This is a genomic window from Bacillus sp. K7 (genome assembly GCF_053903245.1).
In genome coordinates, this window is record NZ_CP096406.1 from 287844 (window position 1) to 345514 (window position 57671).

At 45.5% G+C, this 57671-nt stretch carries 54 protein-coding genes (2 of these 54 cut by a window edge); 43 read left to right on the plus strand and 11 right to left on the minus strand.

Translation table 11 applies throughout. The features are described 5' to 3' along the window. Positions 1-694: the 3' portion of a helix-turn-helix domain-containing protein gene (locus M1D98_RS01570; protein WP_456279929.1), read on the plus strand. The gene continues 383 nt to the left of window position 1, outside the view; only the last 694 of its 1077 coding nucleotides appear in the window; the start codon falls outside the window, past its left edge; the stop codon is at positions 692-694. Between the two features lie 38 nt (positions 695-732). On the opposite strand, the gene M1D98_RS01575 is transcribed toward M1D98_RS01570, so the two are convergent. Continuing rightward, complete coding sequence (locus M1D98_RS01575; RefSeq protein WP_456279930.1) at positions 733-1689, minus strand: sensor histidine kinase; 957 nt, start codon at positions 1687-1689, stop codon at positions 733-735. A 12-nt stretch (positions 1690-1701) separates the two neighbouring features. Beyond that, the gene (natR, locus tag M1D98_RS01580) at positions 1702-2403 is read right to left on the minus strand and encodes a two-component system response regulator NatR (RefSeq protein WP_121641798.1); all 702 of its coding nucleotides are present in this window, start codon (positions 2401-2403) and stop codon (positions 1702-1704) included. Between the two features lie 143 nt (positions 2404-2546). On the opposite strand from natR, the gene natA reads away from it, so the two are divergent. The 3 genes from natA (at position 2547) to M1D98_RS01595 (ending at position 5516) form a co-directional block, all read left to right on the plus strand. After that, positions 2547-3287, plus strand: coding sequence for a sodium ABC transporter ATP-binding protein NatA (gene natA / locus M1D98_RS01585; RefSeq protein ID WP_121641799.1), 741 nt, complete (start codon positions 2547-2549; stop codon positions 3285-3287). Beyond that, entirely contained in the window at positions 3288-4448 is a 1161-nt protein-coding gene (locus M1D98_RS01590; protein ID WP_121641800.1) for an ABC transporter permease, read from the plus strand. Positions 4449-4583: 135 nt separating this feature from the next. After that, complete coding sequence (locus M1D98_RS01595; protein ID WP_456279931.1) at positions 4584-5516, plus strand: aldo/keto reductase; 933 nt, start codon at positions 4584-4586, stop codon at positions 5514-5516. Positions 5517-5554: 38 nt separating this feature from the next. Here M1D98_RS01595 and M1D98_RS01600 read toward each other — a convergent pair whose 3' ends face one another. After that, positions 5555-6619, minus strand: coding sequence for a DUF4352 domain-containing protein (locus M1D98_RS01600; RefSeq protein ID WP_121641802.1), 1065 nt, complete (start codon positions 6617-6619; stop codon positions 5555-5557). A 21-nt stretch (positions 6620-6640) separates the two neighbouring features. After that, positions 6641-6772, minus strand: a complete 132-nt coding sequence (locus M1D98_RS01605) for a hypothetical protein (RefSeq protein ID WP_128568276.1) — start codon at positions 6770-6772, stop codon at positions 6641-6643. Positions 6773-6937: 165 nt separating this feature from the next. Between M1D98_RS01605 and M1D98_RS01610 the strand changes: the two genes are divergently transcribed. Continuing rightward, positions 6938-8359, plus strand: a complete 1422-nt coding sequence (locus M1D98_RS01610; protein ID WP_412096118.1) for a YcdB/YcdC domain-containing protein — start codon at positions 6938-6940, stop codon at positions 8357-8359. A gap of 186 nt (positions 8360-8545) precedes the next feature. Then, positions 8546-9901 carry a YcdB/YcdC domain-containing protein gene (locus M1D98_RS01615; RefSeq protein WP_435576934.1) on the plus strand — a complete coding sequence of 452 codons (1356 nt, stop codon included), beginning with the start codon at positions 8546-8548 and terminating at the stop codon, positions 9899-9901. 6 nt (positions 9902-9907) lie between these two features. Here the strand turns inward: M1D98_RS01615 and M1D98_RS01620 are convergent, their stop codons facing one another. Beyond that, a complete protein-coding gene (locus tag M1D98_RS01620) occupies positions 9908-10411 on the minus strand; it encodes a M15 family metallopeptidase (RefSeq protein ID WP_010331392.1) in 504 nt (167 codons plus the stop codon). 122 nt (positions 10412-10533) lie between these two features. Between M1D98_RS01620 and rapJ the strand changes: the two genes are divergently transcribed. The 6 genes from rapJ (at position 10534) to znuB (ending at position 16983) form a co-directional block, all read left to right on the plus strand. Next, positions 10534-11655 carry a response regulator aspartate phosphatase RapJ gene (gene rapJ / locus M1D98_RS01625; RefSeq protein ID WP_121641803.1) on the plus strand — a complete coding sequence of 374 codons (1122 nt, stop codon included), beginning with the start codon at positions 10534-10536 and terminating at the stop codon, positions 11653-11655. Positions 11656-11762: 107 nt separating this feature from the next. Beyond that, positions 11763-12539 carry an SDR family oxidoreductase gene (locus tag M1D98_RS01630; protein ID WP_121641804.1) on the plus strand — a complete coding sequence of 259 codons (777 nt, stop codon included), beginning with the start codon at positions 11763-11765 and terminating at the stop codon, positions 12537-12539. Between the two features lie 22 nt (positions 12540-12561). After that, positions 12562-14253 (plus strand): glycoside hydrolase family 13 protein, encoded by a 1692-nt coding sequence (locus tag M1D98_RS01635; protein WP_121641805.1) that lies wholly within the window; start codon positions 12562-12564, stop codon positions 14251-14253. A gap of 181 nt (positions 14254-14434) precedes the next feature. Next, a complete protein-coding gene (locus M1D98_RS01640) occupies positions 14435-15427 on the plus strand; it encodes a metal ABC transporter substrate-binding protein (RefSeq protein WP_268558654.1) in 993 nt (330 codons plus the stop codon). A gap of 60 nt (positions 15428-15487) precedes the next feature. Then, on the plus strand, positions 15488-16183 hold the full coding sequence (znuC, locus tag M1D98_RS01645) for a zinc ABC transporter ATP-binding protein ZnuC (RefSeq protein ID WP_010331386.1): 696 nt from the start codon (positions 15488-15490) through the stop codon (positions 16181-16183). Continuing rightward, entirely contained in the window at positions 16141-16983 is an 843-nt protein-coding gene (gene znuB / locus M1D98_RS01650; protein ID WP_010331385.1) for a zinc ABC transporter permease ZnuB, read from the plus strand. Before znuC ends, znuB begins: the two co-directional genes overlap by 43 nt. Before the next feature lie 38 nt (positions 16984-17021). On the opposite strand, the gene M1D98_RS01655 is transcribed toward znuB, so the two are convergent. Further along, entirely contained in the window at positions 17022-18017 is a 996-nt protein-coding gene (locus tag M1D98_RS01655; RefSeq protein WP_010331384.1) for an LLM class flavin-dependent oxidoreductase, read from the minus strand. A 287-nt stretch (positions 18018-18304) separates the two neighbouring features. On the opposite strand from M1D98_RS01655, the gene M1D98_RS01660 reads away from it, so the two are divergent. The 14 genes from M1D98_RS01660 to M1D98_RS01725 all read left to right on the plus strand — a co-directional run bounded on the left by M1D98_RS01660 (position 18305) and on the right by M1D98_RS01725 (position 33075). Continuing rightward, a complete protein-coding gene (locus M1D98_RS01660; protein ID WP_010331383.1) occupies positions 18305-18907 on the plus strand; it encodes a TerD family protein in 603 nt (200 codons plus the stop codon). A 23-nt stretch (positions 18908-18930) separates the two neighbouring features. Beyond that, a complete protein-coding gene (locus tag M1D98_RS01665) occupies positions 18931-19512 on the plus strand; it encodes a TerD family protein (RefSeq protein WP_039075932.1) in 582 nt (193 codons plus the stop codon). Positions 19513-19546: 34 nt separating this feature from the next. Continuing rightward, a complete protein-coding gene (locus M1D98_RS01670) occupies positions 19547-20125 on the plus strand; it encodes a TerD family protein (protein WP_010331381.1) in 579 nt (192 codons plus the stop codon). A gap of 51 nt (positions 20126-20176) precedes the next feature. Next, positions 20177-20950, plus strand: coding sequence for a TerC family protein (locus tag M1D98_RS01675; protein ID WP_010331380.1), 774 nt, complete (start codon positions 20177-20179; stop codon positions 20948-20950). Positions 20951-21011: 61 nt separating this feature from the next. After that, positions 21012-22172: an HpcH/HpaI aldolase/citrate lyase family protein gene (locus M1D98_RS01680; RefSeq protein WP_121643694.1), complete on the plus strand. Its 1161-nt coding sequence runs from the start codon at positions 21012-21014 to the stop codon at positions 22170-22172. Further along, positions 22162-23472: a phosphoribosyltransferase family protein gene (locus tag M1D98_RS01685; RefSeq protein ID WP_326139516.1), complete on the plus strand. Its 1311-nt coding sequence runs from the start codon at positions 22162-22164 to the stop codon at positions 23470-23472. Before M1D98_RS01680 ends, M1D98_RS01685 begins: the two co-directional genes overlap by 11 nt. A 6-nt stretch (positions 23473-23478) precedes the next feature. Beyond that, complete coding sequence (locus M1D98_RS01690) at positions 23479-24588, plus strand: cysteine protease StiP family protein (RefSeq protein WP_456279932.1); 1110 nt, start codon at positions 23479-23481, stop codon at positions 24586-24588. Continuing rightward, entirely contained in the window at positions 24585-25385 is an 801-nt protein-coding gene (locus tag M1D98_RS01695; protein WP_456279933.1) for an HAD family hydrolase, read from the plus strand. Before M1D98_RS01690 ends, M1D98_RS01695 begins: the two co-directional genes overlap by 4 nt. A 31-nt stretch (positions 25386-25416) precedes the next feature. After that, entirely contained in the window at positions 25417-27030 is a 1614-nt protein-coding gene (locus tag M1D98_RS01700; protein WP_456279934.1) for a YceG family protein, read from the plus strand. A gap of 15 nt (positions 27031-27045) precedes the next feature. Next, positions 27046-28137 (plus strand): toxic anion resistance protein, encoded by a 1092-nt coding sequence (locus tag M1D98_RS01705; protein ID WP_010331374.1) that lies wholly within the window; start codon positions 27046-27048, stop codon positions 28135-28137. A gap of 122 nt (positions 28138-28259) precedes the next feature. After that, positions 28260-29462: a niacin permease NiaP gene (gene niaP, locus M1D98_RS01710; RefSeq protein WP_010331373.1), complete on the plus strand. Its 1203-nt coding sequence runs from the start codon at positions 28260-28262 to the stop codon at positions 29460-29462. A 625-nt stretch (positions 29463-30087) separates the two neighbouring features. Continuing rightward, positions 30088-31344, plus strand: a complete 1257-nt coding sequence (gene opuAA / locus M1D98_RS01715; protein ID WP_010331372.1) for a glycine/proline betaine ABC transporter ATP-binding protein OpuAA — start codon at positions 30088-30090, stop codon at positions 31342-31344. 1 nt (position 31345) lies between these two features. Further along, positions 31346-32194, plus strand: coding sequence for a glycine/proline betaine ABC transporter permease subunit OpuAB (opuAB, locus tag M1D98_RS01720; protein ID WP_010331371.1), 849 nt, complete (start codon positions 31346-31348; stop codon positions 32192-32194). Next, a complete protein-coding gene (locus tag M1D98_RS01725; RefSeq protein WP_121641811.1) occupies positions 32194-33075 on the plus strand; it encodes a glycine betaine ABC transporter substrate-binding protein in 882 nt (293 codons plus the stop codon). Before opuAB ends, M1D98_RS01725 begins: the two co-directional genes overlap by 1 nt. A gap of 114 nt (positions 33076-33189) precedes the next feature. On the opposite strand, the gene M1D98_RS01730 is transcribed toward M1D98_RS01725, so the two are convergent. After that, positions 33190-33732, minus strand: a complete 543-nt coding sequence (locus M1D98_RS01730; protein WP_121641812.1) for a DUF421 domain-containing protein — start codon at positions 33730-33732, stop codon at positions 33190-33192. A gap of 190 nt (positions 33733-33922) precedes the next feature. Continuing rightward, entirely contained in the window at positions 33923-35230 is a 1308-nt protein-coding gene (locus M1D98_RS01735) for a voltage-gated chloride channel family protein (RefSeq protein WP_268526460.1), read from the minus strand. A 436-nt stretch (positions 35231-35666) separates the two neighbouring features. On the opposite strand from M1D98_RS01735, the gene M1D98_RS01740 reads away from it, so the two are divergent. The 4 genes from M1D98_RS01740 to M1D98_RS01755 all read left to right on the plus strand — a co-directional run bounded on the left by M1D98_RS01740 (position 35667) and on the right by M1D98_RS01755 (position 41345). Then, positions 35667-36158, plus strand: a complete 492-nt coding sequence (locus M1D98_RS01740) for a DUF6773 family protein (protein WP_121641814.1) — start codon at positions 35667-35669, stop codon at positions 36156-36158. Positions 36159-36402: 244 nt separating this feature from the next. Next, a complete protein-coding gene (gene amyE, locus M1D98_RS01745) occupies positions 36403-38382 on the plus strand; it encodes an alpha-amylase (RefSeq protein WP_456279935.1) in 1980 nt (659 codons plus the stop codon). A gap of 340 nt (positions 38383-38722) precedes the next feature. Further along, positions 38723-39688: an L-lactate dehydrogenase gene (locus M1D98_RS01750; RefSeq protein ID WP_456279936.1), complete on the plus strand. Its 966-nt coding sequence runs from the start codon at positions 38723-38725 to the stop codon at positions 39686-39688. Between the two features lie 31 nt (positions 39689-39719). After that, on the plus strand, positions 39720-41345 hold the full coding sequence (locus tag M1D98_RS01755) for an L-lactate permease (protein ID WP_456279937.1): 1626 nt from the start codon (positions 39720-39722) through the stop codon (positions 41343-41345). A gap of 42 nt (positions 41346-41387) precedes the next feature. On the opposite strand, the gene bmr3 is transcribed toward M1D98_RS01755, so the two are convergent. Beyond that, on the minus strand, positions 41388-42926 hold the full coding sequence (gene bmr3, locus M1D98_RS01760; RefSeq protein WP_456279938.1) for a multidrug efflux MFS transporter Bmr3: 1539 nt from the start codon (positions 42924-42926) through the stop codon (positions 41388-41390). 112 nt (positions 42927-43038) lie between these two features. Here bmr3 and M1D98_RS01765 point away from each other — a divergent pair, with 112 nt between their 5' ends. The 3 genes from M1D98_RS01765 to M1D98_RS01775 all read left to right on the plus strand — a co-directional run bounded on the left by M1D98_RS01765 (position 43039) and on the right by M1D98_RS01775 (position 45037). After that, positions 43039-43503 carry a MarR family transcriptional regulator gene (locus tag M1D98_RS01765; RefSeq protein ID WP_010331362.1) on the plus strand — a complete coding sequence of 155 codons (465 nt, stop codon included), beginning with the start codon at positions 43039-43041 and terminating at the stop codon, positions 43501-43503. A gap of 74 nt (positions 43504-43577) precedes the next feature. Continuing rightward, positions 43578-44207: a LysE family translocator gene (locus tag M1D98_RS01770; RefSeq protein ID WP_010331361.1), complete on the plus strand. Its 630-nt coding sequence runs from the start codon at positions 43578-43580 to the stop codon at positions 44205-44207. Positions 44208-44287: 80 nt separating this feature from the next. Further along, positions 44288-45037: a YqcI/YcgG family protein gene (locus tag M1D98_RS01775; RefSeq protein ID WP_041952628.1), complete on the plus strand. Its 750-nt coding sequence runs from the start codon at positions 44288-44290 to the stop codon at positions 45035-45037. 2 nt (positions 45038-45039) lie between these two features. On the opposite strand, the gene M1D98_RS01780 is transcribed toward M1D98_RS01775, so the two are convergent. Beyond that, a complete protein-coding gene (locus tag M1D98_RS01780; protein WP_010331359.1) occupies positions 45040-46380 on the minus strand; it encodes an amino acid permease in 1341 nt (446 codons plus the stop codon). A 127-nt stretch (positions 46381-46507) separates the two neighbouring features. On the opposite strand from M1D98_RS01780, the gene M1D98_RS01785 reads away from it, so the two are divergent. From M1D98_RS01785 to M1D98_RS01795, 3 genes are all read left to right on the plus strand, one after another. Beyond that, on the plus strand, positions 46508-47104 hold the full coding sequence (locus M1D98_RS01785; protein ID WP_121641840.1) for a DUF1989 domain-containing protein: 597 nt from the start codon (positions 46508-46510) through the stop codon (positions 47102-47104). A gap of 132 nt (positions 47105-47236) precedes the next feature. After that, positions 47237-48055 carry an ammonia-dependent NAD(+) synthetase gene (gene nadE, locus M1D98_RS01790; RefSeq protein ID WP_456279939.1) on the plus strand — a complete coding sequence of 273 codons (819 nt, stop codon included), beginning with the start codon at positions 47237-47239 and terminating at the stop codon, positions 48053-48055. Positions 48056-48314: 259 nt separating this feature from the next. Beyond that, positions 48315-48875 (plus strand): shikimate kinase, encoded by a 561-nt coding sequence (locus tag M1D98_RS01795; RefSeq protein WP_010331357.1) that lies wholly within the window; start codon positions 48315-48317, stop codon positions 48873-48875. 28 nt (positions 48876-48903) lie between these two features. On the opposite strand, the gene M1D98_RS01800 is transcribed toward M1D98_RS01795, so the two are convergent. Then, positions 48904-49662: a class I SAM-dependent methyltransferase gene (locus M1D98_RS01800; RefSeq protein ID WP_456279940.1), complete on the minus strand. Its 759-nt coding sequence runs from the start codon at positions 49660-49662 to the stop codon at positions 48904-48906. A 117-nt stretch (positions 49663-49779) separates the two neighbouring features. On the opposite strand from M1D98_RS01800, the gene M1D98_RS01805 reads away from it, so the two are divergent. The 7 genes from M1D98_RS01805 to putR form a co-directional block, all read left to right on the plus strand. Beyond that, a complete protein-coding gene (locus M1D98_RS01805) occupies positions 49780-50754 on the plus strand; it encodes a LysR family transcriptional regulator (RefSeq protein WP_268558649.1) in 975 nt (324 codons plus the stop codon). A gap of 60 nt (positions 50755-50814) precedes the next feature. Beyond that, positions 50815-51771 (plus strand): cephalosporin C deacetylase, encoded by a 957-nt coding sequence (cah, locus tag M1D98_RS01810; protein WP_435576939.1) that lies wholly within the window; start codon positions 50815-50817, stop codon positions 51769-51771. Positions 51772-51854: 83 nt separating this feature from the next. After that, the gene (locus M1D98_RS01815; RefSeq protein ID WP_100739678.1) at positions 51855-52637 is read left to right on the plus strand and encodes a nucleotidyltransferase domain-containing protein; all 783 of its coding nucleotides are present in this window, start codon (positions 51855-51857) and stop codon (positions 52635-52637) included. Positions 52638-52824: 187 nt separating this feature from the next. After that, positions 52825-53736 (plus strand): proline dehydrogenase PutB, encoded by a 912-nt coding sequence (gene putB, locus M1D98_RS01820; RefSeq protein ID WP_082246424.1) that lies wholly within the window; start codon positions 52825-52827, stop codon positions 53734-53736. Between the two features lie 17 nt (positions 53737-53753). Next, positions 53754-55301 carry an L-glutamate gamma-semialdehyde dehydrogenase gene (pruA, locus tag M1D98_RS01825; protein ID WP_010331351.1) on the plus strand — a complete coding sequence of 516 codons (1548 nt, stop codon included), beginning with the start codon at positions 53754-53756 and terminating at the stop codon, positions 55299-55301. Between the two features lie 124 nt (positions 55302-55425). Further along, positions 55426-56847, plus strand: a complete 1422-nt coding sequence (gene putP, locus M1D98_RS01830; protein WP_010331350.1) for a sodium/proline symporter PutP — start codon at positions 55426-55428, stop codon at positions 56845-56847. 152 nt (positions 56848-56999) lie between these two features. Further along, on the plus strand, positions 57000-57671 hold the 5' portion of the coding sequence (gene putR / locus M1D98_RS01835; RefSeq protein ID WP_268521978.1) for a proline utilization transcriptional regulator PutR. 564 nt of this gene lie beyond the right edge of the window; only the first 672 of its 1236 coding nucleotides appear in the window; it begins with the start codon at positions 57000-57002; its stop codon lies off the right edge, out of view.

A 57671-nucleotide genomic window follows, 5' to 3' on the forward strand; every position in this document is an offset into this window, starting at 1 on the left:
GTTATTGCTGCTGCAAGACTTGAAAGAAGGTGTCATTCACTTTGAGGATGTCATTACGACAAAACAATTCGAAGTAGAAATGGACGCCAACAATCAAGACTTACCGCCAGTGGGAAGCCTGATTCTCGGATACCCAATCCATGAGGCCGAAAAAGCGGAATTCTTCATGCAGTTCACGATCTTCCCGGTGAAGAGAACCGAAGCGCTGATCAGCAAGGTGAAGAAATATGCGGATGCCGCTGTGAAAAGTGGCAAAACGCCTGAGGACTTCATGAAGCAAGAATTCAACAGCGTTCTATTCGCGCTGTTAGCGGAGAAGGATGAAGAGCCGCAAGCAGAGGCAGCGGCAGAAAGCAATGTTGAGTGGGCAAACGACTTGGAGAAAGAAACAGCTGCGGCTATCGAAGAAGGCATGAGCGGAGATGAGTATCCGACTGAACTAATTCCGGCTGTTATTGACATTTGGAAAACATTCTGCGAGAAAAAATCACCGGTCATCAGAAAGCCGGAAGCTTTTGCAGCGGCAGTTGAATATTATGTGAATGCGATTTCTCTTAACGGCGTGTCCGTATCTCAAGCCAAATTGGCGAAAAAATACGGCGTCAGCGCATCAACGATTTCCAGCCGCTACAAAGAAATTGAAAGCACGTTGCAAGATGAAGCGGATCGTTTTGCGCAAGCATTATCATCTTAACGAAAAAACCTTGAAAAGCCGGGCTTTTCAAGGTTTTTTTATTTCTGGAACGGAATCTTGATCTCTAACCGGAAGACAGGGTGGCGGTAGGTAAAATCCAATTTGCCGGAAGCGCTTTTCACCAGTTTTTGAATGATATACGTGCCCATGCCTTTATGAGCGCCGCTTTTCGTTGAACGGCCAAATGATTGATACAGTGTGTCGAGCACTTTTTGGTCCATGCCGGGCGTGCTGTTTTCACAAATGAGCACATAAAGCCCGCTGCGCAGCGAGGTTTCCAGCTTAATCTCCGCTTTTTCTCGGGCCTCCGCCGCGCTGTCGAGCGCATTTTCCAATACGTTCCCGATCATGCTGACTTGATCAGCGGATGAAAATGGAAGTGAAGAAAGCGGTGTATGCATATGCAGCGAAACCTTCACGCCTGAAGCATGTGCGTTTTCAAGAAAATCATATAGCACCCCTGCAACATACGCATTCTCTCCTTTCAAAAAACGGTCATATTGACTGTACTGGTTCGACCAGATTTGGATATATGCTTGTGTATCTGCATGAGACTTCGCTGAACGGATCGCTGCTATATGCTTCATCGTGTCGTGATTCCGGCTTCTGACATCCATCAGCATTCGATTGGCGTGCTGTTCAGCTTGCGTCAGTTTATCAATTTGATCAGAAAGCCCAGCCAACGAGGCAGACTGTTCGATACGGACCGCCTCACACGCTGCAAATATCACAATCAAAAACAATATCGGCAGTATGGGAGCGCCGATCAGCACAGCTGCCGCTGACATCACCTGAATCACGGCAATCCACGAACAAAGCTGGAGAGAACAGCGATTCCACATCCGCTTCGTTTTCCAGAGGTACAAACCTGCCGCCGCCGCGCCTAAAGCAGCTGAGAGCAAAGAGACAGCCATACTGTTCGATAGAGCAGCAGCTCCCAGATAAAATATGAAACTAAATGAAAACAAGCAAAGACATTGAAAGAAGGTAATCACGTTCCGAACTCCTCAAAAATAGTAGTTTTGAAAATAATCAAGCTGCTGCTTGGTGATCATCGCTTTTTTAGGCGTTCCCTCAAAAGCAACCGTAAACGAATGCTTTGTATAAGCCGAAAAATGCTTTATGTAATGAATGTTGATAATAAAGGAACGGTGTGAACGGAGAAAATCTTTTTCAGGCAGGTCGCCTTTAATATCATTTAATGTTTGATATGTCTGCACCTCTTCGGCGGTTGTCACAATCGTCGTCGAGCGTCCTGTCCGTTCTGCGAAAATGATATCCTTCTTTTGCAGGACGTGCATCTCAGATTTTTGCTTGATCAAAATCCGCCCATTCAAGCTCGTTTCCGTTTTCTTTTTCGCATAACGGTCGAAAGAAGCCTTCAGCCTGTCGGCGTGGTACGGCTTCATAATATAATCATGGACGTTCAGGTCAAAGGCGTGGACTGCATAGCCGCCGTTTCCGGTCACGAAAATCACATCCACATCAAGCGAATGGGATCTGATCAAATCAGCAAGCTCGTAACCAGACATATGAGGCATCTCGATATCGGCAAGCAGCAGATCAATGTCTCCGTTCTTCACCCGCCTGTAGGCCTCCTCCGCTGAATCGGTCGAAAAGACCATTTCGACATCCTGTATTCTAGATACGATCGCTTCCAGTTTCTCTAAATCTACTCGATAATCATCGACAAGTCCGACTTTTACCATTATCATTCCCCTAGTTACATAGAATCATCTTTATTCTATCCCATTTCACGACATAAAAAGAACTCTTCGCGACAACTTTATCCAACAAATCCATCATTTCGTATATAGTCATTACTAGAAATAACGAAAAGGGAGATCATGACATGATTACACTGACCGATTGCAGCCGCAGGTTTCATGATAAGAAAAAAGTAGTCAAAGCGGTGCGAGATGTAAGCTTAACCATTCAAAAAGGAGAAGTCGTCGGGATTCTCGGGGAAAACGGTGCCGGCAAAACCACGATGCTGAGAATGATTGCTGCCTTGCTTGAACCATCACAGGGCGCTATCACTGTAGCCGGCTTTGACACGGTCAAGCAGCCGGCCGAGGTAAAAAAAAGAATCGGCGTCTTATTCGGAGGGGAAACCGGACTTTACGACCGGATGACCGCTAAAGAAAACTTGCAATATTTCGGCCGGCTGTACGGGTTAAACCGCCATGAAATCAAAGCAAGAATAGAAGATTTATCGAAACGGTTCGGCATGCGCGATTATATGAACAGGAGAGTGGGCGGTTTTTCGAAAGGCATGAGGCAGAAAGTTGCCATTGCCAGAGCACTGATTCACGATCCGGACATCATTTTATTTGATGAGCCGACAACAGGGCTTGATATTACATCAAGCAACATCTTCCGCGAATTCATCCAGCAGCTGAAAAGAGAACAAAAAACCATTCTGTTTTCAAGCCACATTATGGAGGAAGTGCAGGCGCTCTGTGACAGTGTCATCATGATTCACAGCGGAGAGGTAATTTACCGGGGAACGCTTGAATCTTTATACGAGAGCGAGCGGAGCAAGGATTTGAATTACATCTTTATGTCTAAGCTTGTCAGGGGGATTTCTTAAATGCTGAGCCATATTTATAAAAAAGAAATGATCGACGCTTTTCGCGACAGAAAAACGCTTTTACTCACAATCTTAGTGCCGATGATTACGATGCTTGGGCTTGTCTTCTTTTATGAAAGCATACTGTCCGACAAAGGAGAGGAGTACACGCTGGCTGTCGGCCATGCGCTGCCGCCAGCACTGGAAAGCAAGCTTAATGCAATTGACGAGATCAGCGTAAAAACGTTTCCAAAGGCTGAAGAGGCGGTTGATGACGGAAAAGCAGATGTGTACCTGAACGTCCCGAAAGAGTTCGACTCATATGTCAACAGCATGACACCTTTTAAGATCGATATTTACGGCAATTCAATCGATCAAGGCTCGTTAAGTGCCATGCAGCTTGTGCAGTCTGCTTTAGATCAGTACAAAAATGAAATTGTGCAGAAACGTTTAACAAATAAGCGCATTGATCAATCGGTGATTCAGCCATTTACGATTCAGCAAAAGGAAGCGGATGAGGAGAAAGGGGATTCCGCTATTATGATTTCTGCCATTCTGCCCATGCTGATCCTTACATCTATTGTTTCTGGCGCAATGCCGATTGCTCTTGATATCATGGCTGGGGAAAAGGATCGGAAATCGATTGAGGCGCTGCTGTTGACGCCAGTCAGCAGAAACAAAGTGCTGGTCGGCAAGTGGCTGGCGGTTTCCACTTTTGGAATTGCTTCAGGCGTATTATCTCTGGTGTTTTTGATTTTGTCCTCCGTGTTATTTACAGAAAATTTAAGAACCGCCTTCCAGTTGGGAGATCATATGTGGGTCGTGCTCGGCGCTTCTGCCATAATCATCGTGCTTTCTGCATTGCTGATCTCTGCGCTGGAGCTTTTTATCAGCATTGTTTCCAGCTCGGTAAAAGAAGCGCAAAGCTATATGTCTCTCGTCGTCTTTCTGCCTGTGTTCCCGATGTTCTTCATCTTCAGCAAGGCACCGAACCAATTTGATTTACCATACTTTGTCATCCCGTTTCTGAACCTGCACGCTTTATTCAAACAGCTTTTATTCGGGGTAATTGACCCAGCTGCCATTCTATACACGGCAGGAACCATCGCCGTGCTCATCGCCATATTCTTTTTACTGGCCAGAGCCTTCTTCTTGAAGGATAAATGGGTTCTGCCAAAATAAACTTGCAAAAGGAGAAATACACTTTCTCCTTTTTGTATATCCTGAAAAAAGAAGGAAAATAGAAAAAGGATATCTAATACAGAAAGTGACCCTGCCCTATTTTTCATCAAAATTGGTTTCAAAGGAGAAGGAACAATGGATCAAACACGTACACTTGGCAAGACGAAGCTGCAGGTGAAGCGGATCGGATTCGGCGCGAATGCGGTCGGCGGGCATAATCTATTTCCAAATCTGAATGATGAGACAGGGAAAGATTTGGTGCGCACAGCATTGGATGGCGGCGTCAACTTTATCGATACCGCCTTTATATACGGATTGGGGCGTTCTGAAGAATTAATCGGCGAAGTTGTGCAGTCACGCGGCGTGCGGAATGAGCTCATCATTGCCACTAAAGGGGCCCATAAAGAAGCGGGTGGCAGCATTGAATTAGACAACAGCCGTGAGTTTCTGCGCGGCGAAGTGGAAAAGAGCCTGAAGCGGCTGAAAACAGACTGCATTGATTTGTATTATGTTCATTTCCCTGATGGCAAAACCCCTCTCGCTGAGGTGGCAGGCACGCTGAAGGAGTTGAAGGATGAGGGCAAAATCAAAGCGATCGGCGCTTCGAACCTCGATGATCAGCAGCTGCAGGAATTTAATGCAGACGGCTATTTGGAGGTCTTCCAGGCAGAATACTCTCTCATTCAGCGTGATGCTGAGAAGGGGATTCTTCCATACTGTGAAAAACACGGCATTTCCTTTATTCCTTATTTTCCGCTCGCGTCCGGACTGCTGACAGGTAAATTCACGAAGGATACGGTCTTTCATGACTTCAGAAAGGATAAGCCGGAATTTCAGGGGGAAACGTTTATTCACAATCTTAGAAAAGTAGAAAAGCTGAAAGCGGTGGCGGAGGAAAAACAAGCGGAGACGGCACATGTCGCCTTGGCGTGGCTGTTAACGAGACCAGCGATAGACGCCATCATTCCAGGCGCTAAACATCCGGAGCAGTTGAAAGATAACTTGGAAACCTTGAACATTGAACTGACTGAAGATGAAGTGGAATTTATCAGCAGGATATTCACATAAAAAAGGAAATAGCCGCGATGGCTATTTCCTTTGGTGTTTTATTCTTTGATGAATGCTTCGACTAATTCCGCTGCTCTGTAGTCGTCCAAATCAAGCTGCCATTGGTCGATGTCATTTTTCTTCATTTTCACTTCAACCGTTTTTTCAGATGAAGCTGGCCCAAGCTTTTTGAATTCCTCGGGATATACTTGAAGCGCGTATTTCACAGCATCCTCATAGCTTGCGCCAGTATTTTTGCTGTAGTAGTCTTTCACTTTGTCTTCGATGCGGTCTGAAAGAGAAGATGCATCTACAGGTTTAACTGTGGCTTCAACAATCGCTTCGTCTTTTGAGATTGAAGTTGTTTTTGCCTGAATGGAAGAGTTTTTGCTTAATCCCGCTTTAATGCCGTTTACGATATTATCAAGCGCTTTGCTGTCCGCATATGTGCTGGAAAGGCCGGAAGCTGAGAGATACCCGTCTTTGGCTGATTCGTTGAAATCATTTACAATTTCATTTTTGTTGGCACCGGTGATTTTTTCGAAATCAGCGTTGTCTTTACCGAAAAGAAGGACATCAACATAAGCCGATAGTGCTTTGGCAGAGTCTTGGAGCTGGTCTGCTGTCGCAAGGATTTTTTTGTCTTTTCCATTAATTTTGAAAGTAATTGATTTTGGCTTTTTATCACCGTAAGATTCCGGCGTATAGTTAAGCTCGTATTTCTCGCCTTTATCTACCACAAAGAAAAGGCTTCCTTCAACTGATTTATCAGCGTTAATCGTGCTGCTGCGCAGCTTTTCGTTATAGTCTTCAGGGTCTGTGTCAGACATTTTGGTATCATCTTGGTACAAAGTGAAATCCATGCTGTCTACATTCAGCGGTTCTTTCCCTGTGTTTTTCACAGCGACATTGACCTTTAACACGAGCTGGCCATCCGAAGTGGACTTATCATACTTAGACGGCAGTGTATAAGAGACATCTTTGACTTTCACTTGAGCTATATCTGAGCTTTTTTCTGTTTCTGACTCTTTCTTTTCTGCGCTTGTTTTGCTTCCGGAACAAGCTGCTGTAAACAACATCAGCAGAAGAATTAAGAAAACAGCGTACGTTTTTTTCTGAAACATTCTTTTTCCTCCTTAAATCGTTTAGGGCGGGAGAGTCTTTTGTCTTTGAGAAATGGATCTTTTTGAATGGAATAGCATTTTATAACCAAAAAAATCAGTTCTTTTCTCACGGTTTTCACCGGATTTTTTGGAAACTCCGCCCTTCTTTGTTATAAATGGACCTATAAAAAGTTACAACGTGATTAATTTTAAGATTATTGGCTTTGATATTGAATAGGTTCATCAACCTATTTTTGGTGAAAAATGTTCTGGTAAAACTGGTAAACTCAGAAATTTGTGTATTTTAGACTATTACTTTCAGATCATTCAGAGAGTGATATTCGAACGAAGAAAGGGGTTGTCTTGGTGAGAAAAGAGCAATTAAAACAAAAAGCACTGGAAATAGGTCGTGTGCCGCAGCAGTATAAACTGGAAATTGAAGACTATGGAGATGAACAGAAAAGGGCGTATTTTTGCTGGATAGATCCGCAGGATGAAAACAAAGGGATCATCGTAGAGCTTGGACCCGACGGACAGCTGGAAGGACTTTCTCGAGATGTTGAGCTTGAAAGCGATGAGAAGCTGTCTGAAGACCAAATAGAAAATATCTTGATTCAGTTCGTGAACTTTCATTATGCGGAGGCTCCGAATGCTTTCGTCCGTCAAGAAAACGATGAGGCATATGATGATAAAGTAAGGTTTTCATATGTTCAAATGGAAGACGGGATGCCGCTTCCTATGAGCGGTTTTATGGCTGATGTCTCCTTATCAGGGGAGGTGGTGTACTTTCGGTATTACGGGAAAGCGGGGAACATAATGAAACCGGAACGGGTCGCAGATGAAAAAGAAGCACTGGCTTATTTCAAGAAAAGTGCAGATGTCACTCTCCTGTTTGAGGTTCTCCATCGCTCTGTCTACAAAAACGGAGACGATCAGCCGCATTTGGTGTATGAGCCTGAATGCAGAGCCATCACCGTACCCGCGGATTTGGTTCTAGAAGAACGGGCGATTGATGACGATGACAGGGAGCGTGAAAGTTTTCCCCTCCCTTTATTCGAAGGCATTTACGAAAAGGCTGATCTCGGCAGCATGATCGGCATCGAAAAAGAGTTTGTCAAAGAGCGGGAAGCCGATTTGGGAGACGGGAGAATCGGAACCGTTTGGCGGAATCCGGCTGATCCTGTATATGAGCCGGCGGATAAAAGCATGGACAGCTGGTTTCGAGGCCGGTTTCATCAAATGCTGAAAACCATCCATAACAAAGAGACCGGAAAACTCGAAGGTGTCATGTCGTTTATGGAGAGAAAAGGGCCGTTGACAGTACCTGAGGCAGAGTGCGAAAAAATCGCGATTCGCTTCCTATTTGCTTTATTTCCGAATGCCGATCAATATTTTAAGATCAGGTACGACGAACCGGATGAAGAGGAAAACGCAGTCGCTGGTTTTACATTTGATGCGCACTGTCATGGAGTGCCGCTCCGGTTTGGGCAGACCAGAATCTGCGTCAGCCGCCAGACAGGACACATTACCGCTTATATGGCGCCGGATATTGACCCGAAGGAGCTGGAACCCATTCAACTGGTTCCGGCCATTTCAGCAGAACAGGCGAAGGCAATCTTCTGGCAGCATTTTAAAGTTGAGCTTGGCTGGGAGAGGGAATACCGAGATGATGAAGAAAACAGCTACCGGCTCGTCTACAAGCCGATGTATCCGCGTTTTATCGAAGCCCATACAGGAGAGCCAGTGATGAGTTTATGGTAAAACAGTGAAAAGCCGCACAAATGCCGCATATATAGAAGATGAAGTGTGATGAAAGTAACAGAAAGAATCTTCGAGAATAAAGACAATAATAGAAAAGGACCTTTCTTCACTTTAAATGAAGAAGGGTCCTTTTATATAATAAACAGGATTCTCTTTGTCGTAGACTCTTTTGAAAGGATGACTTCATTGGTGAATAAACAGCTGAAAAAGAAGGCGCAAGAGATCGGGAATGTACCGCCGCATTATGATCTTGAGATAGAAGATTACGGCCAAAAGAAAAAGGGGCAGGCGTACTTCATCTGGAAGGACCCTGAAGATCCTGAAAAGCATATTACAATCGAACTTGGAAATGACGGCGCTTTGCTCACCTTTTCAACAACCGTTCGCTCCGAGGCGGACAAAAAGCTCCCGGATGCCGAGCTGAAGCTGATGGCTCTTCAATTTGCTGCTGCCAACCATCCCGGCACCTTTATGACATTTCATTTTCAGGGCAAGGAAGAACGGGGGCAGTACATCCGTTTTATATATGCCAAAATGGAAATGGGGCTACCGCTTCCCAATTCAGGCTTTTTGATTGATATGACACGAAGCGGACAGATTGTCCATTTTTTATATTATGGAGAAGAGCATAAAGCCAAAGTCCCTAAGGAATTTGTAGCAAAAGAGAAGGTTGTGTCGCATTACGTAAATACAATGTCCCTGCAGCTGATGTACGATGTCATAGACGGCGAACAGGCACCAAGGTTATTGTATGAACCGATTCTGCCAGGGTACAGCTATCCCGCCGATGTTGACGAAATCGTTCCCGACCAGCATATCGCTGATGAGAGAATAGAAAACGGGGCGCCCCTGCCGCCGCTTCAGAACACGGGCGAAATCGATATATACACCATGCTCGGCTTCACCTCTGATATGCAGAAAGTCAGTGAAAAGGACTTTGGGGAAGAAATGGGAAGCACATGGCGCAAAGGAGACGCGCCGGAGCGGAAGGATTTAAGCATAGGGAGTTATTTTGAGACGAGAAATAAAAACACAATCAAAATAAAAACGGATAAAAGAACAGGAAAATTAAAAGCAGCGATCTCTTTTATGGAACAGCGGACCACACGCCAATGCTCAATAGAAGAATGCCAAAGGACAGCGCTTCAATTTTTGTATGCGCTCTATCCTAGAGCGGCTGAGTTTTTCAAAGCGAATCCCGTCCTCATTGATGAAAGAGGGAGAGTCCGAAACCATTTCTCTGTCTGGTATAAAGGAGTGCCGCTGAGGTTCGGCGCTGCCCGGATCATTGTCAATCCGGAAACTGGAATGATAGATGCTTTTATGGCGCCGGATATTGATCCTGAACAATTACAAACAATCAATCACAGGCCGGATGTGTCAGCCCAAGAAGCGAGAGAAACATTTTTAGCCGCTTTTGATGTGAAGCTGGTATGGCAGCCTGATTTTACAGCAGGCAGTGTGCAGCATTACAAGCTTGTATATCAACCGGTTTATCCTTCCTATATTGATGCGAACATAAGGAAAAAGAAAAGGCTGTGAGGGTGTCTAGTCAGGAATCATCTGCAAGTGGGGATAGTCTTTGAATCGTTTCCAGTCCCCGCCCCACTCAAAACCGAGCTTTTTGGCAATCTCGACAACCTCCAGCCAATCTGATTGACCGTTTTGATTGCCGTCATATTCTATATCCCAAATGATGCTGCCATCCTTTTTTCGCAGGGCGAAATCGATGGCTAAACCATAGTTATGATACGATTCCCCTCCTCTTGCATAGGTGACAATATTCCCTTTTTTTGTGCGTCCCTGTTTATATAATTCGTCTTGTTCCTCAAAGGACCTAAATCCTTCTGTAATGACAATGTGAATGCCTTTATTCGCTGCTGCGGCCTTGAGGGCCTCGGCATTTTGTTTCACAATCGGATGAAGATCCGAAGGGACAGGCATATCCTGGAGAGCGTTTTGAGAATGCCATTCGTTTCGTATATAGCTAAAACACAGATCAAGAAGAAACAGAATACATAAGATAACAGAAATTTTTGCGGATAATTTCATATCGGTCTCACTTTCTCATGATGTGCTGAATGTTTTCGCTTTTAAGCGATTGACTCTCTCTAAAAGAGAACAGCTATGATAAAATATAACATAAATAGTATCTGGAGGAAGGAGGCAGACCGATGAGAGCAAAAATTCCATCTGAGGAAGTAGCAGTAAAGCTAAACGAATGGTACAAGCTCATTCGCGCATTTGAAGCAGATCAAGCAGAAGTGTTAAAGCAGGAGATCGAATACGATTTAGAAGACATGGAAGAAAATCAGGACTTGCTATTATATTTTTCTTTGATGGAATTCCGGCATCGAATCATGCTGGATAAGCTGATGCCGGTGAAAGACAGCGACACCAAGCCTCCGTTCTCTGATATGCTGAACGAAATTGAAAGCAATCAGCAAAAACTCACAGGCTTATTGGAATACTACTTTTATTATTTCAGAGGGATGTACGAATTTAAGCAGAAAAATTTTATCATAGCCATTGACCATTACAAACATGCCGAGGAAAAGCTCGAGTATGTCGAGGATGAAATCGAAAAAGCCGAGTTTCTTTTTAAGGTTGCAGAAGTGTATTATCACATCAAACAAACGTATTTTTCCATGAATTATGCAAGCCAGGCGCTTGATATCTATACGAAATATGAGCTGTACGGCCGCCGCCGCGTACAGTGTGAGTTCATTATCGCCGGAAATCTGACAGACGTCTATCATTATGAAAAGGCGCTCACACACTTGTGCAGTGCCTTAGATCATGCAAGGCAGCTTGAAGAAGCGTATATGATCGCTGCAGCCCATTATAATGTCGGAAACTGTAAGTACAGTCTAGGAGATTTTAATGAAGCGGAGGGCTATATCAAAACAGCCGCCGCCATTTTTGAGGAGCACAGCTTTCAGCAGGCCGTTCAATCCGTTTTTTCACTAACCCATATCTACTGTAAACAGGGGAAATACGGAAAAGCGACAGAGGCGTATGACCGCGGGATCAAGAGCGCTGCTGAATGGGAAGATGACATGTACTTGACGAAATTCCGCCTTATTCATGAGCTCTATCTTGGCAGCGGCGACCGGAACGTGCTTGAAGAATGCTTTGACCTGCTGGAATCCCGCCAGCTTCTTGCAGATGCAGAAGAACTGCTGCATGATACAGCGGAACATTTCAATCAGCAAGAACGTTATGAGTCTGCCGCTTTCTTTTACCGCAGATTGATGGATATTAAAAAGAAGCTTGCTGAGCAGCGTTTTCAATAGAAAAGGCAGAGAACATTTCTGTTCTCTGCTTTTTTTATGCTGTTTTCAACCCGGAAAAATAGGGTATTTTCCACTGCATAATAGAAAATCAGGGGAGGATATCGTTTATGTTTAAAGATTTAACCGGAAAAACAGCGATTGTGACAGGTTCTTCAAAAGGCATCGGAAAAGCCATTGCGGAACGGTTTGGACTGGAGAAAATGAATGTTGTTGTGAACTACCACAGTGACCCTTCTGGTGCCGATGAAACGGTGGACATCATTAAGGATAACGGAGGGAAAGCTGTCGCAGTTGAGGCGGATGTGTCAAAAGAAGAAGGGATTCAGGCGCTCATGGACACCGCTTTAGAACATTTCGGCACGCTCGATGTCATGGTGAACAACTCGGGTTTTAACGGCACGGAGGCTATGCCGCATGAGATGAGTCTTGAAGATTGGCAAAGAGTCATTGATGTCAACGTTACAGGAACCTTTCTGGGAGCCAAAGCAGCGCTTAGCCACATGATGAAAAACAACATCAAAGGCAATGTACTGAATATCTCGAGCGTTCACCAGCAGATCCCGCGCCCCGTAAACGTTCAGTATTCCACATCCAAAGGCGGCATCAAGATGATGACAGAAACGCTGGCACTCAATTATGCGGATAAAGGAATCCGCGTCAACGCGATAGCGCCCGGCACTATAGCGACAGAATCAAATATTGATACAAAAGAAGAGGAAAACAGGCAAAAACAGCTGAAAAAAATTCCGATGAACACTTTCGGAAAGCCGGAAGAAGTGGCGGCAGCAGCGGCTTGGCTCGTATCTGAGGAAGCGAGTTATGTAACGGGCACCACACTCTTCGTCGACGGCGGGATGACACTCTATCCGTCTCAGTTTGAATAGAACAAAACAGGGGGATTGCGGGATGAAAACAGACTGGTGGAAGGATGCGGTGGTCTATCAAATTTATCCGAGAAGCTTTCAAGACAGCAATGGAGATGGAATTGGGGACTTGCGGGGATTGATTTCCCGCCTTGATTACATAAAGGAACTCGGAGCAGACGTGATTTGGATTTGCCCGATTTATCCTTCTCCTAATGTTGATTTCGGCTATGATGTGACGGACCATAGGACGATTATGGATTCATACGGAACGATGGACGATTTTCACGAGCTGCTTGATCAGGTGCACCAGCGCGGATTAAAGCTGGTGATGGATTTTGTGTTAAATCATACTTCGGTGGAGCATCCTTGGTTTAAAGAAGCTGAGCTGGACAAAAACAGCAAATACCGCAGCTATTACTATTGGCGCCCCGGCATAAAGAACGGCCCGCCGACGGACTGGGTGTCTGACTACGGATGCCCGGTCTGGCAATACGAGGAGCATACGGGAGAATATTATCTCCACATGAATGCCGTCAAACAAGCTGATTTAAATTGGGAACATCCCGAGGTGCGCCAAGCGGTGTTTGACATGATGAGATTTTGGCTCGATAAAGGGGTCGACGGGTTGCGCATTGATCAGCTCCATCTCATTTCGAAGAAAGAATATCTTCCTTCGTATGAGGACTATCTCAAACAGCAGGCAGAGCCGAAGCCTTTCCAGCCAAATGGCGAACGAATTCATGACTATTTAAAAGAAATGACAGATGAAGTATTTTCCCGGTACGATGTGATGTCTGTCGGGGAGGTTGGCAGTGTCACACCGGAGGAAGGACTGAAATATACGGGGACTGATGAGCATGAGCTGAATATGATTTTTCACTTTCAGCATATGGAGCTTGACCAGCAGCCCGGAAAAGAACATTGGGATCTGAAGCCCCTTGAGCTTTCTGATTTAAAGTCGGTTTTGACCACATGGCAAAAGAAGCTTGAACATGAAGGCTGGAATACTTTGTATTGGTGCAACCATGACCAGCCCCGGATTGTGTCCAGATTCGGAGACGATGGGGAATACCGTAAAGCATCTGCGAAAATGCTCGCCACCGTTCTTTATCTCATGAAGGGAACGCCGTATATTTATCAGGGAGAAGAAATCGGGATGACAAACGCGCCGTTTACCCGGATTGAGGATTACAAAGATATCCAAACGATCAATATGTATCATAAACGGGTGTTTGAACAAGGCAATGATCAAGAAGAAGTGATGAGGTCAATTTTAGCCAAAAGCCGGGATCACGCCCGGACGCCAATGCAGTGGAGCAGCGGCAAAAATGCCGGATTTACTGACGGCACGCCTTGGCTGAAGGTCAACCCGAACTTTGCGTCCATCAATGTGGAGGAAGCCCAGGCAGACCCTGATTCCATCTTAACCTATTATAAAAGGCTGATCAGCCTGAGAAAGCAGTACGCCGATCTCATCAAAGGAAGCTATGAACTTTTGCTTCCGGATGATCCGCAGCTGTTTGTGTACATGAGAGAAAATGGCAAACAACAGCTCTTGTCGGTGAATAACTTTTCAAAAGAGCAAGCTGTTTTCAGGTGGCCTAAGAGCTGCGGCAAGTTTCAGGCCTCCCTGCTTCTCAGCAACTATAAAAACAACGGTGACCTTGCTGATGAAATGGTGTTTCAGCCTTATGAAAGCAGGGTGTATCTTCTGGACAATTCAATCAAATGACTCAGCCCGGCATTTTCAGCCGGGTTTTTTACGTACATATAGTAGCGCTATAGACGGAAAGAATAACATCAAAATGAAATTTACGCTTGCAAAACGGAATGACTTCGGTTTATTATGATAGAGGATTACAAAATCGTTATCATTTTGATTTAAAGTTACTGAAAAAGAGGGGATATAAGATATGTTTAAAAAATGGAGCGGCTTGTTTGTGATGGCAGCATGCTTTTTATTGGTAGCAGCATGCGGCAATACCTCGTCATCAAAAGGGGCGGAGGATTCAAAGAGTGATAAACTGCACATTGCCACAACCTTCTACCCGATGTATGATTTTACAAAACAAATCGTAAAAGACAAAGCTGAGGTTGACTTGCTCATTCCATCATCCATTGAACCGCATGATTGGGAACCGACACCGAAAGACATTGCCAACATTCAGGATGCTGATTTGTTCGTTTATAATAGTGAATACATGGAAACTTGGGTTCCGTCCGCTGAAAAAAGCATGGGCCAAGACCATGCCGTTTTCGTTAATGCGAGCAAAGGCATTGATTTAATGGAAGGCTCTGAAGAAGAACACGAAGAGCATGAAGAGCATGGTGAGCACGAAGAGCACGGAGACCACGAGGAGCATGAGCACAGCCACAGCCATGAAATGGACCCTCACGTATGGCTCAGCCCTGTTCTTGCGCAGCAAGAAGTAAAAAATATTACGGCGCAAATTGTCAAGCAGGACCCGGATAACAAAGAATACTATGAGAAAAATAGTAAAGAATATATTGCAAAACTGCAGGATCTTGATAAACTATATCGTACAACCGTAAAAAAAGCGGCGAAGAAAGAATTCATCACACAGCATACAGCTTTTAGCTATTTGGCAAAAGAATACGGTTTGAAGCAGGTTCCGATTGCAGGCCTTTCGCCTAACCAAGAACCGAGCGCAGCCGACTTAGCGAAATTAAAAACGTATGCCAAAGAACATGACATCAATGTCATTTACTTTGAAGAGGCTGCATCCTCCAAAGTAGCAGATACGCTGGCCAATGAACTTGGCGCGAAGACTGAAGTGTTGAATACACTGGAAGGCTTAAGCAAGGAAGAACAAGATAAAGGGTTAGGGTATATCGACATTATGAAACAAAACCTCGATGCCCTGAAAGATTCACTATTAGATTAATCATAAGATAGTGTGCGCCGGAGGGTGCACACTATTTCTTTGTGAGAAAGGAAGATTGACATGAATCTCGTCTCATTGAAAGATATCGTTTTCGGCTATTCCCATACGCCTGTTTTGGATAAAGTATCACTTGATATAGAAAGCGGTGAGTTTGTCGGCATAACGGGCCCAAACGGCGCCGCTAAATCGACGCTTATGAAAGTAATGCTCGGCATGCTGAAACCGTGGGAAGGCACAGTGACGATCAGCAAAAAGAATGCAGAAGGAAAACGCCTAACCATCGGGTATGTGCCGCAGCAAATTTCCTCATTTAATGCCGGCTTTCCGAGCACGGTGCTGGAGCTTGTGCAGTCAGGCCGCTATACAAAAGGGAAATGGTTCAAACGTTTAAATGAAGAAGATCATATCGAAGTGGAAAAAGCATTGAAAATGGTGGAAATGTGGGAGCTGCGCTATCGGAAAATCGGCGACCTATCAGGCGGACAGAAGCAGAAAATCTGTATTGCGAGAATGCTTGCCAGCAATCCGGATCTCTTAATGCTGGACGAACCGACAACAGCCGTTGACTACGACAGCAGAAAAGGATTTTACGAATTTATGCACCATCTCGTGAAAAATCACAATCGCACAGTGGTAATGGTTACTCACGAACAAAATGAAGTACAGCAATTTTTAGATAAAGTGATTCGATTAGAGAGAGGAGAAAAAGGCGGATGGAAATGTTTGACTTGGAATTCATGCGACGAGCTTTTCTAGCAGGCGGCATGATCGCCATCATGGCTCCGATACTAGGAGTGTATCTCGTTCTCAGAAGACAGGCCTTAATGGCTGACACACTTTCACATATTTCATTGTCGGGTGTGGCCATCGGCTTTTTCCTTAGCACCAATATTACCGCGGCGAGCATCGTCGTCGTAACCATCGGCGCAATCGGAATCGAATACATGCGGCGGGCGTACCGGACATATTCAGAAGTGTCCATTGCCATCTTAATGGCGGCTGGTTTGTCCTTCGCAATGTTTTTAATCAGCCTTTCAAAAGGCGCCGCCACTATGAGCATCGATCAATACCTATTTGGATCGCTCGTGACAGTCAACCAGCAGCAGGTCTATATTATCGGCATCATTACACTGCTGATCCTGCTTTATTTTATCGTACTCAAAAGGCCGCTCTACCTGCTGACGTTTGATGAAGCAACAGCAAAAACATCAGGAATCAATACAAACGTTCTGTCGATGTCATTCAGTATCGTGACAGGGCTTGCGATTTCGGTCATTATTCCGATCATTGGGGTCCTTCTTGTATCAGCCCTGCTCGTATTGCCGGCAGCATTCGCTATCAGAATTGCAAAAGGCTTCAAGTGGGTATTTATTACGGCGGTGCTCATTTCGTTATTCAGCGTATTTATGGGACTGACATCATCTTATCAGCTCGGAACGCCGCCAGGGCCGTCTATTACCCTGCTTTTGATCGTTCTGCTTTTGATTGGATTTGTGGTTCAGGGCGTTTGGATGTTTATGAAAAAAGAAACCCTGCGCAAAAAAAGCCGCGGGTAACGCAAAAAGCAGTTTTTCCATCGGGAAAACTGCTTTTTTTAGAGAAACAGCCCGGCAAGCCGCTCATATGATTCCTTTTTTGCCTCGAAATCAAACACATTGCACAGAACCATGATTTCATTTGTTTCATAGCGGTCTGTAAGCTCTAAAAGCTGCTGTTTGACAGTGTTTGGGGAACCGATCACCATTCGCTTTCTGTTTTCTTCTATGAGCTTTTTATCGGACTCTGTGTAGGAATGCGTTTTTGCTTCCTCGATGCTCGGCACGCGGCTGTCCAAGCCTTTTCCGACGCGAAGTAGCCATAAATCCTGGCTTAACGCCAGCTCTTCTGCCTCTTCATCTGTTTTTGCGCAAATGACAAAAATCGTAAACAGTGCGGCCGGAGACGAGAAGTGAGCTGACGGCCGAAAGCTTTCCCGATAGATGTGAAACGCATTTTCTCCTCGCTCGGGATTAATGAAATGCCCAAATACATATCCAATCCCCTGATGCGCCGCGCGCCTTGCGCTGTTTTCTCCGAGACCGAGCACCCATAGCTCCGGTGCGGTGTCAACAAGGGGCGCTGCTTTGATTCCGGCATACGGATGCCCGCCAGGAAGCGAATCTGTGAGAAAATAAGAGACATCCTGCAGCTGTCTGTTGAAATCGGTTAAGCTTTTTTTCACCCCGTCCGTTAGCGCAAGACGGGTTTTTGTCGTGCCTCCGGGAGAACGCCCGACACCGAGGTCAATCCGGTTTGGATACAGTGCTTCAAGCTGGCGAAAGGTTTCGGCCACCTTAAACGGGCTGTACTGGGGCAGCAGCACGCCGCCTGATCCGACACGAATCGTGTTTGTCTGTGCCGCGATGCGGGCGATCATGATTTCAGGCGCTGTGCTTGCCAGTCCTTTCGTGCTGTGATGTTCGGCAAACCAATAACGCTTATATCCCCACTGTTCGCTTAATCCGGCCAGCTCAACCGAATGCTGAAGAGTTGTCACAGGGCTTTCTCCTTTAGAAACAGGTGCCTGGTCAAGTATGCTGAAATGAATCAAAAGGCCGCTTCCTTTCTGTCTGTTTTTTAGAATGTGACACAAGAATAGGCAAAATGACTCGCTCACGTCAAATGGTTTGTTTTAGAATCACAATTCATATGATTTGCAAAAAACACATCAAATATGGAAGTTTTTTTCGAGGATTTTCGTCAATTATTCTTAACTTTTATGAAACTTTGCTATAATAACAAACGTATCTATTAATAATTTACGGCATACTCATCTTCCCTTTGTACGTAAAAATAAATGTGACTATATTCACATCTTGATGATTAGGAGTGAATCGTGTGGCGATTTCTTTAGAAAAAGGTCAGCGTATTGATTTAACAAAAGGAAAAGCGGGCTTATCAAAATTGATGGTCGGTCTCGGCTGGGACCCGGTTTCATCCGGCGGAGGCGGTTTTTTCGGAAAGCTGCTCGGCGGGGGCGGACCCAATATCGACTGTGACGCTTCAGTATTGATGCTGGAAAACGGCAAATTCACCGATAAGAAAAATATCATCTATTTCGGCAACCTGAAAAGCCGCTGCGGCGGTGTCAAACACACAGGCGATAACCTGACAGGCGACGGTGCGGGTGATGACGAACAAATTATGATAGATTTGGGGAAAGTGCCTGCAAATATCGACAGGCTTGTATTTGTCGTTAATATTTACGATTGTGTCAGAAGAAAACAAGATTTCGGCATGATTCAAAATGCGTTTATCCGTGTGGTCAATCAATCTAAAAATGAAGAAATGCTCAAATACAATTTAAAAGACAACTATGCCGGCAGAACAAGCCTGATTACGGCTGAAATCTACCGCCAGGACGGCGAGTGGAAATTCGCGGCGATCGGTGAAGGCACAAACGATACGAGATTAGAAGATATTATCAGCCGATACGTATAAAAGAAAAAAGGAGTGGATGAAACATGGCAATTTCATTGGCAAAAGGACAAAAAGTAGATTTAACAAAAACAAATCCGGGACTTTCAAAGGTCGTTGTCGGTTTAGGCTGGGATACGAATAAGTATGACGGCGGACATGACTTCGACCTTGACTCTAGTGTGTTTCTGTTAGACGCTGCGGGCAAATGCGCGTCTCCAAATGATTTTATTTTCTACAACCAGCTTGAAGGCGGCAATGGTTCAGTCGTCCATTCAGGCGATAACCTGACAGGTGCTGGAGAAGGCGACGACGAGAATGTCAAAGTGAATCTCGGCGCTGTGCCCGCTAATATTGAAAAAATCTCATTTGTGATCACCATTCACGAAGCGGAAGCGCGCAGCCAAAACTTTGGACAAGTATCAAACGCGTTCGTTCGCATCGTAAATGAAGAAACAAATGAAGAGCTCATCCGTTACGACCTTGCGGAAGATTTCTCTATTGAAACAGCAATCATTGCAGGGGAGCTTTACAGACATAACGGCGAGTGGAAATTTTCGGCGATCGGCTCAGGCTACCAAGGCGGCCTTGCCCGCATCGCAACAGACTACGGTTTGCAAATCGGTTAAGACAAATACGAAGAGCAGAAAGGAGAGAGGCAGTATGGCCATTCAATTATCAAAAGGACAGCGCATTGACTTAACGAAAACAAATCCGGGACTCGCAAAAGCGGTGATCGGCTTAGGCTGGGACACAAACAAGTACTCCGGCGGACACGATTTTGACCTGGATGCTTCAGCTTTTTTAGTTGATGCGCATGACAACTGCGTGAATGATCTCGATTTCGTCTTCTATAATAACCTTGAGCATCCGAGCGGCGGTGTCATCCATACGGGTGACAACCGCACGGGTGAGGGTGACGGAGATGATGAGCAGATTATCGTTGATTTTTCAAAAATCCCTGCTCACATTGAGAAAATCGGGATCACAGTGACCATCCACGACGCCGAAGCACGCAGCCAAAACTTTGGACAAGTTTCCAATGCATTTGTGCGCATTGTGGACGAGGAGACGCAGAATGAACTTCTTCGCTTCGATTTGGGAGAGGATTTTTCTATTGAAACAGCTGTTGTCGTTTGTGAGCTTTACAGACACGGCGGCGAGTGGAAATTCAATGCGATCGGCAGCGGTTTTTCCGGCGGGCTGGCTGCGTTGTGCCGGAATTACGGTTTGCAAGTGTAAGCGAGTGACAAATAGAGACGTCACCGTTTTCAATTAATAGGAGGAAAAAACTTGGACTTTTTACATCATATCATGTCTACGTATGCTTCATTTTTCGATTGGAAAATGTGGGGGGAAGTGCTGTCAGATCCTGTTTCCTGGGGTCTGATCGGTTCCCTTGTTGTTTTGGAAGGCCTCTTGTCGGCCGATAATGCGCTTGTTCTTGCGGTGATGGTCAAGCACCTGCCGGAAAAACAGCGAAAAAAAGCGTTAACGTATGGTTTATTTGGAGCTTATATATTCAGGTTTATTTTTATCGGGCTCGGTATGCTCCTCATTAAGTTTTGGTGGATCAAGGTGCTCGGCGCGCTTTATCTCGCTTGGCTCGTCATTAAGCATTTCTGGATCGGTGAAAAAGAAGATGAAACGGACGGCATGAAGAAAAATTCTTGGATGGTCCGCACGTTCGGTATCTTCTGGGCGACTGTTATTTCAGTTGAATTGATGGATCTTGCCTTCTCTGTGGACAGCATCCTGGCCGCGTTTGCGGTTTCAGAAAAAGTATGGGTGCTTTTGGTTGGCGGTATGCTTGGTATTTTAATGATGCGTACAGTGGCAAAAGTCTTCCTTGTACTGATTGATAAAATTCCTGAGCTGGAAAATACAGCATTCGTATTAATCGGTATTATCGCGCTGAAAATGGCGGGGAGTGCCTTCCATTATGAAATGCCGCACTCTGTATTCTTCATTATCATTATCGCTGCTTTTGCCATTACATTCATCATTCACTATATCAACAAACAAAAGCAAGTGCGCGAACAAACAGCCGCGTCAAAAGAAGAATAAAACAAAACAAGGAGGGAGGTTGATGTCCTTCCTTTTTTGTTACAGAAAAGAGGTGACGTGTGTGCGGTATTTTCACTATTTATCAACACATCAAGAAGAAAATGTATTTTATCAAGCGCCGAAACAGGTCACGAAAGAGTCGCCTAAGAAGCTACTTGAGCACGCACTGGGGGCCGTATTATATATGCCGGCAACCCGCCCGGACATAGCGGCGGTGATAACAAAGCGCAAATATGAGGATATATCATCTATTGTTTTCTGTCTGGAGGATGCGATTGGAGATCATGAGGTCAAGCGGGCTGAACATAATGTGAGCCATCAATTAAGGTTGATCGAGCAGGCGATCCAGCACCGCACGATAAAGGCGGACCATCTCCCGTTTATGTTTGTGCGCGTACGGTCTCCGAAACAGATGGTGCAATTAGCCGATACCCTAAGGCCTGCACTCCATTTGTTAACCGGATTTGTGTTCCCAAAATTCTCAGCAAAAAACGCCAGTGACTATGTTGAAGCACTTGAAGACATATCGAGTCGCATGACGGTGCCGCTTTACGGCATGCCGATATTGGAAACACCCGATTTGTTAATGAAAGAGACTAGAGCTGCTGCTTTGTCTGAACTGAGTATGGTTTTGCATCAGCATCAGGATTTGATCTTAAATGTGCGGATCGGTGCGACTGATTTATGCGGATTATACGGCATCAGAAGAAAGCCGAAGCAAACGATTTATGATATCCGCATGATTGCGGACTTTATGTCAGATATCATCAATTACTTCGGCCGGGAGTTCGTCATTTCTGGCCCTGTATGGGAGTATTTTCAGGCACCGCAAAAGCCGCATCTGCTTTCGGCACACCAGCCAGTTGAGCTGAATGATTATATAAAAGGTTTGGTGAAAGAGACCGAACTTGACATCGCCAACGGCATCCACGGAAAAACGGTCATCCATCCGACCCATCTCAAAATTGTGAACAGCCTGTATGTCGTAACAAAGGAAGACTATCTCGATGCGTCAAGCATTATTCATCACGGAAACGGTTCAATCGGCGTGATGAAAAGCCATTTTTCTAACAAAATGAATGAAATCAAGCCTCATATGAAATGGGCTGAAAAAATCTTATTAAAATCAGAAATTTATGGGGTGTATCATGAAAACCGATCTTTCACCGATTTGCTCAATGAACAGCAAAACCCTTCAAATATTGGACAATATGGCGGTTGATCTGTCGGTCACAGACAACCCGCTTTTCATACCTGAACAAGCATTATTTGAGATGGCCGCCAGAGTGAATAAAAAAAGGGGCTTTTTATTTGTCAGCAAAGTGCTGGGCAAACATATTCCGGTTCACCCGCTGAAGCCGCTTTTAGCGTCCGGGCTGCTTGCTTTGGAGTACGCCGAACGGAAAACCGGACAGGAGATAAAGGAAAAAAACGAGATTTTGAACGGATTTCTTTCAGAAGAGGAAAGCAAGCTTCAAGCTGCTTATCAAACGCTGCAAAAGCACCGTGTTACATTGAACGAAGCACCGCTTGTTATCGGGTTTGCGGAAACGGCGACGGCGCTTGGACACGCGGTTTATGATTGCATTGAACATGCGTCATTTGTCCATACGACCCGTGAACAGATTCGAAACACAGAGCCTTCGATCACATTTGTGGAAGAGCATTCCCATGCCACTGATCAGCTGTGTTACGCAGAGCCTGATATGATAAACAACAGCTGTCCGATTCTTCTTGTAGATGATGAAATCACGACAGGAAAAACCGCATTACATATGATTCGGGATATCCAATCCAAATTTCCGCGCAAAGAATACGCTGTCCTGTCTTTATTGGACTGGAGGACGGAGGAGCATAAGAAGGCATATGCAGAGGCTGAACGAGAATTAGGCGTCACGATTTCAACCGTTGCTTTATTATCAGGGCGGATTTCCTTTAAGGGTGTGCCATTGTCCGAGTCCTCCTACAACTACAGCCCGAAGCTGCAAGGAACTGCGATAAACAGAACGAACATTGATCTATCGGGTTTCTTCACATCCGTTCCTTATCAGCCGGAACTATCCGCAAACACTCATTCTTACGTGAAAGAAACAGGGCGATTCGGTGTAAAACCGTCTGAGCGAAAGGCTGTTCACGAAGCCTGCCGACAAGCAGCGCTTTACATGGAACAATATCGGAAGGGCAAAAGAACGCTCGTGCTTGGAACGGGAGAGCTGATGTATCTGCCAATGAAAATCGCCTCAACACTTGGCGGTTCGGTTTCCTATCACTCTACCACGCGCAGCCCGATTCACCCGGTTGCGAAACAAGGCTATGCCGTGCAAAACGGTTATTCATTTATGAATCCGGAAGATGAAGAGGTCCGCCATTTTGTCTATAACCTTCCTGCCGGAGCGTATGACGAAGTCTTTTTCTGTCTGGAGAAGGACGTTTCGGATGAGGCGTTACAGCCGATTTTTGATATGTTTAAAGAAAAAGAAGTGCCTCATATCCACATTGTCACTTTCTCAGGAAAGGCGTGATCTGATTTGAAAGATGTTATTGAACGTATTGGGAGCTATCCGGAAGAAGATGTGACCTTTCTATTAAAAGACTTGTCCGCTGTATCCATCGAAAAAAGCACGGAAGAACGGGAGAAGTCAATTCAAAGCGGCATCCATTATTCAGAAATGCTGCCAATCGAATACAAGCCGACAGATGAATATATGAAACTGTTTTATGCCTCGCTGGAAGACAGCAAACAGAAGGTCGCATTAGCAGCGGGAGTCGTTGCGGAGCAGATTTATAAAAAAAGCGGGAAAGATGCGGTTTTGTGCAGTTTGGCTAGAGCAGGCACGCCGATTGGTGTTTTGATCAAACGTTATATCAAGATGAAGTACCATGTCTCGCTGCCGCATTACAGCATCTCTATCATTCGGGACAGGGGAATTGATGAAAATGCGTTGCATTATCTATTGAAGCATCATCCGGAGGGCAAGATTGCGTTTATCGACGGATGGACAGGCAAAGGCGCCATCACGAAAGAACTGATTCGTTCTGTAGAACGGTTTAATCAACGCTTCGGAGAAAGGCTGTCCTCTGAAATTGCGGTGCTCGCCGATCCGGGGCATTGCGCGGACATCTATGGAACGAAGGAAGACTTTCTGATTCCGAGCGCTTGCTTGAATTCTACTGTATCAGGACTTGTCAGCCGCACAGTTCTAAATGACACGTGGATCGGGCCGTCTGACTTTCACGGGGCGAAATATTACAAAGAGCTCAGCGAAGAGGATGTCACGAATATCTACATTGAAACAATAGCGGAGCAATTTCCGTCTATTTATAACGAAGCGGAACGTTTGGTGCTTAGGTTGCAAAACGATCGTGTGAAACCAGATTGGAGCGGTCTAGCTTCCATTGAGACCATCCAAAAGCAATTCGGCATCAGCAACACAAACCTGATTAAGCCGGGTGTTGGGGAAACGACTCGCGTGCTTTTGCGAAGGGTGCCTTGGAAAATACTCATTCAGCCGGGTTCTGAGGAAGCATTGCGGCATATTTTATTGCTTGCGAAGGATCGAGGCGTGCCTGTGGAAGAATACAAGGGTATGTCCTATCGCTGCTGCGGGCTGATTCGGCCGGCGGAGAAAAGTTTATGAACGCATTCGCCAGTGATTTAGACAGAACATTAATATACTCAAGGCGCATGATCGGCATTCCAGATAAGGAAGCGGGAGTTGAGCTGATCGAAACATTGAACGGCCGTGACCTCTCTTACATCTCGGGAGTGACAAAAGAACATTTAAGGCAAATTCAAAAGGATCACTATTTTATTCCTGTCACCACACGCACAAATGAGCAGTACAAGAGAATTGTTTGTTTTCAGCAGGACATTGTGCCCGAATATGCTGTAACTACGAATGGCGGCTGTATTTTAAAGGATGGCCAGCCTCTGAAAGAGTGGGACGAGTTCATAAAAGAGCAGCTCGCATCGTGTCTGCCGATTGAGGCTATGTTGAGAGAAATCGCAAGTCTGTCTGTAGCGCAAGCGGTTGAAAGAACCCGAACGGCACATCATTATTTTGTTTATCTTATCTTGAACGAAGCGAAAATAGCCCGAATCGATCCCGCCGCTGTGAAGGAGTGGGGGGCTGAAAGAGGCTGGCAAGTATCCCTGCAGGGGCGAAAGCTGTACTTTATTCCGAAGCCGCTTAATAAATGGAAGGCGGTCGAATATCTGAAATCGAAGCTTTCAATTGATGAAATCTATACAGCGGGAGATTCGCTGCTGGATCTTGAACTGATTCAGGAAGCTGATTTCGGCATCGCACCCGCTCATGGGGAGGTGCTGTGCCACTGTCCGGAATTACGCAAAACGGAAGCAAGCGGCATGATGGCAGGTGAAGAAATCACAGCAGCTGTTTTATCCCGAATCACCCGAATAAAACAAGTATAGTGCATACAAACAAACCAGAAAGGAGGATATGATGAGACAAGAAGAACTCACCATTCATAAAGCGTTTCCAGATGATAGGGATTGGAAAAGCGTGCTGTTTCAGCCATTGCCGGAGCGTGAGCACTTTAAAACAGGCCAAGGCCTTTCGTTTTCCCGCCTTGCCGGGCAAATACTGGGCACTCCAATTGATGAGACGGACTACTATAACGAGTTGTATGAACTGTCCGTAAACAATCGCATTGCCATTCTGAGTGAAACGCTTGATAAAACAATCGCGCCGGAAACGTTTCAGGCGCTTCAGCATATTCATTCTATCAACCAGAAAGAAAAAGGACTGTCGGTCAGCCGCTTTGTAGCCTTTTTGGACGGGGAGCAGCTGATTGCGAAGCATTCGAATCCGCTCATGCACCGCCATTTGAGAAAAGCATTGATGACGCTTTTACATATCTTTGCAGACAATCATGAGCAGGGGCTGAATCATCCTGATTTTCGCAGAGTGCTGCTTGATGTCTCGAAGTTTTCGTTGAATCACCTGAATCCTTGGCTGGAAAAAACCGATATAGAACGGGAGATGCCAAAAGTTGTTTGGTACGGAGACGCAACGAAGAGCCAGCTCTATTTTTTATATTATCTGATGTTAGTCGGCTGCGATGTCCTATTGTTCCATCCGGCGGGAACCGATCAGCTGGCGCTTGTCGATCCGAAGCAGGAGCTTAGCTTTACGGAAAAACTCCCAGATGTTTCGGAGCTTCAGCCGTTTCCGAAAGAAAAACCAGACCGGAAATCAACAGTAGCCTACCGCTCAACAAAGGAATTTGAACATGTGCTGAATCACGAGGAATCCATGTTGTACAAGCCGTGGCAGTTCAGGGATCACACACCGATGTCTGTTACGCTGAAAACGACCTATGATGAATTGTTTTTAATCGCGAAAGAGCGCGCCTTTATTCGGCCAAATTTCAAAGCCGATAAACATTCCATCGAGATTCCAAATGTATTCGCCAAAATCATGGGCGTGTCGAAAGACAATAAAGAATATTGGAACAGGCTTCATACATTAGCCGATTATCAGGAAACAGAAATGATCAGAAGCTTTCCGTTTACAGAAGACATCAAATCGAACTATCAATTTCATTACAGCCACGCCCTTGACCATGAAGGGAACATTGATCCGGACAAGCTGATGGCAAGCAATGTGTGGCAGTACAAGCAGCTTCCGGCGGGCGTTCAGGCCGCCATTGCCAAAACGATTTCGAGAATGTGCAGGCACCCGCGGCTTAAGGCTATGCATCAAGAACAAGTCAAGGATGTTCAAATTTACTTGTTTAAACAAACAACAAACTTGCCTGCCAAGCTGCTGAAATTGATTCAAACGTTCGACTATGCGCAAACCGTTCCGAAACTTGTTGTATATCATACGGAAATGAGCGGCGGGCTCACGCGTTCAGATGCCGCGGCCCTGCTGTTTCTGAATGAAATCGGAATCGATATCATCATGTATAATCCTCCCGGCCACCAAGACATTGAGCATTTTATTGAAGAGGATCAGTATGATATCCACTGGCTGGATGACATGGTGTTTCAGCAGGAGTATAAGGAGCCTTCCCTAGTCAAAAGGCTGTTCAGAACGATTACCCAAAAGTAAGGAGAGAAGAAAAGCATGACAACAGATAACCATAACCCGCTTGTTCTCGATAAAAACGAAGAAATTTCCCAGCAAAAAGCTGACGATATCCGTCTCCAGCTCCGCCAGGAACCAGAGGTGAGGCGGCTAGTCCAACAAATTGACGTGAAAAATCAAATGGAGCTGCTTGAGTATGGAAAGGAGCCGGCCGTTGAAATTTCCAAGTTCTCCGACCGCATCTTAGGGATGATGAAAACAACAAGCGTGACAGACTCAGGCACGATGCTGACCCAGCTTGGAAAAATCATGGACCGTTTTGACAAAAACGATTTTGACGAGCCAAAGGGACTAATGGCTAAAATTTTCAAACGCGGCGGCAGCATGATTGAGAAAATCTTTAAAAAGTACCAGACGCTCGGCGGAGAAATTGAAAAAATCAACGTTGAGATTTCTAAATATAAAGATGAGATGACTAAAACAAACTATACGCTTGATGAAATGTATGAAAACAATATTAATTACTATATGGAGCTTGAAAAGTACGTTGTTGCCGGACAAATGAAGCTGGAAGAAATGCAGTCCATTCTCCCTTCATATGAAGAAAAAGCGGCCAGCGGAAATCAGCTTGCGCAGATGCAGCTTGATACGCTCCGCAACGGCATTCAGGCGCTTGAAGAGCGGGTATACGACCTTGATATGGCGCGAATGGTGGCGCTTCAAACTGCGCCGCAAATCCGTCTTCTTCAGCGCGGTAATGCGAAGCTGATCGGAAAAATCAACTCCGCTTTCATCATCACCATTCCGATTTTCAAAAATGGCATTATTCAGGCTGTCACCGTGAAACGCCAAAAACTTGTGGCTGACTCCATGAGCGAGCTTGACCGCCGGACAAACGAGATGCTGAAACGAAATGCGGAAAACATTTCGAGCCAGAGTGTTGAAATAGCCAGAATGGCCGGCAGACCAAGCATTGATATTGAAACGATCGAATCGTCTTGGAATACGATCGTCAGCGGCATGCAGGAAACAAAACAAATCGAAGAAGAAAACAAACGCCTCCGCGAAGATGGTGCAAGACGAATTGCCGAGCTTCAGCATAATATTAAAAAAGCAGCATTGCAGCAATAAAAAGCCCCCCGCTTGTGAAATATAAGCGGGGATTTTTCTTTTACATCAATTAAATAATGACAATGTGTAAAGACAGGTGTAAACTTAAACGGTAATGATTTTGCATATCAGAGGTGTTGGCAATGGGAAAACAACAGCCTATATCCCAGCGAAAACTGCTGGGCGTCGCCGGTTTGGGGTGGCTGTTTGATGCAATGGATGTCGGAATATTATCGTTTATTATCGCTGCGCTTCACGTGGAGTGGAATTTGTCGCCCGAAGAAATGAAATGGATCGGAAGCGTCAATTCCATCGGCATGGCTGCGGGTGCGTTTTTATTTGGGCTGCTGGCTGATCGAATTGGCCGAAAAAAAGTGTTTATCATTACCCTTTTGTGCTTTTCCATCGGAAGCGGCATTTCAGCTTTTGTGACAAGCTTATCGGCATTTCTCATTCTGCGTTTTGTTATTGGAATGGGGCTTGGCGGCGAACTGCCAGTCGCTTCAACACTTGTGTCCGAAGCGGTTGCGCCTGAAAAGCGGGGCAGAGTGATTGTGCTTCTGGAAAGCTTTTGGGCAGTAGGGTGGCTCGTAGCAGCACTCATTTCTTACTTTGTGATCCCGAGCTTCGGCTGGCAGGCCGCCCTGCTGTTGACGTCACTGACGGCTTTTTACGCTCTGTACCTGCGGACGAGTCTGCCTGATTCGCCAAAATATGAGTCGCTTTCAGCCAAAAAGACATCGGTATGGGAGAATGTAAAAAGCGTTTGGGCAAAACGGTATATACGGTCGACCGTGATGCTGTCGATCGTTTGGTTTTGCGTGGTGTTTTCTTATTACGGCATGTTCCTATGGCTGCCGAGTGTCATGCTGCTCAAAGGTTTCAGCATGATTGAAAGCTTTGAATATGTCCTTCTGATGACGCTGGCTCAGCTTCCAGGCTATTTTTCTGCCGCGTGGCTGATTGAAAAAGCGGGACGGAAGTGGATACTGGTCTTTTACCTGATTGGAACAGCAGGAAGCGCCTATTTCTTTGGCACGGCGGATTCCTTAGGCCTTCTGCTTGCAGCCGGAATGCTGTTATCGTTTTTCAATCTTGGTGCGTGGGGCGTCCTGTATGCCTATACCCCAGAGCAATACCCGACAGCGATTCGCGCCACAGGTTCAGGAACGACAGCGGCATTTGGAAGAATCGGGGGCATCCTCGGGCCGCTGCTCGTTGGAACGCTCGCAGCCCGCCATATTTCCTTTTCGGTCATCTTTACAATCTTTTGCATTGCAATCTTACTCGCGGTTGCTTGTATTTTGATTATGGGAAAAGAAACGAAACAAACTGAGCTTGAATAGGAAAAGCACCTCGCGACTGAGGTGCTTTTTTACATTTCCGTCCGGGCTGCGGAGGGGCGTTTAACCTCTTTCCTGTTGTCTGGCAGCTAGAAAAAATGCTGTATGTTTTGATTGATGGTTCCTAGCCGCATTGCCACAATGAAACACATATGCGTTGAGAAATCCTATTTCGCCTACCAATTTTTCCGAGGTCCGTTCACTCCGCCTCACATGGGGATGATGCTGTGTTTTTAACAATACTGCATGCATACGTCAGCGAGTTCTTTTCCGTTGCAATCAAGCGTACGAATAATAACATGTCTCGATTCATCAGACAGCATTTTACTGTTTCTCGTCTTGAAACTGCAAACCAATCAACTTATTTTTCCAATCAGAGTGTCATAAGTCATGAAATAAAAAACAAAATAAATTTACTGAAAGCGCTTAATAGTAGAAAAAGCCTGAATTTTATCTGCAATAGGCACTAATTAACAAGGATTAAAGAGTATTTAGGAGTATTCATAAGGTCAAAGAGCTATAATAAAGAATATAAAGAAATGATACAGAATAAAAGAGTATATGCTGTTTGTATGAAATGTTACATAAATGTTACGGTTATAAAGATTGCTTAATATGGAGGGAAAATATGAGTGTAGATGAGAAACCAATTAAGATAAAAGTTGAGAAAGTATCTAAAATTTTTGGGAAACAAACAAAGAAAGCAGCTCAAATGCTTGCCAACGGAAAGACAAAAAAAGAGATCCTGAAAGCGACTGGATCAACCGTTGGGGTAAATCAGGCAGATTTTGATGTGTATGATGGTGAGATATTTGTCATCATGGGTCTATCAGGGAGCGGTAAATCAACATTAGTGCGGCTGCTAAACCGTTTGATTGAACCGACTGCCGGAAACATTTACATTGATGGTGACATGATAACAAATATGTCTAAAGAACAGCTCCGGGAAGTCCGACGGAAAAAAATCAGCATGGTCTTCCAAAAGTTCGCTCTATTCCCGCACAGAACGATACTTGAAAACACGGAATACGGGCTGGAGCTTCAAGGTATAGACAAACAAGAGCGTCAGCAAAAAGCGCTTGAGTCCCTTAAGCTTGTCGGGCTTGAAGGATTTGAACAGCAATATCCTGACCAGCTTTCCGGCGGAATGCAGCAGCGTGTCGGCCTTGCCCGCGCGTTGACGAATGATCCGGACATCCTTCTGATGGACGAAGCGTTTAGTGCGCTTGATCCTTTGATTCGTAAAGATATGCAGGATGAGCTCCTTGATCTTCACGATAATGTCGGAAAAACGATTATCTTTATTACGCACGACTTGGACGAAGCGTTGCGGATCGGCGACAGAATTGTTCTCATGAAGGATGGTAACATTGTTCAAATCGGGACGCCTGAAGAAATCCTGATGAATCCATCTAACGAATATGTTGAGAAATTCGTCGAGGATGTTGATTTATCTAAAGTCCTCACAGCAGGCCACATTATGAAACGTGCTGAAACGGTGCGGATTGATAAAGGGCCTCGCGTAGCTTTGACACTGATGAAAAATCTCGGCATCTCCTCGATTTACGCAGTGGATAAACAAAAGAAATTGTTAGGTGTTATCTATGCGTCTGATGCGAAAAAAGCGGCTGAGTCTGATTTGTCACTTCAAGATATCTTGAATACAGAATTTACGACTGTGCCAGAAGATACGTATCTGACAGAGATTTTCGATGTGGTTTCTGACGCAAATATTCCAATTGCGGTAACAGATGAGAAGCAAAGAATGAAAGGGATTGTCGTAAAAGGCGCACTGATTGGCGCACTTGCTGGCAATAACGAGTATATCAATGCTGAAGGCACTGACGAACAAACACAAGATCCTTCTGTACAGGAGGTGAAGTAAGATGGATAGACTGCCTAGAATACCTTTAGCAGATATCATTGACCGTTTTGTTGACTGGATTACGATGACGTTTGGCGGATTCTTCGACGGCATCTCAAACGGACTTGCCGCTTTTGTAAATGGAATTGTCAGCGGACTTGGATTTATCCCATCTATTTTGTTAACGATTATTTTCGCCGCACTTGCGTGGTGGATCAGCACAAGGGGAATTGCGTTATTTACCTTAATTGGTTTCCTCTTGATTGATTATTTAGGATATTGGGACCCAATGCTTCAAACATTGGCGCTTGTTCTGACATCGGTCATTATTTCGATTGTGGTCGGGGTTCCGATCGGAGTTTGGGCGTCCCAGAAAGAAACGGTTCGCCGTATTGTAACACCTATTCTTGATTTAATGCAGACAATGCCTGCTTTCGTATATCTATTGCCGGCGATTTTCTTCTTCAACATCGGTGTTGTGCCGGGTGTTGTTGCATCTGTTATCTTCGCGATGCCGCCGACAATCCGCATGACTGTTCTCGGTATCAAGCAAGTGCCGGCAGACTTGATTGAAGCAACTGAGGCGTTCGGTTCTACGACAGCTCAGCGTTTGTTTAAAGTTCAGCTTCCGCTAGCGACAAAAACCATTCTGGCCGGGATCAACCAAAGCATCATGCTTGCGTTATCAATGGTTGTTATCGCCGCAATGGTCGGTGCACCGGGACTTGGTTCTGAAGTGTACAGTGCCGTTACACAGCTGAAAACCGGGGTCGGCGTAGAGGCCGGTATCGCCATCGTGATTGTTGCCATTACGCTGGACCGCATTACTCAAAATATTAAAGTGAAGAAGAAAAGCAGGGGGAATGCCTGATGTTTAAAAAAATCATCGGTATCGGCGTTTCCGCCATGCTGGCGCTCTCACTTGCGGCTTGCGGTTCAGAAAGTGATGAAAATGCAACCGCGGCTCAACAGGTGAATAAGACCGTCATCGGGATTGATCCCGGTTCAGGGATTATGGCCCTGACCGACAACGCGATGAAGGATTATGACCTGAACGACTGGACATTGATTACGGCGTCAAGCGCCGCGATGACCGCGACACTCAAAAAGTCATACGACCGTAAGAAACCGATTATCATTACAGGATGGACACCGCACTGGATGTTCTCCAGATATAAGCTGAAATATCTCGATGATCCGAAACAATCTTATGGCAGCGCAGAGGAAATCCATACGATCACACGCAAAGGCTTCAGTAAGGAACAGCCGAATGCGGCTAAGCTTCTGAGCCAGTTTCACTGGACGCAAGACGACATGGGTGAAGTCATGATCAAGGTGGAAGAAGGCGAGAAACCTGCCAAAGCCGCTGCTGAGTATGTGAAGAACCACAAAGATCAAATTGCGGAGTGGACAAAAGGCGTTCAAAAGGTGAAGGGAGACAAAATCAACCTTGCCTATGTGGCGTGGGACAGTGAGATTGCAAGTACAAACGTGGTTGGCAAAGTCTTTGAAGACTTGGGCTATGACGTAACGTATACTCAGGTAGAGGCTGGCCCGATGTGGACCGCGATTGCGACGGGAAGCGCGGATGCATCCCTTTCCGCATGGCTGCCGAATACCCATAAAGCATACGCTGCCAAGTATAAGGGCAAATATGACGATATTGGCACCAGTATGACTGGCGTGAAGATGGGCCTTGTAGTGCCTCAATATATGAAAAACGTTAACTCAATTGAAGATTTGAAGAAGTAAAGACAATGAAGGCTGCCGAGTAAATCTCGACAGCCTTCCATTTTTTCCTTCAGAAAAAAGAGAGAAGTGAGAATGTAAAAAGGCTATGATGACATAGTCACTTATCACTTTTTCCTAATCCAAATGGTCATTCGGTTTTTCTTTATGCTTTCTATCTTTCACTTCCGTAAATATATTATTTGCAGATGTTGCGGATTCGTTGGAGGGTTTAGAATGGTGCGATTCAATCAGCGATTTTAGCATTTGAATATCTTCTTTCGTGGCGTACTGTTTTTCAGATTTTAACATATAACCTAACTGGCCGTTGGATTCAATTGTAGCCCATTGTAAATCAGCGAAGTGCTGAATATTTTGTTGTCTCAGTCTTACTTCAAGCATATCAACCGTTAATCGCAGCTTTTTTAAATTCCTTTCATTCACTTTTCCGTTTTCGACTACGATCAATGATTTTCCATAAATAAACGTCTCAAGGGCATCTGATTTCATAACGATAGATTCAATAAAAAGAAGCGTGAGCACCATTAAAAACGTAATCAGCATGGTAATCCAAATGTTCCTGTTGCCAACAGGTTGAATAATTAATGATCCAACAGCGATCATCATGACAGTCTGAGCTACCGTAAGCTGAGAAACGGATTTTCTCCCAGCTAACCGCAAAATAATAACTCCTCCTGCCACAACCACTATAGATTTCCATATGAAATTTAAATCCAAAAAACATCCCCTCTTTTCAACCAATCAATATCTTCCTGCGCTGTTTTTATTGTGGGTTATATTTTTTATTCTATTCTTCATCGTCTCAAGCGGAATCCACATGCAGCAAGCTGCTTTATTTCTGCCAGTCTGTCTAAGACTTCTTTTTCTTTTCAACATTCTTAATGGTTTCTCCGTGAGGAATATGATATAACCTGCTCTTAGGCTCGTATATTTTTTGTGAAGGCCATAGTCCATGGTGTCCTGAACATATATAACTCACGATACAAGCAACAAAAAAGTATTCCAGCCCCTTTCCGTGAAACATCTCCATTGCCAATAGGAAGGCTGCTAAAGGGGTATTGGCACCTCCGCAAAAAACAGCGATTAATCCCAATGCAGCGAGAAATGACATAGGTAAATCCATGAATGTGTGTATGGTGTTTCCTAATGTTGCCCCCATGAAAAATAAAGGTATGGCTTCTCCGCCAACAAAGCCGGTTCCAAGCGTAACCGCTGTAAAAACCAGTTTGGCGAGGAAGGCAAAAGGAGGCACTTCTTCTTTAAAGGATTGTTGCAGCATGTCTAATCCGCGGCCATTATAATCTTGAGAACCTGCTATTAGCGTTAAGGCCACAATGATGATTCCGCCAACAAAGGCTCTCTTCATATGGTTTTTATTGAAGAGCTTCTCAGAAAATGTTTGTATACCGTGTCTCATTTGGCAGTATAAAACACTTAATAAACTGAAGATAACAGCTGCGAGAATCACTTTAATAAACGTCATAACAGATAGCTGCGGCACACTTTGTATCATAAATTCTTCGTGTTTATGCCCCCAGGCTGCTGTAGTCATAAAGTGACCGGCAAAGCTGGCCGCCAGGCAAGGAACAAGCGCTTCGAATTTGAGCTTTCCTAATGCAGCCATTTCCATTCCGAAAACAGTACCTGTTATGGGAGCTCCAAAGGCGGCGCCAAATCCGGCGCTTATGCCGCTCATGATGAACATTTTACTGTCGAATATGTTTAAACGAAAAAACTTGTGTACTGCTGCGGCGATGCTTCCTCCCATTTGGACAGCCGCCCCTTCTCTTCCTGTAGACCCGCCAAAAAAGACTGTTATGAAGGTTCCCAAATAGACGATAGGTCCCATTCTCCGCGGGACCACTTTCTTGCCATGAACCCCGTCTATCACTAGATTGTTCAATTCAGCAGTGTCATGTAATGTGTGATTCAGCCATACCTTTCCATAGTTCATATAGATGTATCCTAAGATCACTCCCCCTAAAGGGAGAAGGAAAATAAGCCAATCCCTTTTTTCCCGCACTTCTCCTAGATAATCGTTTGTCTCTAAAAGGAAAGTTGTTGTCGAGCCCACAATGATGCCAATAAGGCTTCCGAACATGATCCATCGAACAAGAGTGGAAAAAAAGTTTTTATACTTTAGTATGATTTCAGTCATCCATTACCCTCTTTTCACAGTTCTAGCTGTATAACTTATGTCTATTTTGATGCGCTTACCTTTGCGATTGTTGGTTACATGTTTGATTTGTCAGCATGTAAAAAAGTGGCTGTTTGAACCTATTGTTGCCCATTGGCCATAAATTGATGAGCGAAATGTTAACGCAAAAAAGGATGCTTCTAAATGACCCAGCTCTTACAAAGGGTGGGAATGGTGAAGCATCCGGCTGAAGGCCGCAGCCAATGATGCTGTGCGTGCGGCAAGCGGGGTTTCGTATGGGAAGCGGCTTCAGTATACTGCCGCTCACCCTGATTCGGCTTGCCTTGACTAGGGGACTGGCTCGTGCGGCGGGCTTTTGATTTATTCATTGCAGAAGCACAGGCTGTTATTGTAAGATGTAAGCCAAAGCCATTCGTAAAAGTGCGGGAGGAAGGTCATGAATAATCTGCGTAATAGACTTTCAGGCGTGAATGGGAAAAATAAGAGAGTAAAAGAAAAAGAACAAAAAATCTGGTCGGAGATTGGGATGATTGCGGGGTCGTTTGCGCTCCTTGATGTGATCATCCGCGGCATTATGTTTCAATTTCCGTTTAAGGAATGGGCTGCAAGTCTTGTGTTTTTGTTCCTCATCATCTTATATTACTGCATCAAGGCAGGAGCGTCGGGAATGCTCATGCCGAGAATAGACACCGAAGAAGAACTGCAAAAACGGGTGAAGCAGCAGCGTATAGATTCAATTGCGGTTGCCTTTGCGGTAGTGGTGCTTATGATGTACGACAGGGGGATTCCCCATACATTCTTCGCTTGGCTGAAAATGATCCTTCTTTTTATCGTTTGCGGCGGTGTACTGTTTCTTCTTCGGTATCTCATTGTGAAGTGGTCATACAGAAGAGCGGTAAAAGAAGAGATAGAGAAGAAATCATCTTAGGTAGATGGTTTCTTTTTTTGTTTGAACACGGCGTTCCGTCCCAGGTTTTCTAGCTGGATAGGCACATTGATTTGAATTCGCGCTACTGCGTTGTTTTGATAGAGTGATTGTGATAATTTTAAATGTAAGCGTTAACAAAATTATCCAGTCTTCACATTAGTTTGAAAGGAGGAAGCGGAAGATTTGTAAGAGGGGTTTTTGACTCCGCCGTAAGTTTATAAAAACCATATAAGGAGTGTCATGAATGTTTGAAAAACGATTCAAAACCTCTTTTCTGCCGTTATTCGCTGGATTTTTGCTGCTGTTTCAGTTGGTTCTGGCAGGACCGGCGGCTGCAAATGCTGTAACAGCGACCAAATCGAATGAGCTTACAGCACCATCGGTCAAGGACGGAACCATACTTCATGCCTGGAATTGGTCGTTCAATACGTTAAAACACAATATGAAGGATATTCATGAAGCAGGATATACAGCCATCCAGACGTCTCCGATCAACCAAGTGAAGGAAGGGAACCAAGGAAACAAAAGCATGTCGAATTGGTATTGGCTGTATCAGCCGACATCGTACCAAATCGGCAACCGTTATTTAGGTACTGAACAAGAATTTAAAGAAATGTGCGCAGCGGCTGAAGAATACGGCGTAAAGGTCATTGTTGACGCGGTCATCAACCATACCACCAGCGATTATGCCGCAATTTCCAACGAGATAAAGAGTATTCCGAATTGGACACATGGAAATACACAAATTAAAAACTGGTCCGATCGATGGGATGTTACGCAGAATTCATTGCTCGGGCTGTATGATTGGAATACACAGAATACACAAGTGCAGTCCTATCTGAAACGTTTCTTAGAAAGAGCATTGAATGACGGTGCAGACGGCTTTCGTTTTGATGCCGCCAAACATATAGAGCTTCCGGATGACGGGAGTTACGGCAGTCAATTTTGGCCGAATCTCACAAATACATCTGCCGAGTTCCAATACGGAGAAATCCTGCAAGATAGTGCCTCCAGAGATGCTGCATATGCGAATTATATGAATGTGACAGCATCGAACTATGGACATTCCATAAGGTCTGCTTTAAGAAACCGTAATCTGAGCGAGTCGAATATCTCCCATTATGCATCTGATGTGTCTGCGGACAAGTTAGTTACATGGGTGGAATCGCATGATACGTATGCCAATGATGAGGAAGAGTCCACATGGATGAGCGATGACGATATTCGGTTAGGCTGGGCGGTGATTGCTTCCCGCTCAGGCAGTACGCCTCTCTTCTTTTCCAGGCCTGAGGGCGGCGGGAATGGCGTAAGATTCCCGGGGAAAAGCCAAATAGGCGATCGCGGGAGTGCTTTGTTTGAAGACCAGGCTATCGTTGCGGTCAATACTTTTCACAATGTAATGGCTGGACAGCCTGAGGAACTTTCGAATCCGAATGGAAACAATCAGGTATTCATGAATCAGCGCGGCTCACAGGGCGTTGTGCTGGCAAATGCAGGTTCATCTTCTGTCACCATCAATACGCCAACGAAATTACCTGATGGCAGCTATGATAATAAAGCTGGGGCCGGTGCATTTCAAGTTACGAATGGTAAATTGACAGGCACGATCAATGCCAGATCTGTGGCTGTTCTTTATCCTGACGATATCGCAAACGGTCCTCACGTCTTCCTTGAGAATGTCAAAACAGGGGTTACACATTCTTTCAATGATCAACTGACGATCACCCTGCGTGCAAATGCGAATACGGCAAAAGCCGTGTATCAAATGAATAATGGGCAAGAAACTGCGTTCAAAGATGGGGATCAGCTAACGATCGGAAAGGGAGATCCGTTTGGCAAGACATACAATATCACGTTAACAGGGACGAACAGTGATGGTGTAACGAAGACGCAGAAATACACTTTTATAAAAAGAGATCCGTCTTTGGCTAATACAATCGGCTATCAAAATCCGAATCATTGGGGCCAAGTAAATGCTTATATCTATAAACAGGATGGAGGCCGGACAATCGAATTGACCGGATCTTGGCCGGGAAAGGCAATGGCTAGGAATGCGGATGGAATTTACACGCTGACGCTTCCTGCAGATACGGATACAACGAACGCCAAAGTGATGTTTAATAATGGCAGCGCCCAAGTGCCCGGCCAAAACCAGCCCGGATTTGATTATGTGCAAAATGGTGTATATAACAACTCGGGCTTAAGCGGTTCTCTTCCTTATTGAGGGAAAGCGAGGGGAGAATCTCATAGAAAACCAACATGGATCATTTCTCAGCGTGTCGACAAACCCTCGCATTCGATGTCAGGTCTGCCCGTCGATGCTCGTCCTTCCTAGATTTCAAGGGTATTTACATCACGCTGAAAAGATGCCAAAATCCTAAAATGATAGACCGTTTTAAGGATTTTGGCATCATCTGAGAAACCATCCTCGATGGTTTCTTTTTTTGTTCATAAATCAGACAAAACTTTTCTCTTGCAATAGTTTGTGAAATATTGCACAATATAAATGTGAAATACTTCACAAATAAACATCAAAGAAAAACATACCCTTGGAAGGATGATTAATGATGAACAAACATGTAAATAAAGTAGCTTTAATCGGAGCGGGTTTTGTTGGAAGCAGTTATGCATTTGCGTTATTGAACCAAGCGATCACAGATGAGCTTGTGGTCATTGATTTAAATAAAGAAAAAGCAATGGGCGATGTAATGGATTTAAACCACGGAAAAGCGTTTGCGCCGCAATCGGTCAAAACATCTTACGGAACATATGAAGACTGCAAGGATGCTGATATTGTCTGCATCTGCGCGGGAGCAAACCAAAAACCTGGTGAGACACGCCTTGAATTAGTAGAAAAGAATATAAAGATTTTCAAAGGAATCGTCAGTGAAGTGATGGCGAGCGGATTTGACGGCATCTTCTTAATCGCGACAAATCCGGTTGATATTCTGACTTACGCGACATGGAAATTCAGCGGCCTGCCAAAAGAGCGGGTGATCGGAAGCGGCACAACACTAGATTCTGCGAGATTCCGTTACATGCTGAGCGAATACTTTGGCGCAGCGCCTCAAAACGTGCACGCGCATATTATCGGCGAGCACGGCGACACAGAGCTTCCTGTCTGGAGCCACGCGAATATCGGCGGTATGCCGGTTAGTGAACTTGTTGAAAAAAATGCTGCGTATAAACAAGAGGAGCTTGACCAGATCGTAGATGACGTGAAAAACGCCGCTTACCATATTATTGAGAAAAAAGGTGCGACTTATTACGGTGTTGCGATGAGTCTTGCCCGTATTACGAAAGCCATTCTTCATAATGAAAACAGCATTTTAACTGTCAGCACATATCTGGACGGGCAATACGGCGCAGATGACGTGTACATCGGTGTTCCTGCTGTTGTCAACCGCGGAGGTATTGCAGGCATTACTGAGCTGAACTTAAATGAGAAAGAAAAAGAACAGTTCCTTCACAGCGCAGACGTCCTTCAAAACATTTTAAAGCCGCATTTTGCAAAACAAAACGTCAACTAGAATCAACTTCAAAGTAAAGGGCTGATTGTCAATGTGGGAGCAGCTGTATAATCCGTTTGGAAACGAGTATGTGAGCGCACTTGTGGCGCTCACTCCAATTCTCTTTTTTCTCTTGGCTTTAACTGTTTTTAAAATGAAAGGCATTCTCGCGGCATTTCTTACCTTAGCCGTCAGTTTCATCGTCTCCGTTCTGGCATTTCATATGCCGGTTGAAAAAGCCATTTCTTCTGTTTTGTTAGGAATCGGGAGCGGCCTGTGGCCGATTGGCTATATCGTCCTGATGGCGGTGTGGCTGTATAAAATCGCTGTGAAAACCGGAAAGTTCACGATTATTCGTTCCAGCATTGCCGGCATTTCGCCAGACCAACGAATACAGCTATTATTAATAGGTTTTTGTTTTAACGCGTTTTTGGAAGGCGCGGCCGGCTTTGGTGTTCCGATTGCGATTAGTGCGGCGCTGCTCGTCGAACTCGGTTTTAAACCGTTAAAAGCGGCAGCGCTCTGCTTGATTGCGAACGCAGCCTCCGGAGCCTTCGGGGCGATCGGAATTCCTGTCATTACAGGGGCGCAGATAGGTGATTTGTCCGCTCTTGAACTGTCACGGACATTGATGTGGACATTGCCGATGATCACATTTTTCATTCCGTTTCTGCTCGTCTTCCTTTTAGACCGAATGAAAGGAATCAAACAGACTTGGCCTGCCCTGTTGGTTGTGAGCGGTGTGTATACAGCGGTTCAGACATTGACAATGGCGGTGCTAGGGCCGGAATTAGCAAACATTTTGGCTTCCTTATTCAGCATGGGCGGGCTTGCGCTCTTCCTCCGCAAATGGCAGCCGAAAGAGATGTACCGGGAGGAAGGAGCCGGCGAGGCTGGTGAGAAAAAGGCTTACAGTGCCGCTGACATTGCGAAAGCGTGGTCTCCTTTCTACATTTTAACCGCGGCGATCACAATCTGGAGCCTTCCTGCCTTCAAGGCGCTTTTCCAAGAAGGCGGACTGTTGTATCAAACAACACTTCTTTTTAAAATGCCTTTTCTGCACCAGCAAATAATGAAAATGCCGCCGATTGCGCCATCTGCCATGCCGTTGGATGCAGTCTTTAAAGTCGATCTGCTGTCAGCGACAGGTACAGCGATTTTAGCGGCGGTCATCGTGACAGGGCTGTTCAGCAAAAAGTTCTCTTATCGGGATGGTTTTGTTGCCTTGAAGGAGACAGGAAAAGAGCTGTGGGTGCCGATTATGACGATCTGCTTTGTGATGGGGTTTGCCAATTTGGCCAACTTCGCGGGGCTCAGCTCTTCAATTGGGTTAGCACTGGCGAAAACAGGAGACTTGTTCCCGTTTGTCAGTCCTGTTCTCGGCTGGATCGGCGTGTTCATCACCGGTTCTGTTGTCAGCAATAACGCTTTGTTCGGACATTTGCAAGTTGTCACTGGAGCGCAGATCGGTGCGGGTTCTGATTTGCTGTTGGCCGCAAATACGGCGGGCGGGGTGATGGCGAAACTCGTTTCTCCTCAGTCTATCGCCATCGCCGCGGCAGCGGTCGGCCAGACAGGCAAGGAATCTAAACTGTTTAAGCGGACAGTGGCGTACAGCCTGATTCTGTTATTGATCATTTGTATATGGACATTTATCCTAGCAAGATTAGGAGTGTAATCAAAAAAGCAGTACATGCCAGCCATGTACTGCTTTTTCGTGTTAATTTGCTTTCTTCGCCATTTCCGCTGTTGTTTTCACTCTGGTTTTTCCCATAAACAAAATGGTGACCGCCGCAAGGACAATTGGAATCAAAGCGAGCAAAAAGACATACGTGATACTTGCGGACATCGCATCAATGATGCGATTCAGTATCGCTTCAGGAATCTGAGAACGTGTTCCTGCTTGGAAAATTTCTTGCGGATCGCCGATATTTTGCGGGGCGCCTGATCCCGCTGAGCCTTTCATGCCGCTGAAGGCGTCGCTCAGCTTGTTTGTGAACACGTTTGTTTGCACCGTCCCGAAAATCGTGACGCCCAGAGTCATGCCGAATGACCGCAAAAACGAATTGGTCGAGTTGGCCGTTCCCCGGAAACGAGGCTCAAGATCGTTCATCGATGCCGCTGGCAGAAGCGAGAAGTTAAAGCCCACACCAAAGCCTGTCACCATCATAAAGACTGTCAGCCATACGCGTGCCGTCTCCGGTGTCATATTTGATAAAAGCAGCATGCCGATAAAGAACGCCGTAACAGAAATCAGCATCAGGTTGCGGAAGCTTGCCTTCGTTTGAAAGATCCCGCCGATCATGCTCCCGATGACTGATCCAATCATCATCGGCGTCAAAATAAAGCCCGCGCTTGTCGCAGAGCTGCCGTACACCGCCTGAACGAAAATCGGAATAAATACCGCTAAAATAATGAATGTTCCGCCATACAGGAAAGCGAGAATCTGCGCAGTGGCAAACAACCGGTTTTTAAACATCCAGAACGAAATGATTGGCTCTTCCGCTTTTCTCTCCACAATAAAAAAGGCAATGAAGAAAACGGCGAAGACAATAAACAAGCCGATGATCTGAATGGAATTCCAATCGTATGTTTTGCCGCCGAGCTCAAGGGCGAACATCAGGCATACAATCGATACGACCAAGGTAACCGCGCCGCCCCAGTCGATTTTCTGCTTTCTGTGCTCCAGAGATTCTTTGTAATAGCGAATAATGAAAAACAATGACAATGCGCCGATCGGCACATTGATGTAAAACACCCAGTGCCAGCTGATCGCGTCTGTAATGATCGCGCCTAAAAGCGGCCCGAGAACACTGGATAATCCAAATACAGCGCCGAACATGCCGGACATCTTTCCGCGTTTTTCCGGCGGAAACAAATCAAAGATAATGGTAAAGGCAATTGGCAGGAGCGCACCGCCTCCAATACCCTGAATGGCCCGGTAGATGATCAGCTGATTCATCGTCTGGGCAATCCCGCATAAAGCCGATCCGATTAAGAAAAAAATAAGTCCAAACAGGAAAAAGCGTTTTCGGCCGTACATATCGGAAAGCTTGCCGTAAATCGGCATGCCAGCCATGACTGCCACCATATAGGATGCCGTCACCCAAGCAAATTTATCGAAGCTTCCAAGATCGGCTACGATGCTGCCCATCGCGGTGGCAACAATCGTATTGTCCATTGCAGACATCAAGATCCCCAGCAGGAGACCGAGGACCACAAATTTGGTGGAAGCCTGTTTTGCTAATGTTGAGTCCATTTGTTCTACCTCCTCTTACTTTTCTGTGTAAGTTTTGATAAGATGATAATAGTTTATCTATCGAATATCTTGATTATCGAGATAAATTTGATTTTATAGGGAGGACTGTCAGTTGTCAACAAGAAATTCTAGAAGTGAGTTGGAAAAGACTGCCGTTCAGCTTTTTCGGAAATTGGGCACACGAACGGTTCTGTTTCACCAGGCAGCCGCTCAAGCTCTCGGTCTGTTTCCCACCGATTTGAAATCAGCTGACATCTTAAATGAAGCAGGGCCGATGACTGCCGGGGAGCTGGGGAAAAAGACAGGCCTCAGCACGGGTTCAGTCACGGCGCTTGTTGACCGGCTGGAAAAAGCGGGGTATGTGGCTCGTGAAAAGGACCCGGATGACCGCAGAAGAGTCATGATCGTCCCATTGACCGCTTCAAAAAAACATGTAAAGGATTTGTTCCGTTCCCTGTCAGAATCGACGATGGATTTATGCCGCGACTATACCGAAGAAGAACTGGAACTTATTTTCAGTTTCGTAGACAAAGCCGCCGATATCATGGAGGAAGAGCTAAAACGTCTGAAACAGTAAGCGAATTTTGTGCATAGCTTGGCCCGTTCTCGAATAAATTGTACAAGTTACGTAAGAGAAGGGAGTACGGGCCGGTGAACATTTTTTTGAGCTATATTGTGCTTGGACTGTCCTTGTCTGCGCCTGTGGGACCAGTGAACGCGGCGCAAATAGACAAAGGAATTAAAAACGGTTTTTGGCATGCGTGGGTTTTTGGTTTAGGCGCTATGACAGCGGACGGACTGTACATGCTTTTTATTTATTTCGGGCTGTCACAGTTTTTGACCGCTCCATTTGTGAAAACGTTTTTGTGGCTCTTCGGCTTTTTTGTTCTGACCTATACTGGAATTGAAACGCTGAAAAATGTCAGAGAGCCGATGGATGTGCGAAGCTCACGAGGAAAAGCGTCGTACCAGAAAACATTCGCTTCGGGTTTTCTCATTTCACTGTCAAATCCATTGAGCATTCTGTTTTGGCTTGGGATTTACGGCAGCATACTGGCGAAAACAGCAGAGGCCTACGATATGAATCAGCTTCTGATCTATAGCTCCGGCATCATGATCGGCATTTTAATCTGGGATTTTTGCATGGCGATCACAGCCAGCATGTTCAGAAATCTGCTTCATGAAAAGCTATTAAGAGGATTGACCGGAATCGCTGGTGTGTCCCTCCTTGTATTTGGATGTTACTTCGGTTATCAAGGCATCAAACAGTTATTGGGCTGATTCATCAAGGACAGTCACCTGCCGCTTCCAGTTTTAATATAGTATCCAGATGATACTGGAGGTGGATCAATGTGGCTGGGATGTACACCAAAAGTTTTCTGGAACGTAATCAAGAAGAGCTTCTTGAATGGCAGAGAATCGCTTTTGAGCTTCTGGCAGAAACTGTGGCGGATGACGCGGATACGTTTCCATGCATTCCCGGACGGCAGGCGTTTCTGACTGACCAGCTCCGCATTGCGTTTGCCGGAGATCCGCGGGAAAATAGTACGGAGGAGGAACTGGCTCCATTGCTTGCGGAGTACGGAAGGATTTCGCGGGACACTGGAAAATACGCTTCTCTCGTTGTGTTGTTTGACACACCGGAAGATTTGGCTGAGCACTATTCGATTGAAGCGTATGAAGAGCTGTTTTGGAGCTTTTTAAATAGACTGAGCCATCAAGACAAAAAAGAATGGCCGGAAGACATTCCGGCCGATCCAGAGCATTACAAATGGGAGTTTTGTTTTGACGGCGAGCCGTACTTTATTCTGTGCGCCACACCTGGGCATGAGGCGAGAAGGAGCCGGAGCTTTCCCTTTTTCATGATCACGTTTCAGCCAAGGTGGGTGTTTGAAGAGTTAAATGGATCAACCCCATTTGGCCGCAACATGAGCAGGCTCATCCGCTCTCGTTTGAAAGCCTATGATCAAGCTCCGATTCATCCGCATTTAGGCTGGTACGGAGGGAAAGACAATCGCGAATGGAAACAGTATTTCCTCCGTGATGATGAAAAGCAGGTATCGAAGTGCCCGTTTTCTTATTTAAAGAACATGTTCAACAAAATGAAATAATATCACGAGCTGGCAGGGCGGTTTTTATGTCCCTGCTTTTTTTGATAGATCACGGTAACGACGGCAATGATCGCGAGAAACCCGATACTCACAAAAAAACCGGGCCGGCTTGATTTTTCAAACAATGTGCCGGATACAGCCGCAGCAATCAGAATCATCGCTAAATAAATTTGCGTTTTCCCCATGCCCTCGGGATCGGTCAGCTTTTTGCTGGAGAACAGGATAAACAGCCAAGTGTACAAAAGCATCAGCCCCGCTGCTGTGGTCATGTGCTCATAAATATTTTTGGGAAGCACTAATGACAGAATGATGGATAAAATAAGCCCGGCAAACGTCAGCCCCAGCGCCGGCCAGCATATTTTTTTGCCTTCCTTTAAGGTAAAGCATTTCGGCGCGTCGCCGTCATCAGCCATCGTACAAAGCAATGTCGTGACCGCAAATAAGGAAGCGACGAGGGTCGAGAACCCGGCGATAATGAAAATCCCGTTAAAAATGTCGAGGATGATCTTAAGGTTATATCCCTTTAACGACGTAATGAACGGGCTGTTCTGCTCAGAAAACGCGTCTAATGGAACCAGCAGCAAAGCCAGCCCGATCGAAATGACATAAATAACCGCCAGTGTCGCCAGCATGAGTTTCCCTGATTTAGACGCTTCTTCTGGTTTTTTTAAGTGAACCGCCATCAGCCCCATGACCTCAATTCCGCCAAAGGCGTAAAACGCGTAGATTAAACCTGTCCACAGCCCCATGGCGCCGTATGGGAAAAACTCACTCGTCTGATTTGGAACCTGTACATCATGCTTTCCGCCGGACAGGATTCCGCATAATGCCAGAATGGCAATGACAATAAACATCAAAATAGCGGCTGTTTTGATAACTGCCAGTACGTTTTCGGTCTTCTCAAACACAGACAGCCCGGTGAAAATAATCAGAAGCCCGAGCACCGCATAGATGGAAGCAAATACCCATAGCGGCACTTGTGGAAACCAATGCTTCGTAAATAGCGAAATGGCTGTCAGCTGGCTTCCGGTAATCAGCATTTCTGATGACCAATACACCCAGCCGTTGCTGAACCCGGCCCATCTGCCGAATGCTTTTCTTGCATACGCGCAAAACGAGCCTTTTTCCGGCTGCTTTGCCGACAGCTTGGCAAGCTGCTCGAATACAAAATATGTGCCGATTGCCCCAATCAGAAATGAAAGCAGAACAGAAAAACCGCTTTTCACGATGGCGATGCTGGAACCGAGAAAAAATCCTGTTCCGATTGTGCATCCTATACCGATTAGTGACAGCTGCCACCAAGCCAAATTTCCTTTTTGCTGGTCTTTTTTTGTTTGACTCATCAATTTCAACCCCTTTTATCTAAGGTTAGATTGCGACCCGCCCGAAGCTTATATACATCGGATTTTTGCCTCTTTTTACATGGGGAAGGCGGCGAACGCCCATACTAATGAAAAAAGGAGCGAAGCCATGACACAGCAATATATCGTTGAACCGAAGAAAGGGCTTGGCCTGAAGCTGAAAAAAGGGCAGATGTTGAAGGTGGTGGATGTAGAAGGGCAGCAGGTAGCAGATTTTGTCGCGTACCATGCCAAGGATTTCTATGAGCACCTTGATCAGGGAGCGACCATTGACGCCAATCATTCCATTCATGTGAAGGTCAATGACCATCTCTACTCCAATTTGTACAAACCGATGCTGACGCTGATTGAAGATACGGTCGGCAAGCATGATCTGCTGCTTCCCGCCTGCCGCCCTGATATGAACAGGCTGTTATACGGCAAGCAAAAGGATGAGTTTCAGGATACGTGCTATGACAATATGAACCGCGCGCTTGAGCAGTTTGGCGTGCCGAAGCCCCACATGCATTACCCGTTTGCGATTTTTATGAATACGGTTCTTGATGAAAAAGGGAATCTGTCTGTGGAAACACCGCTTTCGAATGCCGGAGATTACGTGAGGCTGCGGGCGGAAATGGATTTGATTGTCGCGTTTTCCTCTTGTCCGATTGAAAAAGGAAAGTGCAATGGCGACAGTGTAACGTCTATACGGGTGGAAGTCAGCTGATCTCTCTTAATTCACTGTAAATGAAAACCTGTGCTATATTTAATAGGGATACATAACGATCATGATTCATTTCCATTCATTTAGGGAAATGATCAAATAAGAATCAGTGATTGTACAGGAGGAATGAGTAGGATGAGTGTGCAGGAAACAATTATGCGTGAATTACATGTGAAGCCTTCAATTGATCCAGAGCAAGAAATTGAGGACCGAGTCAACTTTTTAAAACAGTATATTAAGAAAACAGGCGCTAAAGGCTTTGTATTGGGAATTAGCGGCGGACAGGATTCAACTCTAGCGGGGCGCCTTGCCCAGCTTGCTGTGGAAAGCATTCGCGAAGAGGGCGGAGACGCTCAATTTATCGCGGTCCGTCTTCCGCACGGCACACAGCAGGATGAGGACGATGCCCAGCTTGCTTTGAAGTTCATTAAGCCGGATAAATCGTGGAAGTTCGACATTAAGTCGATAGTCAGCGCATTTTCTGACCAGTATCAGCAGGAAACCGGCGATCAGCTGACTGACTTTAATAAAGGAAACGTAAAAGCAAGAACAAGAATGATCGCTCAATACGCGATCGGCGGGCAGGAAGGCCTTCTTGTCATCGGCACGGATCACGCGGCCGAGGCTGTTACAGGTTTCTTTACAAAGTATGGTGACGGGGGAGCGGATCTCCTGCCGCTGACCGGCTTGACGAAGCGTCAGGGAAGAAGCCTGCTGAAAGAACTGGGCGCACCTGAACGCCTATACTTAAAAGAACCAACTGCCGATTTGCTCGACGAAAAACCGCAGCAGGCGGATGAAACAGAGCTTGGCATTTCCTACGAGGAGATTGACGATTATCTTGAAGGAAAAGAAGTATCAGCGAAAGTGTCAGAAGCGCTGGAAAAACGCTACAGCATGACTGAACATAAACGCCAGGTACCGGCATCTATGTTTGATAACTGGTGGAAATAAAACCAAGAAAGCCCGCTCTCGGAGCGGGCTTTTGTCATGCGCATAATACATTCGGAGAAACACAATAAAGGCTGTGAAGTTGAAAGGATTTAATGCTTTTTTGCGTCAAAGTATTAAAATATCTCTAAAAATGTTGTACAATGAATGACATTCAGGCAAAAGCGCTTAAAGGACGGGCAAGCAGGTATCTATATAAATATTCGTAAAATGAGCATATAATGAATATAAAATTTCATTCCTTAGGAGGATTTCGCCGAAGATGAACGCAAAACGAGCCATCCCAGTAAGAGAAAGAAATATCGTCCTGATCGGATTCATGGGTGTAGGAAAAACGACAATCGGCCAATTGGTCGCTAAAAAATTATATAGAGATTTTATCGATATTGACCAAGAGATTGAAAAAGATTTCAATATGTCGATCCCTGAGATATTTGAGAAAAAGGGCGAAGACTTTTTCCGGAAAACGGAGAAGGAATATATTTTAGACATTTGCCACCATAAACGATTCAAAATCGTCTCTCTGGGCGGCGGTTCTTTTAAACAAGAGGAAATCAGAACGTGCTGTCTGGAAAACTGTCTTGTGCTTCACCTAGACCTGTCATGGGAGAACTGGAAGCAGCGAGCGGACTTATTGATCGAGAGCCGCCCTGTTCTGCATAACCGTTCAATGGATGACATGGAACAGCTGTTTAATGAAAGAAAAGCCATTTACGACAAACACAATTCAAAAGTCGCAACAGACAACCTTTCTCCTGAAGAGGTCGCCGATTATATTGCGGAGACATTGAAAATCGGCTGGGACCTTTATCAGCCAATGTGAAAGCCATGCGGAGCGCACGGCTTTTTTATTATTTTACGCCTTGAATGAAAATCGCTTTTAAGCAAAAGGAATCGGGCTGCCCATTTTGATTCCATTTGATACAGAACATGTCACGTACATCGTCTGATATGTCATGCAGGTGGGCGATGATTTGCTTTTCCCGGTCGGCAGGTGTTCCGCCTCGCTGGATCCAGCTTTCGTATTGAATCGGCAAATTCCACTTTTGGACTTCTTGATAGCCCAGCTGATGAGCGGTGAACATCGACTGCCATTCTGATAATGAGCTTTCCCGCACGTGGGAAGGGTCTCGGAGCCGGTTCAGGTGATTGACAAACTCATCAAGAACGAGGTCTTCAGGCGCGTAATGATCGACCAAGAGGAAACGTCCGTCCTTTTTCAACACACGTGCAACTTCGCTGACGGCTTTACGGATATCTGAAAAATGGTGGGCCGCGTATCGACAGGTGATGATATCAAATGATTCGTCAGGGAAGGGGAGCGATTCTGCCGTTCCTTGCTGAAAGAGCACGTTTCCCGCTCCTTTTTCCTGCGCAAAGGAGGACGCAACCTCTACCATCTCTTTCGTCGCATCAATGCCGACGCATTCCTGTACATATGGGGAAAAGGCCAGCGCCGTATGGCCGGCTCCCGCTCCGATATCCAGCACCCGATCATCAGCCCGGCATTCCGCCGTTTTCATCATCAGTCCCAAATCTTCCCCCTCGGCAAATACCTTCTCATCCCGATACATCTCGGCGTTTTTCGAAAACGGTGTTTCATTTGTCATCTAAAACCAGCCCCTTCTTTTGTAAATGATGATATGGATTATGTTAGCAATTTCTGTTATGATTCGTCCAAGATATAAAAATGATAGAGACGATAGGTTTAACCTATGGAGGCTGGAATGGATATTAAAGTGATGGAATACGCAGCTGAAATCGCTCGGCGCCAAAGCTTTACAAAGGCGGCGGAGCATCTTCATATCGCCCAGCCATCTCTCAGCCAGCAAATCAAAAAGCTTGAGGCTGAGCTTGGGCTTGCCCTTTTCCACAGATCCCACGGCGCTGTTACCCTGACACCCCACGGCCGGCGTTTCATTGAAAAAGCCGAGGACATCATTCGTTCCAGAGATGACTTGCTCCGGGAGATGCAGGAGCGGTCGCAGGGGCTCGGGCACAAGCTTTCCATTGGGATTCCCGCTGTCACGGGGAGATATCTCTTTCCGCCCCTGCTGAGGAAATTTTTGGCGCGCTATCCTCATGTAGAGGTTCAGCTTGTTGAAAAAGACCCTGCTTCATTAGAGGACATGACGGCAAAGGGAGAGGTTGACCTTTCTGTTTTGTCCTTGCCGATCGAGGATGAACGGCTCTCCATTACACCTTTGCTTACGGAACCGATTGTTCTCGCGGTGCCGAAGGAAAAACAAAGGTGGATGCCGCCGGAAATGACCGCGTTGATTGAGAAAGCGCTGGAAGGAGAGGCGAACCGGGAGCTGTGTGTGCCCCTTGAAATGGTCAGGGATGTGCCGTTTATTCTGTTAAAAGAGGGCTTCGGATTTCGCAGGACCGTTCTCGATCTCTGTGCGGAAAGCGGCTTTAAACCGAATGCCGCCTTTAAGACGAGCCATATTGAAACCGCGCAATCTCTTGTGGCCAACGGCTTAGGTGTGACAATGGCGCCGAATATGGTCAGAAGGGATAAGGACCCGGGTGTGATCTATTTATCCATCCAATCCGCGCCATCCCGAACCCTTGTCTTTGTATATTTAAAGAGCCGATACGTTAGTCTGACGGCTCAGGCTTTTATGGAAATGAGCCGGGAAAGTTTTAAACAAACGTTTGATGAAGAGTGTTTGGGAAACAAGAATGAAAATATGTAGAAAACGTGGTACTATAGGAACACAAACTAAATCTAACAAAACAAAGGGGGATAATCGGAAATGCAACTATTCGATATGCCGCTCGACCAATTGCAAACGTATAAGCCTGAAAAAACAGCGCCGAAAGATTTTTCTGAGTTTTGGAAATCGTCTTTGGACGAACTTGCAAAAGTCCAAGCAGCACCTGATTTACAGCTGGTTGATTATCCTGCTGATGGAGTCAAGGTCTACCGCCTTACGTATAAAAGCTTCGGAAACGCCCGCATTGCCGGATGGTACGCGGTGCCTGACAAGGAGGGACCGCATCCGGCGATTGTCAAATATCACGGCTATAACGCAAGCTACGATGGTGAAATTCATGAAATGGTAAACTGGGCGCTCCACGGATACGCCGCATTCGGCATGCTTGTCCGCGGGCAGCAGGGCAGCGAAGACACGAGTATTTCTCCGCATGGCCACGCTTTAGGCTGGATGACGAAAGGAATCCTTGATAAAGATACATACTATTACCGTGGCGTTTATTTGGACGCCGTTCGCGCGCTTGAAGTCATCAGCCGTTTTGAGGAAGTCGACGAAACAAGAATCGGTGTGACAGGCGGAAGCCAAGGCGGCGGCTTAACGATTGCCGCGGCAGCTCTGTCAGACATTCCGAAAGCCGCGGCAGCCGATTATCCTTATTTAAGCAACTTTGAACGGGCCATTGATGTGGCGCTTGAACAGCCGTACCTTGAAATCAATTCCTTCTTTAGAAGAAATGGCAGCCCGGAAACAGAGGAACAGGCAATGCAGACACTTTCATATTTTGATATTATGAATCTTGCTGATCGAGTGAAGGTGCCTGTCCTGATGTCGATCGGCCTGATTGACAAGGTCACGCCGCCGTCCACCGTGTTTGCCGCGTACAATCACTTGGAGACAGAGAAAGAGCTGAAGGTGTATCGCTACTTCGGACATGAATATATCCCTGCCTTTCAAACGGAAAAACTAGCTTTCTTTAAGCAGCATCTGAAAGGCTGATAAACTTGAAAAGCCGCCGCACCTCATCAGGCGGTTTTTTTCTGCAAACTGCCGGAATGAAACCAGACTGGAGACGAATAGATATGAAACAAAGGATCATTGATGAATTAAAACGAATCGAACAGTCATACGGAGTTAAAATCGTATATGCCGTTGAATCAGGAAGCCGCGCCTGGGGATTCCCATCCCAGGACAGTGACTACGATGTCCGCTTTATTTATGTGCCGAAAAAGGAATGGTATTTTTCAATTGAGCAGGAGCGGGATGTCATTGAGGAACCGATTCACGATTTGCTGGATATCAGCGGCTGGGAGCTGAGAAAGACGCTGCGCCTTTTCAAAAAATCAAACCCGCCGCTCCTTGAATGGCTGTCCTCAGACATTGTGTATTACGAAGCATTTACAACTGCAGAGCAGCTCAGAAAGCTGCGGACAGAGGCATTTAAACCCGAAGCGAGCGTGTATCACTATATCAATATGGCGAGAAGGAACGTCAAGGATTACCTTCAAGGGCAAGAGGTCAAAATCAAAAAGTATTTCTACGTGCTTCGGCCTATCTTGGCTTGCAAATGGATTGAAAAGCACGGAACCATTCCGCCAATGGATTTTACTGTGTTGATGAATGAACTTGTTACTGATTCTGAGCTGAAGGCGGAAATGGAAACCTTGCTTGAACGGAAAAGAAGAGGCGAAGAGCTGGATCTTGAAGCGCGAATCCATGTCATTCACCAATTCATCGAAACGGAAATTGAAAGAATCATGGAAGCGGCAAAAACGATGAAAGCAGAACAGAAGGATATGACGCCTGAACTGAATCGTTTGCTTTTGAATACGGTTGAAGAAGTGTGGAAGGATGGAGGAAGCTGATGTTTTTTGTCGCTTCCTTTTCCCCTTTATTCGACACGATTCCCCGACTTTCTAACTATCTGATTGTGGCAAATCCACAAAAATAATCAGAATCTTTGTATTTTGAGAATATTGTGAACGCCGGTTTTGTCCATTTACAATAAACTCATACAAATACTTCTTAGATTGCGGGGTGTTGAGGTTGGAAGTGATCACAAGAGATTTTTTCTTATTTTTATCCAAAAGCGGCTTTCTCAATAAAATGGCGAAGAACTGGGGAAGCCGGGTAGCAGCGGGTAAAATTATCGGAGGGAATGATTTTAACAGTTCAATCCCGACCATTCGACAGCTAAACAGCCAAGGCTTGTCAGTTACTGTCGATCATTTAGGAGAATTTGTGAACAACGCCGAGGTCGCGCGGGAGCGTACGGAAGAGTGCATTCAAACCATTGCGACGATTGCGGATCAACAGCTAAACTCACACGTTTCTTTAAAAATGACGTCTTTAGGTCTCGATATAGATATGGATCTGGTCTATGAAAATATGACGAAAATCCTGCAGACGGCCGAAAAGCATAAAATCATGGTCACCATTGATATGGAAGATGAGGTCAGATGCCAGAAAACACTTGATGTTTTCAAGGATTTCAGAAAGAAATACGAGTATGTGAGCACAGTGCTGCAAGCCTATCTGTACCGAACGGAAAGTGACATTGACGATTTGGATTCTTTACAACCGTTCCTTCGCCTTGTAAAAGGAGCTTATAAAGAATCGGAAAAAGTAGCTTTCCCGGAGAAAAGCGATGTCGATGAAAATTACAAAAAAATCATCCGGAAGCAGCTCTTAAACGGTCACTATACAGCGATTGCCACGCATGACGACAAAATGATCGATTATACAAAGCAGCTAGCCAAAGACAATGGCATCGCCAATGACCAGTTTGAATTTCAGATGCTGTACGGCATGCGGTCGCAAACCCAGCTCAACCTCGTAAAAGAAGGTTATAACATGAGAGTCTACCTGCCATACGGCGAAGATTGGTACGGCTACTTTATGAGACGCTTAGCAGAACGTCCGTCAAACATTGCATTTGCTTTTAAAGGAATGACAAAGAAGTAAAAAAAGGAGAGATTATCATGACAACACCTTACAAACACGAACCATTCACAAATTTCCAAGATCAAAACAACGTGGAAGCGTTTAAAAAAGCGCTTGCGACAGTAAGCGAATATTTAGGAAAGGACTATCCGCTTGTCATTAACGGCGAGAGAGTCGAAACAGAAGCGAAAATCGTGTCGATCAACCCAGCTGATAAAGAAGAAGTCGTCGGCAGAGTGTCAAAAGCTTCTCAAGAGCACGCAGAGCAAGCCATTGAAGCTGCCGCGAAAGCATTCGAAGAGTGGAGATACACGTCTCCGGAAGAAAGAGCGGCTGTCCTGTTCCGCGCTGCTGCCAAAGTCCGCAGAAGAAAACATGAATTCTCCGCTTTGCTTGTCAAAGAAGCAGGGAAGCCATGGAACGAGGCGGATGCTGATACGGCTGAAGCGATCGACTTCATGGAATATTATGCGCGCCAAATGATCGAACTGGCAAAAGGCAAACCGGTCAACAGCCGTGAAGGCGAGAAAAACCAATATGTATACACGCCGACTGGTGTAACAGTTGTCATTCCGCCTTGGAACTTCTTGTTTGCGATCATGGCGGGAACAACAGTGGCGCCGATCGTTACTGGAAATACCGTTGTTCTTAAACCTGCGAGCGCTACGCCTGTCATTGCTGCGAAATTCGTTGAGGTGCTTGAAGAGTCTGGATTGCCGAAAGGCGTAGTCAACTTCGTTCCTGGCAGCGGGGCGGAAGTTGGTGATTACCTTGTTGACCATCCGAAAACAAGCCTGATCACTTTTACGGGATCAAGAGAAGTTGGCACGAGAATTTTCGAACGTGCGTCTAAAGTCCAGCCGGGCCAGCAGCACTTAAAACGTGTGATTGCTGAAATGGGCGGAAAAGATACAGTTGTCGTTTGTGAAGATGCAGATGTTGAACTTGCCGCACAATCGATCTTCCAGTCAGCGTTCGGCTTTGCGGGACAAAAATGTTCTGCAGGTTCACGTGCAGTTGTCCATGAAAAAGTGTATGATCAAGTATTGAAGCGTGTCATTGAGATTACGGAATCAAAAGTTACGGCAAAACCTGACAGCGCGGATGTTTATATGGGACCTGTTATTGACCAAGGTTCTTATGATAAAATTATGAGCTATATTGAGATCGGAAAACAGGAAGGGCGTTTAGTAAGCGGCGGCACTGGTGACGATTCAAAAGGATACTTCATCAAACCGACGATCTTCGCAGATCTTGATCCGAAAGCAAGACTCATGCAGGAAGAAATTTTCGGGCCTGTCGTTGCATTTTCTAAAGTGTCAAACTTTGACGAAGCTTTAGAAGTGGCAAACAATACTGAATACGGTTTGACAGGCGCGGTTATTACAAACAACCGCAAGTACATCGAGCGTGCGAAACAGGAATTCCATGTCGGAAACCTGTACTTCAACCGCAACTGTACGGGCGCTATCGTCGGCTACCATCCGTTTGGCGGCTTCAAAATGTCCGGAACGGATTCAAAAGCAGGCGGTCCGGATTACCTGGCACTGCACATGCAGGCTAAAACAATCAGTGAAATGTTCTAAAGCGGGACTAAATGGGCATCCTCCCTGCGGGGATGTCCATTTCATCCATATACCATAAAAAAGAGGAGGAAGTGCCATAGAAAACACACAGCTGATTATTTCGATTTGTATTTATATGGCGGGGATGATGCTGATCGGCTACTTCGCTTACAAGCGCACGTCGAATCTGACGGATTACATGCTTGGAGGACGCTCTTTAGGTCCGGCCGTAACCGCTCTCAGTGCGGGCGCTGCCGATATGAGCGGCTGGCTGCTGATGGGGCTCCCGGGTGCCATGTTCTCAACAGGTCTGAGCGGGATTTGGATTGTGTTCGGACTTTGCCTCGGAGCATGGGCGAACTGGCTCTATGTTGCGCCGCGGCTGAGAACCTATACTGAACAAGCGGGGAACTCCATCACAATTCCCGGGTTTCTTGAGAATCGCTTCGGAGACCATTCGAAGCTGCTGAGACTGTTTTCAGGGATTGTGATTTTAGTCTTCTTCACATTTTATGTTTCGTCCGGAATGGTATCCGGCGGCGTTTTATTCAACAGTATTTTGGGGATGGATTATCATACAGGCTTATGGGTTGTAACTGGTGTTGTTGTGGTTTATACCTTATTTGGCGGCTTTTTGGCAGTCAGCTGGACGGATTTTGTTCAGGGGATCATTATGTTTGCCGCACTCATCCTTGTTCCAATCGTTACGTTTTTCCATACGGGGGGAGCAAGTGAAACAGTTACTGAAATCCGGTCTGTTGATCCAGATATGTTTGATATTTTTAAAGGAACAAGCGTCCTTGGCATTATTTCTTTGTTTGCCTGGGGTTTGGGATACTTTGGACAGCCGCATATCATTGTGCGCTTTATGGCGATAACGTCTGTCAAAGAGATCAAAAGAGCGCGCAGGATCGGAATGGGATGGATGATGCTGTCTGCAGTCGGCGCTGTGCTGACCGGTTTGGGCGGACTCGCTTATTACCATCAGAATGGCATGACACTGAAGGACCCAGAGACGATTTTTATTCAATTAGGGAATATCTTGTTCCATCCGATTATCACAGGCTTTCTCATTTCAGCGATTTTGGCCGCGATTATGAGTACAATTTCTTCCCAGCTGCTTGTGACATCAAGCTCTCTGGTGGAAGATTTGTATAAGTCGATGTTCAGGCGCTCGGCTTCTGATAAAGAGCTGGTGTTTTTGGGCCGTTTGGCTGTCCTTGTGATTTCTGTCATCGCGTTATTCCTTGCTTGGGAGAAAAATAATACGATCCTTGGATTGGTAAGCTACGCGTGGGCGGGCTTCGGTGCATCATTCGGGCCGGTTGTGCTGCTCAGTCTGTTTTGGAAACGAATGACCAAATGGGGGGCACTCGCCGGCATGATTGTGGGAGCAGCAACTGTAATCATTTGGGCGAATGCCGGTCTTTCGGACTTTCTGTATGAAATCATACCTGGTTTTGCTGCGAGTCTATTATCTGTCTATATCGTCAGTATATTGACGCGGGCTCCGTCACAAGCTGTTGCAGACCAGTTTAAAGACTACCAAGATACAATGTCACAATGAAGATTGAAAGGAGGAGGAAGGGGCTGTCCCTTTTTCCTCTTTTCCCCTTTTAAACGGCCGTTTTTTTCTTTTGGAAATGAACGTATTTTTTTCTATACAAATAGACCCGGTATGGATATGATTAAAGTAAAAAAAGTATAGGAGAAAAAGGTATGGAAGAGCTTTTAGAGAGAGTTTTTTCATTTTCAGATGTTGATAAGCTGATTGACTTTATCAGTTATGAACTGCAAAAACCAGTCATACTGGAAAGCGCGGATTTCTTTTTGTTAGCCTATAATTCTTACTATATTAACCATTTTGACTCTGCCAATCAGCAGACTATTTTTTCAAAAAAATGTCCGGTTCAGATTTTTGAGAGGTTTCTAAAGGATGGAGTCATTGAAAAGCTGAAAACAGAACCTGAGCCTTTTCGCGTCAATAAAATTGAAAGCATTGGGTTAAACCAGAGAGTGGTCGTGAGCGCAAAGCACAAAGGGGACGTCATGGGCTACATCTGGGTTCAGGAGCTGGACGAAAATCTGACGGAAGAAGAACTCGACTTTTTGTATGAGACCTCTTTCCATGTCGGGAAAATCATTTATAAAACCAATAAGCTGAAACAGGAGAAGGAAGAACAAGCAGAAGATCTGATCAAACGGGCGATCTATGAGCAATTCACATCTGAGAAGGAACTCAGACGGGAAGCCGAAAGAATCAACACCGTGCTGCCTTCCATGTTTTCAGTTGTCATCCTGCACGCCGCGAATGGAGATGGAGAAGCGGTTGAGGATTTAAAGGAAAATATCAGGTCGTATTTAAATTTAAGGGATAAAGTCAGTCATGTC

Bases quoted from the DNA above. Each gene is read 5' to 3' on its own strand.
- natR (WP_121641798.1), bottom strand. From the start codon at position 2,403: ATGGTAAAAGTCGGACTTGTCGATGATTATCGAGTAGATTTAGAGAAA.
- natA (WP_121641799.1), top strand. From the start codon at position 2,547: ATGATTACACTGACCGATTGCAGCCGCAGGTTTCATGATAAGAAAAAA.
- M1D98_RS01590 (WP_121641800.1), top strand. From the start codon at position 3,288: ATGCTGAGCCATATTTATAAAAAAGAAATGATCGACGCTTTTCGCGAC.
- M1D98_RS01595 (WP_456279931.1), top strand. From the start codon at position 4,584: ATGGATCAAACACGTACACTTGGCAAGACGAAGCTGCAGGTGAAGCGG.
- M1D98_RS01600 (WP_121641802.1), bottom strand. From the start codon at position 6,619: ATGTTTCAGAAAAAAACGTACGCTGTTTTCTTAATTCTTCTGCTGATG.
- M1D98_RS01620 (WP_010331392.1), bottom strand. From the start codon at position 10,411: ATGAAATTATCCGCAAAAATTTCTGTTATCTTATGTATTCTGTTTCTT.
- rapJ (WP_121641803.1), top strand. From the start codon at position 10,534: ATGAGAGCAAAAATTCCATCTGAGGAAGTAGCAGTAAAGCTAAACGAA.
- M1D98_RS01630 (WP_121641804.1), top strand. From the start codon at position 11,763: ATGTTTAAAGATTTAACCGGAAAAACAGCGATTGTGACAGGTTCTTCA.
- M1D98_RS01635 (WP_121641805.1), top strand. From the start codon at position 12,562: ATGAAAACAGACTGGTGGAAGGATGCGGTGGTCTATCAAATTTATCCG.
- M1D98_RS01640 (WP_268558654.1), top strand. From the start codon at position 14,435: ATGTTTAAAAAATGGAGCGGCTTGTTTGTGATGGCAGCATGCTTTTTA.
- znuC (WP_010331386.1), top strand. From the start codon at position 15,488: ATGAATCTCGTCTCATTGAAAGATATCGTTTTCGGCTATTCCCATACG.
- znuB (WP_010331385.1), top strand. From the start codon at position 16,141: ATGGAAATGTTTGACTTGGAATTCATGCGACGAGCTTTTCTAGCAGGC.
- M1D98_RS01665 (WP_039075932.1), top strand. From the start codon at position 18,931: ATGGCAATTTCATTGGCAAAAGGACAAAAAGTAGATTTAACAAAAACA.
- M1D98_RS01670 (WP_010331381.1), top strand. From the start codon at position 19,547: ATGGCCATTCAATTATCAAAAGGACAGCGCATTGACTTAACGAAAACA.
- M1D98_RS01685 (WP_326139516.1), top strand. From the start codon at position 22,162: ATGGCGGTTGATCTGTCGGTCACAGACAACCCGCTTTTCATACCTGAA.
- M1D98_RS01695 (WP_456279933.1), top strand. From the start codon at position 24,585: ATGAACGCATTCGCCAGTGATTTAGACAGAACATTAATATACTCAAGG.
- M1D98_RS01700 (WP_456279934.1), top strand. From the start codon at position 25,417: ATGAGACAAGAAGAACTCACCATTCATAAAGCGTTTCCAGATGATAGG.
- M1D98_RS01705 (WP_010331374.1), top strand. From the start codon at position 27,046: ATGACAACAGATAACCATAACCCGCTTGTTCTCGATAAAAACGAAGAA.
- niaP (WP_010331373.1), top strand. From the start codon at position 28,260: ATGGGAAAACAACAGCCTATATCCCAGCGAAAACTGCTGGGCGTCGCC.
- opuAA (WP_010331372.1), top strand. From the start codon at position 30,088: ATGAGTGTAGATGAGAAACCAATTAAGATAAAAGTTGAGAAAGTATCT.
- opuAB (WP_010331371.1), top strand. From the start codon at position 31,346: ATGGATAGACTGCCTAGAATACCTTTAGCAGATATCATTGACCGTTTT.
- M1D98_RS01725 (WP_121641811.1), top strand. From the start codon at position 32,194: ATGTTTAAAAAAATCATCGGTATCGGCGTTTCCGCCATGCTGGCGCTC.
- M1D98_RS01735 (WP_268526460.1), bottom strand. From the start codon at position 35,230: ATGACTGAAATCATACTAAAGTATAAAAACTTTTTTTCCACTCTTGTT.
- M1D98_RS01740 (WP_121641814.1), top strand. From the start codon at position 35,667: ATGAATAATCTGCGTAATAGACTTTCAGGCGTGAATGGGAAAAATAAG.
- amyE (WP_456279935.1), top strand. From the start codon at position 36,403: ATGTTTGAAAAACGATTCAAAACCTCTTTTCTGCCGTTATTCGCTGGA.
- M1D98_RS01750 (WP_456279936.1), top strand. From the start codon at position 38,723: ATGATGAACAAACATGTAAATAAAGTAGCTTTAATCGGAGCGGGTTTT.
- M1D98_RS01755 (WP_456279937.1), top strand. From the start codon at position 39,720: ATGTGGGAGCAGCTGTATAATCCGTTTGGAAACGAGTATGTGAGCGCA.
- bmr3 (WP_456279938.1), bottom strand. From the start codon at position 42,926: ATGGACTCAACATTAGCAAAACAGGCTTCCACCAAATTTGTGGTCCTC.
- M1D98_RS01775 (WP_041952628.1), top strand. From the start codon at position 44,288: ATGTACACCAAAAGTTTTCTGGAACGTAATCAAGAAGAGCTTCTTGAA.
- M1D98_RS01780 (WP_010331359.1), bottom strand. From the start codon at position 46,380: ATGAGTCAAACAAAAAAAGACCAGCAAAAAGGAAATTTGGCTTGGTGG.
- M1D98_RS01785 (WP_121641840.1), top strand. From the start codon at position 46,508: ATGACACAGCAATATATCGTTGAACCGAAGAAAGGGCTTGGCCTGAAG.
- nadE (WP_456279939.1), top strand. From the start codon at position 47,237: ATGAGTGTGCAGGAAACAATTATGCGTGAATTACATGTGAAGCCTTCA.
- M1D98_RS01795 (WP_010331357.1), top strand. From the start codon at position 48,315: ATGAACGCAAAACGAGCCATCCCAGTAAGAGAAAGAAATATCGTCCTG.
- M1D98_RS01800 (WP_456279940.1), bottom strand. From the start codon at position 49,662: ATGACAAATGAAACACCGTTTTCGAAAAACGCCGAGATGTATCGGGAT.
- M1D98_RS01805 (WP_268558649.1), top strand. From the start codon at position 49,780: ATGGATATTAAAGTGATGGAATACGCAGCTGAAATCGCTCGGCGCCAA.
- cah (WP_435576939.1), top strand. From the start codon at position 50,815: ATGCAACTATTCGATATGCCGCTCGACCAATTGCAAACGTATAAGCCT.
- M1D98_RS01815 (WP_100739678.1), top strand. From the start codon at position 51,855: ATGAAACAAAGGATCATTGATGAATTAAAACGAATCGAACAGTCATAC.
- pruA (WP_010331351.1), top strand. From the start codon at position 53,754: ATGACAACACCTTACAAACACGAACCATTCACAAATTTCCAAGATCAA.
- putP (WP_010331350.1), top strand. From the start codon at position 55,426: ATGATGCTGATCGGCTACTTCGCTTACAAGCGCACGTCGAATCTGACG.